At 33.8% G+C, this 45,409-nt stretch carries 37 protein-coding genes and 10 tRNA genes; 8 read left to right on the top strand and 39 right to left on the bottom strand.

Features of this window, described 5'->3' with window-relative positions; translation table 11 throughout:
* Positions 1–563 precede the first annotated feature (563 nt).
* The 9 genes from RVY88_RS08455 to RVY88_RS08495 all read right to left on the bottom strand — a co-directional run bounded on the left by RVY88_RS08455 (position 564) and on the right by RVY88_RS08495 (position 7,985).
* Positions 564–650, bottom strand: a tRNA-Leu gene (locus tag RVY88_RS08455).
* A gap of 108 nt (positions 651–758) precedes the next feature.
* Positions 759–1,496, bottom strand: coding sequence for a YaaA family protein (locus tag RVY88_RS08460; RefSeq protein ID WP_011731891.1), 738 nt, complete (start codon positions 1,494–1,496; stop codon positions 759–761).
* Positions 1,493–1,999, bottom strand: a complete 507-nt coding sequence (locus RVY88_RS08465; protein ID WP_011731890.1) for an HIT family protein — start codon at positions 1,997–1,999, stop codon at positions 1,493–1,495. The genes RVY88_RS08460 and RVY88_RS08465 overlap by 4 nt, the downstream gene beginning before the upstream one ends.
* Positions 1,999–2,775, bottom strand: coding sequence for an indole-3-glycerol phosphate synthase TrpC (gene trpC, locus RVY88_RS08470; protein ID WP_038453123.1), 777 nt, complete (start codon positions 2,773–2,775; stop codon positions 1,999–2,001). The genes RVY88_RS08465 and trpC overlap by 1 nt, the downstream gene beginning before the upstream one ends.
* Positions 2,772–4,067 (bottom strand): tetratricopeptide repeat protein, encoded by a 1,296-nt coding sequence (locus tag RVY88_RS08475; RefSeq protein WP_162167488.1) that lies wholly within the window; start codon positions 4,065–4,067, stop codon positions 2,772–2,774. Before RVY88_RS08475 ends, trpC begins: the two co-directional genes overlap by 4 nt.
* A complete protein-coding gene (locus RVY88_RS08480; protein WP_002849046.1) occupies positions 4,043–4,414 on the bottom strand; it encodes a YkgJ family cysteine cluster protein in 372 nt (123 codons plus the stop codon). Before RVY88_RS08480 ends, RVY88_RS08475 begins: the two co-directional genes overlap by 25 nt.
* Positions 4,408–5,103 carry a tRNA1(Val) (adenine(37)-N6)-methyltransferase gene (locus RVY88_RS08485; RefSeq protein ID WP_162167487.1) on the bottom strand — a complete coding sequence of 232 codons (696 nt, stop codon included), beginning with the start codon at positions 5,101–5,103 and terminating at the stop codon, positions 4,408–4,410. The genes RVY88_RS08480 and RVY88_RS08485 overlap by 7 nt, the downstream gene beginning before the upstream one ends.
* Positions 5,100–7,022 (bottom strand): hypothetical protein, encoded by a 1,923-nt coding sequence (locus tag RVY88_RS08490; RefSeq protein ID WP_162167486.1) that lies wholly within the window; start codon positions 7,020–7,022, stop codon positions 5,100–5,102. The genes RVY88_RS08485 and RVY88_RS08490 overlap by 4 nt, the downstream gene beginning before the upstream one ends.
* Before the next feature lie 9 nt (positions 7,023–7,031).
* On the bottom strand, positions 7,032–7,985 hold the full coding sequence (locus tag RVY88_RS08495; protein WP_002849044.1) for an NAD(P)-binding domain-containing protein: 954 nt from the start codon (positions 7,983–7,985) through the stop codon (positions 7,032–7,034).
* A gap of 78 nt (positions 7,986–8,063) precedes the next feature.
* On the opposite strand from RVY88_RS08495, the gene RVY88_RS08500 reads away from it, so the two are divergent.
* Positions 8,064–9,287, top strand: coding sequence for a glutamate-5-semialdehyde dehydrogenase (locus RVY88_RS08500; RefSeq protein ID WP_042960230.1), 1,224 nt, complete (start codon positions 8,064–8,066; stop codon positions 9,285–9,287).
* Between the two features lie 161 nt (positions 9,288–9,448).
* Here the strand turns inward: RVY88_RS08500 and RVY88_RS08505 are convergent, their stop codons facing one another.
* The 10 genes from RVY88_RS08505 to RVY88_RS08550 form a co-directional block, all read right to left on the bottom strand.
* On the bottom strand, positions 9,449–10,792 hold the full coding sequence (locus RVY88_RS08505; RefSeq protein ID WP_111738173.1) for a class II 3-deoxy-7-phosphoheptulonate synthase: 1,344 nt from the start codon (positions 10,790–10,792) through the stop codon (positions 9,449–9,451).
* A 257-nt stretch (positions 10,793–11,049) separates the two neighbouring features.
* A complete protein-coding gene (recG, locus tag RVY88_RS08510; protein WP_162167485.1) occupies positions 11,050–12,858 on the bottom strand; it encodes an ATP-dependent DNA helicase RecG in 1,809 nt (602 codons plus the stop codon).
* Complete coding sequence (locus RVY88_RS08515) at positions 12,848–14,071, bottom strand: M16 family metallopeptidase (RefSeq protein ID WP_162167484.1); 1,224 nt, start codon at positions 14,069–14,071, stop codon at positions 12,848–12,850. The genes recG and RVY88_RS08515 overlap by 11 nt, the downstream gene beginning before the upstream one ends.
* A 15-nt stretch (positions 14,072–14,086) precedes the next feature.
* On the bottom strand, positions 14,087–15,532 hold the full coding sequence (pyk, locus tag RVY88_RS08520) for a pyruvate kinase (RefSeq protein WP_202930999.1): 1,446 nt from the start codon (positions 15,530–15,532) through the stop codon (positions 14,087–14,089).
* Positions 15,533–15,593: 61 nt separating this feature from the next.
* Positions 15,594–16,337, bottom strand: a complete 744-nt coding sequence (locus RVY88_RS08525) for a class I SAM-dependent DNA methyltransferase (RefSeq protein WP_041738332.1) — start codon at positions 16,335–16,337, stop codon at positions 15,594–15,596.
* Positions 16,297–17,649 carry an FAD-dependent oxidoreductase gene (locus RVY88_RS08530; protein ID WP_002849033.1) on the bottom strand — a complete coding sequence of 451 codons (1,353 nt, stop codon included), beginning with the start codon at positions 17,647–17,649 and terminating at the stop codon, positions 16,297–16,299. Before RVY88_RS08530 ends, RVY88_RS08525 begins: the two co-directional genes overlap by 41 nt.
* Positions 17,650–17,730: 81 nt before the next feature.
* On the bottom strand, positions 17,731–18,828 hold the full coding sequence (gene dapE, locus RVY88_RS08535; protein WP_002849032.1) for a succinyl-diaminopimelate desuccinylase: 1,098 nt from the start codon (positions 18,826–18,828) through the stop codon (positions 17,731–17,733).
* A gap of 2 nt (positions 18,829–18,830) precedes the next feature.
* The gene (locus RVY88_RS08540) at positions 18,831–19,430 is read right to left on the bottom strand and encodes a LysE family translocator (protein ID WP_223261875.1); all 600 of its coding nucleotides are present in this window, start codon (positions 19,428–19,430) and stop codon (positions 18,831–18,833) included.
* A 12-nt stretch (positions 19,431–19,442) separates the two neighbouring features.
* Positions 19,443–21,263, bottom strand: coding sequence for an EAL domain-containing protein (locus RVY88_RS08545; protein ID WP_202930998.1), 1,821 nt, complete (start codon positions 21,261–21,263; stop codon positions 19,443–19,445).
* Between the two features lie 156 nt (positions 21,264–21,419).
* On the bottom strand, positions 21,420–23,621 hold the full coding sequence (locus tag RVY88_RS08550) for an endonuclease MutS2 (protein ID WP_162167481.1): 2,202 nt from the start codon (positions 23,619–23,621) through the stop codon (positions 21,420–21,422).
* 201 nt (positions 23,622–23,822) lie between these two features.
* On the opposite strand from RVY88_RS08550, the gene RVY88_RS08555 reads away from it, so the two are divergent.
* The 5 genes from RVY88_RS08555 to RVY88_RS08575 are packed head-to-tail and all read left to right on the top strand — an operon-like array spanning position 23,823 to position 27,815.
* Positions 23,823–24,353 carry an OsmC family protein gene (locus RVY88_RS08555; RefSeq protein ID WP_038453102.1) on the top strand — a complete coding sequence of 177 codons (531 nt, stop codon included), beginning with the start codon at positions 23,823–23,825 and terminating at the stop codon, positions 24,351–24,353.
* A 17-nt stretch (positions 24,354–24,370) separates the two neighbouring features.
* On the top strand, positions 24,371–25,435 hold the full coding sequence (locus RVY88_RS08560; protein WP_162167480.1) for an acyl-CoA dehydrogenase family protein: 1,065 nt from the start codon (positions 24,371–24,373) through the stop codon (positions 25,433–25,435).
* Positions 25,432–26,349, top strand: a complete 918-nt coding sequence (locus tag RVY88_RS08565) for an ABC transporter substrate-binding protein (RefSeq protein WP_002849026.1) — start codon at positions 25,432–25,434, stop codon at positions 26,347–26,349. The genes RVY88_RS08560 and RVY88_RS08565 overlap by 4 nt, the downstream gene beginning before the upstream one ends.
* A 1-nt stretch (position 26,350) precedes the next feature.
* Positions 26,351–27,088, top strand: a complete 738-nt coding sequence (locus tag RVY88_RS08570; RefSeq protein WP_002849024.1) for an ABC transporter permease — start codon at positions 26,351–26,353, stop codon at positions 27,086–27,088.
* Entirely contained in the window at positions 27,072–27,815 is a 744-nt protein-coding gene (locus RVY88_RS08575) for an ABC transporter ATP-binding protein (RefSeq protein WP_162167479.1), read from the top strand. The genes RVY88_RS08570 and RVY88_RS08575 overlap by 17 nt, the downstream gene beginning before the upstream one ends.
* On the opposite strand, the gene RVY88_RS08580 is transcribed toward RVY88_RS08575, so the two are convergent.
* The 9 genes from RVY88_RS08580 to ileS form a co-directional block, all read right to left on the bottom strand.
* Positions 27,812–28,828 carry a tRNA-dihydrouridine synthase gene (locus RVY88_RS08580; protein WP_002849020.1) on the bottom strand — a complete coding sequence of 339 codons (1,017 nt, stop codon included), beginning with the start codon at positions 28,826–28,828 and terminating at the stop codon, positions 27,812–27,814. The two genes, RVY88_RS08575 and RVY88_RS08580, sit on opposite strands and share 4 nt — an antisense overlap.
* A gap of 3 nt (positions 28,829–28,831) precedes the next feature.
* Positions 28,832–29,173 carry a hypothetical protein gene (locus RVY88_RS08585; protein WP_010403977.1) on the bottom strand — a complete coding sequence of 114 codons (342 nt, stop codon included), beginning with the start codon at positions 29,171–29,173 and terminating at the stop codon, positions 28,832–28,834.
* On the bottom strand, positions 29,170–30,468 hold the full coding sequence (murC, locus tag RVY88_RS08590; RefSeq protein WP_162167478.1) for a UDP-N-acetylmuramate--L-alanine ligase: 1,299 nt from the start codon (positions 30,466–30,468) through the stop codon (positions 29,170–29,172). Before murC ends, RVY88_RS08585 begins: the two co-directional genes overlap by 4 nt.
* A 1-nt stretch (position 30,469) precedes the next feature.
* A complete protein-coding gene (locus tag RVY88_RS08595; RefSeq protein WP_002849016.1) occupies positions 30,470–31,276 on the bottom strand; it encodes a carbon-nitrogen hydrolase family protein in 807 nt (268 codons plus the stop codon).
* Positions 31,269–31,466, bottom strand: coding sequence for an exodeoxyribonuclease VII small subunit (xseB, locus tag RVY88_RS08600; RefSeq protein ID WP_002849015.1), 198 nt, complete (start codon positions 31,464–31,466; stop codon positions 31,269–31,271). Before xseB ends, RVY88_RS08595 begins: the two co-directional genes overlap by 8 nt.
* A complete protein-coding gene (locus RVY88_RS08605) occupies positions 31,457–32,563 on the bottom strand; it encodes a homoserine O-acetyltransferase MetX (RefSeq protein WP_002849013.1) in 1,107 nt (368 codons plus the stop codon). The genes xseB and RVY88_RS08605 overlap by 10 nt, the downstream gene beginning before the upstream one ends.
* Positions 32,563–34,014, bottom strand: coding sequence for an IMP dehydrogenase (guaB, locus tag RVY88_RS08610; protein WP_002849011.1), 1,452 nt, complete (start codon positions 34,012–34,014; stop codon positions 32,563–32,565). Before guaB ends, RVY88_RS08605 begins: the two co-directional genes overlap by 1 nt.
* Positions 34,015–34,018: 4 nt before the next feature.
* Positions 34,019–35,380: an Asp-tRNA(Asn)/Glu-tRNA(Gln) amidotransferase subunit GatA gene (gene gatA, locus RVY88_RS08615; protein WP_162167477.1), complete on the bottom strand. Its 1,362-nt coding sequence runs from the start codon at positions 35,378–35,380 to the stop codon at positions 34,019–34,021.
* Between the two features lie 99 nt (positions 35,381–35,479).
* Positions 35,480–38,230 (bottom strand): isoleucine--tRNA ligase, encoded by a 2,751-nt coding sequence (gene ileS / locus RVY88_RS08620; RefSeq protein WP_162167476.1) that lies wholly within the window; start codon positions 38,228–38,230, stop codon positions 35,480–35,482.
* Positions 38,231–38,348: 118 nt separating this feature from the next.
* Between ileS and RVY88_RS08625 the strand changes: the two genes are divergently transcribed.
* Both RVY88_RS08625 and RVY88_RS08630 read left to right on the top strand, forming a co-directional pair.
* Entirely contained in the window at positions 38,349–38,963 is a 615-nt protein-coding gene (locus RVY88_RS08625) for a hypothetical protein (RefSeq protein ID WP_187759190.1), read from the top strand.
* Positions 38,964–38,979: 16 nt separating this feature from the next.
* Positions 38,980–40,071: a CinA family protein gene (locus tag RVY88_RS08630; protein ID WP_162167475.1), complete on the top strand. Its 1,092-nt coding sequence runs from the start codon at positions 38,980–38,982 to the stop codon at positions 40,069–40,071.
* A 28-nt stretch (positions 40,072–40,099) separates the two neighbouring features.
* Here RVY88_RS08630 and RVY88_RS08635 read toward each other — a convergent pair whose 3' ends face one another.
* The 11 genes from RVY88_RS08635 to RVY88_RS08685 form a co-directional block, all read right to left on the bottom strand.
* Complete coding sequence (locus RVY88_RS08635; RefSeq protein WP_162167474.1) at positions 40,100–42,985, bottom strand: hypothetical protein; 2,886 nt, start codon at positions 42,983–42,985, stop codon at positions 40,100–40,102.
* Positions 42,986–43,021: 36 nt separating this feature from the next.
* Positions 43,022–44,179 (bottom strand): GGDEF domain-containing protein, encoded by a 1,158-nt coding sequence (locus RVY88_RS08640; RefSeq protein ID WP_162167473.1) that lies wholly within the window; start codon positions 44,177–44,179, stop codon positions 43,022–43,024.
* 120 nt (positions 44,180–44,299) lie between these two features.
* Positions 44,300–44,374 (bottom strand) — tRNA-Glu (locus RVY88_RS08645).
* A gap of 21 nt (positions 44,375–44,395) precedes the next feature.
* Positions 44,396–44,471 (bottom strand) — tRNA-Lys (locus RVY88_RS08650).
* Positions 44,472–44,508: 37 nt separating this feature from the next.
* Positions 44,509–44,585: transfer RNA gene (locus tag RVY88_RS08655), tRNA-Asp, on the bottom strand.
* A gap of 11 nt (positions 44,586–44,596) precedes the next feature.
* Positions 44,597–44,672 (bottom strand) — tRNA-Val (locus RVY88_RS08660).
* Between the two features lie 12 nt (positions 44,673–44,684).
* Positions 44,685–44,761 (bottom strand) — tRNA-Glu (locus tag RVY88_RS08665).
* A gap of 19 nt (positions 44,762–44,780) precedes the next feature.
* Positions 44,781–44,856 (bottom strand) — tRNA-Lys (locus RVY88_RS08670).
* 11 nt (positions 44,857–44,867) lie between these two features.
* A tRNA-Asp gene (locus RVY88_RS08675) sits at positions 44,868–44,944 on the bottom strand.
* 11 nt (positions 44,945–44,955) lie between these two features.
* A tRNA-Val gene (locus RVY88_RS08680) sits at positions 44,956–45,031 on the bottom strand.
* Positions 45,032–45,045: 14 nt separating this feature from the next.
* Positions 45,046–45,121 (bottom strand) — tRNA-Lys (locus RVY88_RS08685).
* Positions 45,122–45,409: the final 288 nt, after the last annotated feature.

Here is a 45,409-nt window from a genome sequence, read left to right on the forward strand (position 1 = left end):
TTTTGAGCCTGACTTATAATGTGGTCGCTCACTCCTTCAAAATAGCTAGTATTTGCACTTAGCACGCCTTTAAACTTCTCTTTTAAGGTCTCTGCCATGTTTGCTCTTGTTTCAACACAAACATTGTCATTAGCAAACGATAAACGCCGGTAAAGCCGATACGAGCGATATGAGGTTTCAACACAAACATTGTCATTAGCAAACTATAATAAACTCATCATCTAAGTAAATTTAAAAAAGCAATTAAGATAAAAAATAAATTAAAAGATATTATCTAAAACTATTAAAAATAGATTATTTGTTATATATATAATATAGCTATAAATAATGAGAATAAATTTATTTTCCAATCTAAATTAAAAAAATAACAATAATAAGTTAAATATCATAGGAACATTAAATTTAAACTATTTATCTATGTTTTTAAAAGTTTAACTAAAATTAGGTTGGAAAAAGCTTAATGCAGTATAAAATATAAATTTGTAGTTAGTGGTATATAAATATTATTATTGCTATAAATTAAAACTAACATTAAAATTGAGTTGGGTTATATACAAAACCCCTGGTGCCCAAAGTCGGACTCGAACCGACACACGGTTTCCCGTACCAGATTTTGAGTCTAGCGTGTCTACCAATTTCACCATTTAGGCTTAGAGTAATAAATAACTATAAAATAGAAGTTGGATTATACAAAAAATTATATTAAATTTAGTTTAAGTATAAAACATATCTGTTTTAAATTTAAAAATAGCTGAAACTTAGCCGATTATATCAACGACGATCTCTGTTTTTAATCTATTTTTAATAATTTTATTTATCTTTAGGTTAGGAATTTGCATATTATAAAATTCATCTAAACTAGATATCTGATTTAATGCGATACAGCGAAGCACGATCCCTCGATAAGCTTTTGCAAAATGACTTACGACCTTACCATTTTTTAAAAATTTAATAGTAGTATATGGCTTGGTTAGACTATAAAATTTTTCATAAAATCCAGCCCTAAGATCTAAAATATCAGAATCTAAAAAATCATCTAAAACACCACTAAAATACTTCTTATAAAAGACTTCGGTACGAAAACCACCTATGCTTTCACCTTGTTTTAACTTATAATCAAAAATCATATCTTTTGCTAAAATCACACCATATAAATTTGAAAAAATAATCGTATTTTCATCAATCATTTTTCTTGATCTTTCATCCAAATTTCTATAATTTAGATGCTCATAAGCAACGCCATTATAACGTAAAATAGCCTTCATAAGTGGACGAGAAAACAGATCGCTAGAGTAATATTCAAGCTCATTATCTTTTTTCAAACCAAACAGAGCTTGCAGCTCATTTTTATTAGCTTTTTTTAAAAAACTGTTATACATCTCTAAAATTTCCAGACGTTTATCATTTAAATTTGGAAAAACCCATGAAAAATTTACCGATGCATCTCTAGATCCGCCAGACATCTTACTTTCACTTGGAGAAAATAGAATTTTCACTTAAAAACCTTTTGAAAAGCTTTCTTTAATGTGTGATATTGATCTAAAAACGGAACTCCATGCACTCTTGTATATGCTATGGTCGTGATAAAATTCGTATCTCTACTCCAGCGAGGAACTAAATGATAATGTATATGCTCAGCGATCCCAGCACCTGCTGCAGAGCCTAAATTCATACCTATATTTACACCATTTGCATTAAGACTTTCTTTTAAAACTCCGACTCCTAACTGAACAAGATCGCTCATTTCAGACCATATATTTTTGTCTAAATTCTCAATATTGTCGGTATGAATATAAGGTATTATCATAAATTCGCCCAAAGTATATGGATATCTGTTCATTACGGCGAAACAATTTTTAGCCCTAAAAAGCACAAAGTTTTCTTCGTCGTTTTGGATATTTTCAGCAATATCGCAAAAAACACAACTATGATCCGTTACTCCATCATCTTTTCTAGTCTTAAAATACTCAGCCCTCCAAGGAGAAAACTCATGTTCCATTACTCACCTTTCATATCTTTTACCGCATTATAAATACTTTCTTGACGCATAAAATGTTCACCTATTAAAAACGCATCAGCACCTTGTTTTTTTAAATTTATTAGTTCTGAATTGTTATATAATCCACTCTCCGCAACTATAATTTTGCCACTAGGGATAAGAGGTATAAGCTTTATGCAAAGCTCCATATCCATATCAAAAGTTTGTAGATTTCTGTGATTAATGCCTATTATATCGGCATCTACAAATAACGCTTTTTCAAGATCGGTCTCATCGTGAATTTCCATCAAAACTTCTAAATTTAAACTTTTTGCATATTCAAAAAGAGTTTTTAAGTAAAACTTATCAAGCGCTTTTGCTATAAGAAGTATAAAATCCGCCCCATACAACCTAGCTTCGGCTATTTGATAAATATCAACTATAAAATCTTTTCTTAAAATAGGAGTATTAGTATATCTTCTAACTAGTGCCATATACTCCAAACTTCCTTGAAAATAAAAAGGCTCGGTCAATATAGAAAATGCGCTAACACCTGCTTTTTCATACTCAAAAGCTATTTTTAATGGATCAAAATCTTCTTTTATCACGCCTTTGCTCGGGCTTGCCTTTTTTATTTCAGCTATTATATTTATGCTATTTTTTTGCTTTAAAACCTGTTTTACATCTCTTGGTATATATGAGTTTGTAAGTGCATTTTCTAGCCTGCATAAGGGTAGATTCTCTTTTATGTTTTCTAAGTTTATCTTTGTTTTTGATATTATCTCATCAAGTATCACTTTGTTCCTTTATTAAAACATTTATCAATAGCAGTTTTATGGGCTTTTGCTTCGTCTTCTTTCATAAATTTAGTATCGCTTTGTATCTTGTCCATCCACATTTTAGCCTCCTTGCACTCGCCAAGCTTAAAATATCCCCATGCAATTGAATCTATAATATAAGGAGAATTCGGATCTAAAATATAAGCTTTTTTCGCAATATCAAGCCCTTTTTTCAAATCTATCTCATAATCAATCAATAAATAACCGTAATAATTAAAGTAAATAGGGCTATTTAAAACATAAACAGAACCTTCAAATAACTTAACCACCATATCTAATTCAAATTTACTGATATTTTTAGAACTCTGTTCGTATTTATATATAGCCATTCTAGCCATATATTCTGGATTTTGCGATCTATTATATAGATCTTGAGCAACATTATAAGCTTTTTGAAACTCTTTTAACTCGGCATATATCTCCATCAAAATAGGCTCGTTAAAACTATACTTTTCTAAAAGTTCTTTAGCAGAGATAACATCTTTTTTATAAAGCAAAATTTCCAAAGCTCTGTTTAAAAAATCGCTCTCTTCGTAAGCTTCATATAGTTTTATATACACTTCAATCATCAAATCAAGCTCACCTTTAGCAGAGTAAATATTTAGCAGAGTAAAGCAGACCGGCTTAGAACAGCCGTTTTCCCCTATCCAATTATTAAGATATCTTATAGCCTCATTTGTTCTATCTAGCTTATTATCAAGCATATCTACAAGTTTTAATAAATTTTCTTCACTGCCCTCAATCTCATAAGCTTTTTTAAACTCTTTTAAAGCTCTTATAGGTTCATCATTAAAAAGATAAATAGTTGCTAAAATAGAGTGATTAATGCTATTATTGCTCTCTTTTTGTATTAAATTTAAAGCAAGATCTTTAGCATCTTTAATCTGTGATTTTAAAATATAATACCCTATTTCGATTCTTATAACATCATAATCAGCGTTTAAAATCTCTCTAGCATCTGTTATAAGCTCATCTAATCTATCATCTTTTATCACGAAAGCTATCTTAAGAGCCTCTTTTAAAAAAATAGGCTTTTTAGTCGTCTTGTAAAGCATATAAAATACTTCTAATGCATCTTTCGATTTTGCATCTCCAAGCAGATAAAACCCTTTCATAGCTTCTAAATCTATAGTTGTATTTATATCAGAATACTTAAAAAAAGTTTCATTTTTCTTCGCGCCAACACTCTGTTTATCTGCACAACCGGCTAAAAATAAAGTGAAAATCAGAGCCGCTCTACACCAATACATTCTTTCTCCAATTCATTAAAATGCTTTTTAAAATAATCCCAAAACGGAAACGTCCTACACTGTTTTGGTCTAAATTCATAAACACTACAATTTTTATTATTTTCATCGAAAAATAAGCAAGCATACGCGCCATTATACTCTTTTTCCTTTAAACTAAATCTAACTCCTACGCGGTACGTAAAAAGTTTTTTGAACTCCGGTAAGCTAAGCTTTAAATGTGAGCTAAGAGACTCCATCTCGGCTTCGCTTATCCATATATATCCGCTATCTCCGGTGCAGCATTTAGCACCGCATACTTCACACTTTGAGCTATCAAAGCAGTAGTCAAAACCAAATTCTTTTAACACTCGTAAATCTCACTTTTTGTATCCGATTTTTTAAATATCTCTTTAACTTCACCGCTAAACTCATTTTCATCAAAAATTATAAGAGGAGGATAAATTTCGCACATAGATTTTGAACTTTTCTTTGCTTCAAACAGAGCTAATTTTGAACTTTCACCTATCCTTGAATGCACAAATCTAAGCTTTGTTAGCTTGAGTTTTAAACTGCTTAAAATAGGCAAAATTTCTCCTACTCTTCTAGCATCGTAGCAAAAATACAGGACTCCTTGAGGTTTTAAATTTGCATTTACGGACTTAAAAAAACTTAACGGATCAAGGCTAGAACTATATCTGCTAATACTTATATGTTCATTTTCGCTTTTTGTGATTTGACTATTATAAAACGGCGGATTTGAAACTATAAAATCAAATTTAATCTCGCTTTTAAATTTAGAAAAATCGTCACAAATAACAGCTGCAACAAGATTATTAACATCCGCGTTTAGCTGCGTTATGGTGGAATTTATCTCTTGGATATCTATGGAACTAAGATTTAAATTTATAAAATCCCTTTTTAAAAGCAATCCTAAAATTCCGCAGCCGCAGCCCACATCGAGCACATTACCAAAAATCTGATTTTTAGATATGAAGTCATATAAAAACAGAGTATCGCTGTTATAACGATACCCTTCTTTTAGTTGAAATAGTTTCATTCATAAACTTTAATGACAAATCCATATCCGCTTTGCTCTAGTAAAACATCTTTAGAGTATGCTAACATCGGATCTTTAATCTTAGAATTTATGGCTTTTGAAGCTGCGTTTAACATATCTTTTGTCGATTTTAAATTTAAAAGATTTACGTTTTTTAGCTCACCGACTTTATCGTCTCCTAAAAATTTAAAATCGCTTATAACGGCTTTTATCTCATAAATACGGCTTTTGCCATACTTTTTTATCATATCGTTTAATTTATTTTCGCAATCTTTATCAAGCTTTGCACTTTTATCTAAACTCAAACAGCTAATTTCTGATAAAAATCTCTTTGAATCTACATTTATATCACTTAAAACCGGCTGATTATCTTGATTTTTTATATTTTTTATCAGTTCTTCATAATAGTTTTTTAGCTTATCGTTTTGTTCTTTTGCCTTATTTTCAGCTTCTAAAACCATTTTTTTAGCTTCATCTAAAGCCTTTTTAGCATAATTTTTGAGCTCTTCATTTTGCGCATTTAGCTTAGTTATCATGTTATTTAAAATTTCATAATTTTGAATTTTTTTGATATCGTTTTTCTCATTTTCCAGCTCTTTTATTTTAGAATCCAACTCTGATATTTGTATGTTTTTTAGCGTGATTTGCGATTTTAAAGATGTTATATTTTTATCAAATTCCGCTCTTAACCTATCTTCATCATTCTTTAAAAAAAGCGCTTTTTGTTTTAAATTCTCAAGCGTATTTACATAGTTTGCGTCCTTAGCTTCTAAATCTTTTTTAAATTTAAGCTCCAAATTTATCATTTTTCCTTCAAATGCGGCTATCGTTCTGTTTTGTTCAAAAATTATCCTCTCGTAATCACTTTTTATGGCATTTAATCTTTGAGTTTCTATCTTTTTATAATTTGTTAAAACCCTATTTTCAGCATTTTTTAACTCTTCGTCTTTTTTTAGCTTATACTCTTTAAAATCGTTATTCAACTTTTCAAGCTCGCTATTTTTTAAATTCAACTCTCCAAAATAGTCGTTTTTTTGTCTATCTAACTCATTTTTTATATCATATAAAGCTTTTGAATGCTTGTTTTGAAGCTCAATTATCTCATTTGTATGAGACGCTAAGAGATCGTTTATCTTATTATCTTTGGTCAAAATAGTCTGATTTAAAGTATCAATCTGAGTTTTTTTATCGGCTAATTTACTATCTAACTCTTTAGATAAAGTATCTACTTGTTTTTTAAGTACCTGAGTCTGCTCTAAAAGATAGCTATTTTTTTGTGAAAGCTCTTTGTTTTTTTCTAACTGATCTTTTGTAGCACTTGAAACTTTTTCGTTGAAATTTATATCTTTTTTGCTAAGCTCTTTTTCTAACTCATCGATCTTATTTTCAAGACCGATTATCTTTTGTTCATATGATTTTATGCTTTGGATATTTTCTTTTTGAACTTCGTTTATCTTTTTAGTAAGATCATTGATATTTTTATAGTGTTGCTTTTCGACCTCATTCATAGAATCAAGATATTTTGCTGAAATTAGTTTATTTTCAGACTCCCTAAGAGAATTTTGCTCTCTTAACTTTGTGATAATTTCTAAATTTTTCTTAGCTAATTCTTCATTATCTGCAAAAAGAAGTCTATTTTTTTGAATAAGTTCAGCAATTTTATCTCTTAACTCATCGACGCTTCCTGAGGGGATCTCATCACTATTTATATCAATATTTCTGTTATTTAAAAGAGTTAGATAACTACCTAATTTATCTAACTCGTCTTTACTGATATATCTGTCTTGCTCCGCCATAGAAAGGTCGCTAAATTTAAGTTTATCTTGATTTAGAGCTTTTTCATCTTTGGTCTCACAACCTAAAATGAAAAAAATAGTACCGACTAAAAATAAAATTTGAGCAAATTTTCTAAATTTCAACACGAAACCTTATTTTGATTTTATAATATAATCAATCACGGTATGAGCATCATTTAAAGCTACTACGATACTTCCGCCATTTTTACTAGCTATATCTCCTCCTACAAACAGCCTTGGAGTATTTGTTTGAAGATGCTCATCTACGATCGGCTCTCCATCTTTATTTAACTCTATACCGCATTTTTGTAAAAAATCAACCGGAGTAGAGCCGCCTATAGCATATATAATTCTATCGTAAATTTCACTAGAGTTATTACTAAAATTAACTTTTACCTTACCGTTTTCATTATCTAGACCAATAACGTCTATTCCAAGCTTTAAGTTTAGTTTTTTATCGTTAAAATATTCAAAAACTTGTGCTTCGTTTATCTCGTTTAATCTAGTAAATTTCTCTTTTCTATAGCAAAGCGTTACGGTGTTACATTTGCTAAGCTCTATAGCGTACTCTGCTGCGGAATTTCCGCCGCCTATGACTAGTATATTTTCACCGCAATTACAGCTATTTAGATTAAAATTTACTATTTGAGTTAGTGATGGCGGAATTTTATACTCAGGTTTGTTAGGTTTGCCCATTCTTCCTATTCCTATCATCACATTTTTAGATTTATAGGTGTTTTTTGATGTTACTATATTGAATATATCGCCGTCTTTTTTTACGCTTTCAACTTCAATATTAAACACCGCGTCTATTTTGCCATTGTCAAGAAGATTATCAAAGTAATTTAAAGTACTCTCTTTTGTACCGTCAAAAAACTCGACATTTCCATGAGTCTGGCTATCTAGACCTTTATAAACTTTATCGACTCTCTTTCCGTCTTTGTAAAACTTTCGTATGGTTTGAGAGTGATTATCACCTTTTTCAAGCAGAAGAACATTCTTAAAGCCGTTGTATTTGGCTTCAACAACAGTGGCTATACCAAAAGGTCCGCCGCCTATAACGACCACATCGTATATATTTTCCATTTTTTCTCCGTATATTATTTGTTTTAAAGCTTATAAATCGTAAAATTTACCAAAATTCTCCTTAAAGAACAGGTAAAAATGGAAAAATTACTAAATAATTTAAAAAACTCATCAAAGTCACTGTCTATTCTAACTCAAACTCAAAGAGAAAATTTGATTATTAACATTGCAAACGAAATTATGAGTGCCAAAGATGAAATTTTATCTGCTAATAAGATTGATTTAGATCTTGCTCAAGATCTCAGCAGCGCATTAAAAGATAGATTAAAATTAACTAGTAAAAGCATAGAAAATCTATGCAACTCCATAAAAAATATAGCAAATTTAAAAGATGTTATAGGCGTAATAAAAGATGGTTGGCAGACAAAATCCGGACTAAAAATAGAAAAAATCACCATTCCGCTTGGTAATATAGCTACGATTTATGAGTCTCGCCCAAATGTCACGGCCGAAGTAGCCGCACTTTGTATAAAAAGTGCAAACGGATGCGCTCTAAAAGGCGGCAAAGAAGCTAAAAATACGAACTTGGCCATAATAAAAGCCATCCACAAAGCTTTACAAAAATGCGGTTTAGACAAAAACTGCGTTGTTTATCTAGATATCGATAGAAGCGAAGTCAAGAAGCTTATAAATATGGATAAATATCTAGATCTTATAGTTCCTAGAGGTGGTGAAAACTTAGTTAAATTCGTAAGCCAAAATGCAACAATCCCGGTTTTAAAACACGATAAAGGACTATGTCATATCTATGTTGATGAGTTTGCGGATCTTGATAAAGCATTAAGTATTTGTGTAAATGCGAAATGCTCACGACCAGGAGTGTGCAACGCTGCTGAAACTATTTTGGTTCACGAAGAAGTGGCCAATGAGTTTATACCGAATTTAAAAAAGTCGCTAGATGAGTTTAATGTTATAATTTTTGGCTGCAAAAAAACAGCAAAAATCATAGATTGTGAGTTGGCAAACGAACAAAACTACTCTACTGAATACCTTGATTTTAAACTAAATTTAAAAATAGTAAAAAATTTGGAAGAATCTCTAGAACATATAAGCGAATTTAGCTCAGGACACTCTGAAGCAGTAATTAGTGAAAGCTACAGTATTTGTGAGAGATTTTTAAGCTTAGTAGATAGCGCTTGTGTTTATGCAAACGCATCTACTCGTTTTAGCGACGGCGGCGAGTTTGGATTTGGTGCAGAGATCGGTATAAGCACAAATAAACTTCACGCAAGAGGTCCGGTTGGATTAAATGAGCTCACTACTTATAAATACATAATCCGCGCAAATGGGCAGATAAGATAATATACTTTTATAATATTTTTTTATTAATTTAAGTCAGACAAGTAAAATATAAAAAATATAAATTTCAAAATTTAGTTGGATTATAAAATTTCATAATCCAACTAAATTTATTCTTTAAATTTATTAATTTAAATTTAAAAATGTATTAAAAACGGTTAAATTTAGCGCTTTTTAACTAAATCGGCTATCAAAAATGCAAGCTCTAAGGCTTGATCCGCATTCAACCTTGGATCGCATTGAGTTTCATACCTATTTCCTAATGAATCTTCAGTAACGTTAAACGCACCTCCAACACACTCTGTTACATCTTGACCGGTCATCTCAAGATGTACTCCGCCAGCTATTGTACCGCACGCTCTATGAATTTCAAAGAAACTCTTGACCTCTCTCATAACATTATTAAACTCACGTGTTTTAAATCCACTGCTAGCTTTTATAGTATTTCCATGCATAGGATCTATGCTCCAAAGGATATTAAGTCCTTCTTTTTTTACATCGTTCAATATAGCAGGAAGCCTGTCTTCTATCTTATCTGCTCCCATTCTAATAATGATATTTAGGCGTCCTGGTTCATTATCTGGATTTAGTTTCCCTGCTAAAGATATGATATCGCCCGGTTTGCCATCAGGTCCTATTTTGCACCCTATCGGATTTTTTATACCGCTTAAAAAATGCACGTGCGCATCATTGATTCCGCGTGTTCTTTCACCTATCCAAAGCATATGAGCCGAACAATCATACCATTCATTCGTAAGGCTATCTACTCTAGTTAAAGCCTCTTCATAAGGCAAAAGCAATGCCTCGTGAGACGTATATAGTTTTGTTTCGCTAAGCGTCGGAGTATTTTGAGTCGTCACACCGCACGCTTCCATAAATTTAAGCGCCCCGGTAAGTTCATCTGCTAATTTTTCAAACTTATTATCAAGTTCTGCTTTTTTTATAAATCCAAGATTCCATCTATGAACTTCATTTAAATTTGCAAGCCCTCCGCGCGAAAATGCTCTTAATAAATTTAGCGTAGAAGCACTTTGATAATAAGCATCTATCATTCTTTTTGGATCTGGTATTCTAGCCTCTTCCGTAAAATCAAAACCATTTATAATATCGCCTCTATAGCTTGGAAGTTTCACTCCGTCGATATCTTCAAAATCGCTACTTCTAGGCTTAGCAAATTGACCTGCGACGCGACCTACTTTGACTACAGGACAGCCTCCGGCAAATGTCAATACTATTGCCATTTGAAGCATTATTTTAAACATATCTCTTATACCGTTTGCACTAAAATTAGAGAAACTTTCAGCACAATCTCCGCCTTGCAACAAAAAGCTTTTTCCTAGCGTAACGTTTTTTAATTCATCTTTTAAATTTCTGACCTCTCCGGCAAAAACGAGCGGCGGTAGACTTTTTAGCTTATCTTCAGCATTTTTTAGTTCATTTTTATCCGGATAATGCGGTTGTTGCAAAATATTATAATCTCTCCAGCTGTCTCTATTCCACTTACTCATATTATACCTTTAATTTTATATAAAATAATGCTTAATTATATCTAAATTGTTCTTAATTTTTCTTTTACAATCAATAAATTTTATTTGTAACAATCAAAAATAGATCTTGGATATATCATATTCATACATAAAAGGATATTAAGCAACCTAAAAAACTGAACTCTCACTAAGCAAGATAGAAGCTATAAATAGCGCAAACTATCTTATAAGCGAGATCCAAAGAAAACCACTTCTGTCAAATAATATTTAAAGCCTTTTTATGGGGCTTTAAATTTGCAAAGCCTATGGGTTGCTTCTTGAGTAATGTCTTCTTCCATATCATAATAATTGAATGTAGCTCCATGCTGTAAAGTTCCGTCTAAAACGTCTCCTGCTTGACGATTTTTGAGATCTAATTTTGCCACTAAAAATCCGTCCAAAGTCCTAGAAAACTCTAAAAGTCTATTTGGCGGATCTTTTAGTTTAGTGTATATATAGCACCAACCCTCGCCGCCGTTCCTACCGACTCTCCCTCTGAGCTGATGAAGAGTAGCAAGACCTAAACGCTCAGCACCTACTATAACTATTGTAGAGAGTTTTGGTAACGATATACCTACTTCTACGACAGTCGTCGTAAGTAAAATATTTCCATCGTCGGCAAATTTTTTTAAAGTATCTTCTTTATCTCTATCTTTTCCGTGAGTTAAATACACTTTTTCGAATCTAGATTCCCAAAAACCGCTAGCTTCACTTAAACTTTGATAACTGCTCATTTCGCTTTCTTCTACAAGTGGATATACTATTATAGCTTGTCTGTTTTTTTGAATTTCGTTTTTTAAATGCTCTAAAAGTCCACTGAATCCAGAGTTTTGCAGTATGATGGTATGAATATTTTTCTTATAGGGAATCTCTTTTAAAAAACTAAAACTAACAATCTGAGACTCTATAAGACTAAGCGTTCTTGGGATAGGAGTAGCGCTAAATTGCAAAAAATGAGCTCTTTTATCAAAATCCCTTGTAAGCTCATCTATTTTTTTGCGCTGATTTGAGCCAAATCTATGTTGTTCATCAACCATAACAAGTGGACTTTGCGGCAAGGATTGATACAATAAAACATGAGTTCCGATGATCAAATTTGCGTCACTAAAATCTACATTTTTAGCACCTTTTTTAACTAATACGGTATTATAAAAGCTAGGTAAAAGTCGCTTTGCTTCACTATATAACTGATCGGCCAATATACTAGTTGGCGCCATCAAAACCGCCGGTTTAGGATATATCATAAGAGCAGCTGCAAGCATAACAAGAGTCTTACCGCTGCCGACATCTCCCATTATAACTCTTTTTGCGGCTATATTTTGACTTATATCGTTTTTTATATCTTTTATTGCGGCTAATTGATCATTTGTCGGTTTAAATGGTAAACTTTCAAGCCAACTGTCGATATTAAAAGGCTTTATTCGTACTCCAGGAAATTGGGATTTTTTGCTGCTTAATTTTTTTATATAATTATAAATTTCTACAAATTTAAGAACTCTCAAAGTACTCGGATCGTTTTGCAAATTTGCAATTATTTTTGTGCTATTTTTACTATTTTCATGTATGCTAAGCAAGGTTTTAGCTTCTTTTAAATCAAGCCCTTCATCTGTAAGATTTTTTAAATTTAAATATTTTTTTATAAGTTTTTCTAGTTTTGCATCTGTAATATCTGTTTTATAATGCGGTATTATAGAGCCTACTTTTGTGACTACTTTGGGATTTATAAATTGCCATGATCCATAACTAAAGCTTGATTTTGCATGAATAAACATCGTCTTTCTGCTCTTAAAAGCCATATAGTGCCACGGTTTTGCATTAAATATAACTAATCTTATATCGCATTGCCATGTAATACAACATGCCGTAACAGTGAGCATAGAGCCTATTCTTTTACTAAATTTAGTCTCTATCTCAACGCTATTTTCACCTTCATTTGGGGTGTGTGAAATACTTAAATCATCATAGGATTTAGGCAACATCAAAGCTAAATCAAGAAGTGAGTTTATACCGATGCTTTTTAGATCTTTGGCGTCGCTGTCAAATTTCATTATAAATTACTGCAAAAGACTGTTTTAGTATCTCATCGTGAGATTTTATAAACTCATTTAATCTATCAAGCTTTAAGGCCTTTATCTTATTTAAATTTCTATCAAATTCACCAAGCTCATATCCAAAATAATACTCATTTTGCGCTATAGAAAGACGCTTAAATAGAGTTTCTTTAGACAAAGGCTCACTACCAAGCAAGAAATTTTTAGCCTGATCAAGCTCTTTTTGACTAACTCCGTCTCCTATAAATTTTTCAAACTCAGACTGAACTACGCTTATGGCCTCATCCTTGCTTTCATTTTTTGTCTGCAAATATCCACTAATCGCTTTATACGATAAATTTAGATCATTTCTAGCATATACAGAGTATGCAAGACCTTTTTTTACTCTAATTTCTTCCATAAGTCTGCTTCCAAAACCGCTGCTTCCAAGTATAAAAGTAGCCACACTAGCTAGATATTTTTCATCATCTTTTACACTAAATGGAGAGCCAAAATATATATATGCTTGTTCGCTTTGTTTTACAATAAACTCTTTTTTACATTCGTCGCTTGTATGAATTTCCTCAATCTCTCGTTGTTTTCCCTTTTTTAAAACATTTTTCAAAGCTTGAAAATCAACATTGCAAACCTCTATATCTCCGCCCAAAACTAAAAATAAATTTGATATATCAAGATTATGTATCAAAAAATTTCTAATATCCTCTATCTCTATGCTCTCTATACTAGATTTTGTACCGATAGAAGGCATACTTAAATTTGTTCCGTTAAATAAAATTTCATTTAACTTCACTTTTGCTTGATAGTCAAAATCGCTAGCGTTCGCCGCTATAGTTCCTAAAGCATTGATCTTTAACTTATTTAACGTATCTTCACTATAGTTTGGATCACTCAAAAGTTTAATCAACATATCAAAAGCAAATTTAAAATGCTCTTTTAAACAGTTTATCTCTATAGAAAAACTTTCAAATCCCGCGCTTGCATTTATATCTATAGCAAGCATTTCAAGGCGTTTGCTAAACTCATTTACTCCAAGTTGCTTTGTACCTTCATTAAGCAAAGCGGAACTTATCTTTGCAAGACCTGGTTTTATAGCATAAATGCTTCCTGCTACCTTAAACACAAGTTTTAAATTTACAATAGGCAAAGACGAACTATACTCGTAAATAAGCGAAGTTTTAATACCTTTTATATCTATGTCTAACTTTTCCAAATTTCCCCCATCACGCTACAAAGCAGCGTCTAAATAATAGTCTATCTGATCTTTTTTTAGTATTCTTATAAAATTTGTACTTCCAATGGCGCCAGTAGGATAACCGGCGGTCATTATATAAGTACATTCATCGCTTATAAGTCCTGCTCTATGCAGTCCTTGAATAGCGTTTGCAAGTAAGATATTTAACCTGCTTTTTTTTATAACAAGAGACGGTTTTACTCCCCAAACTATAGTCAAACTTCTGGCCGTTTCCTCGTCGTGAGCCACTGCTATGATATCCATATTTGGACGATTTCTAGCCATTTTCACCGCACTTTGACCAGAACTTGTTATAGAGATAATAGAACAAACCCCTATCCTAGTAGCTAGTCTTGAAGTTGAGCTTGCTACCATATCGGTTTCATCTACAAAAGAAAACTCATCGAATTTACCGTAAGGATAGATCTTTTCACTCTCTGCTATGGTTGCGCTCATCGCCCTTACAACCGCAACAGGATTTATACCCACAGCACTTTCTTCACTTAACATAACCGCGTCAGTTCCATCTAAAACGGCGTTTGCCACGTCGCTGATCTCGGCTCTTGTTGCACTTTCGTTTTTTGCCATTGAAAGCATCATCTGAGTTGCGGTGATGACTGGTCTGTTTGCTTCATTTGCTTTTCTTATGATACTTTTTTGAATGGATGGCACTTTGTAATATGGAACTTCTATGCCAAGATCTCCACGAGCTACCATTATACCGTCACTCACGCGTACTATCTCATCTATATTTTCAACGGCGTCAAATTTTTCTATCTTTGCAAAAACTTTAGCGTGTCCGCCGAATTCTTTTATGAGATCTTTTGCTTTTTGCACGTCTTTCGCATTTTGTACAAAACTAACCGCAACAAAATCCACGCCGTTTTTCGCGCCCCATTCTAGATCTTTTTTATCTTTTTCTGTGATGACTTCGATATTTAGCTTAGTATTTGGAAAATTTACACCTTTATTTGAGTTTAAAACTCCATCATTTTCGATAATAGTTTCTATCCGATCTGCAACTTTTATGACTTTAGCTCTAATCATTCCATCATATAAATATATATATTCGCCCTCTTTTATAAGATTTGAAATTTCAGGATGATTTATACTAAGTTTATACTCATTTGGAGTAATTTGAAAGCCGATTATATCGTCTTTGACGACTATGAGTTTATCTCCTGCTTTTAGCTCAAACGGATTTTGTAGCTTTCCTACCCTTATCTTTGGTCCGCAAATATCTTGCAAAACACCCAATCTAAATCCTAATCTCTTTTCAATCTCCCTAACTTTATCTAATGTTGATTTATGATATTCATGCGTTCCGTGAGAAAAATTTAGTCTAAATACGTTCACGCCCTCTTTTGCTAAGGCTTCTATCGTCTCTATGCTATCACTAGCCGGTCCTACTGTGGCTACGATTTTTGTTCTTTTATCTATCATAGACTTACTCCTTATTTTTTATCTTAATTATAGCAAAAATTAAACTACAATTTGGCTACTAAGTCTGTTTTTGAAATATATAAATTTCTTTATCGGCTAAAGAGTCGCTAAAAAGCTCTATTTTCATAGTTTTTACAAGCTCTAATGGGCAATTATCTTTTATAAATTTATAAGAGTGATAGTACTGAGTAATTTCAAATTTAGATTTTTTATACAAATTATCTTGCTCTTCAAAATATATAAATTCAGTATTAAGACTTTTGTTTTCATAGTTTGAGTCTATTATTAAATCATTATTTTTATCTTTGATATATAAGCTTCCGCTAGCCACGCTATCAAAACCGAATTGCGTATTTAGATCAAAAATAAGATATCCGCCGGGTTTCAACTTATTGCTAGCAGAACTAAAAAACTTAAACAACTCATTTTGAGTCATATAGTTTAGCACGTCGCTAACTGCTGTTATAAGATCAAATTCCATATCAAGTTTGTCTATAGGACAAACAAGAGTTTTTATGCCTTTCAAGCTACAAATTTCGGCCATTTTAGGGCTAATATCTAGCCCTAAAACTTTAAATTTAGATGACAATAATAAACTAAATTTCCCATTTCCGCAGCCAAAATCAAGAGCCAAATCACCATTTTCAAATTTAAGCGATTCAATTAAATTTAGATATTTTTTATAGAGCTCATCGTAAGCTTCGTAAAATCCTAAAAGAGGTTCTATTTTTGCATAAAAATCCAGACTATCTATATTATCTTTACTCTTTATCGACAAGCTCTTCATTAAATTTATCTTCATAAAATGTACTGCCTAAAAACGCGCAAATCTCTTTAACGTCTCTCAAAGCATTTCCAAGGCAACTAGTTGCTCCAGGACTTGGGGTCATATTAAAAATAATTCCTTTTTTAGTATTTATACTAGCTTCGCCGAGCATTAATTTTTTCTCAGTTTTATTTAGAACTTGAGGTCTTACTCCGCCAAAACCTTTTGCATAATATATGTCGCCGGTTTGTAAGCTAGGAACTATTTTTCTAGCATCTTTTACGAATAATTGTTTATTTAAAAGCGGAACTTCAAATAAAAAGTTTCTAAGTATATAATTTCTTATCTCAGAGTCTTTAAATAAATCGTAAAATATCTTAACTATATCACCGTCTAAATTTAAAGTTTTACAAAAATCCATAAAACTTCTATATGTTCCATGATATCTCTCAAGCTTTGGAAGAGCAAGTGCAGTTGGACCAAATCTCGTACAGCCATTAGCTAAAATATCAGGATCGCCGTGCAAAGCCGCAAAAGGAAGTTTTGGATTTTGCACCATATAAACTTTACCGTTTAAAAGTTTTTGTTTAGTAAGATAGAAACTTCCCGCTACTGGTAAACAACCAAAATCCAACCCATAGCCCATTTTATGGGCCAAAAATAGCGAATGCGCTCCGGCATTTACAACAACGAAATTTGCGCTAATAGACAGACCGTTTTTGGTTTCTATGAAGAATTTATCGCCGGCTTGAGTTATGTTTTGCACCTCGCTATTTAGGTATAAATCACACTCTTTTCCTTCATTTCTAGCATTATCAACAAAAGTAGTTGTAAAAGCTCCGTAATCCACAGTAGTATATTCACCGCTTTTAACGCCCATTCCGACTACGTTTTCATTTCTTGCAAAACCATTTGCATCATATATAATTTTCGGCTCTATTTTTGACAATTCGTCTTTATCGTAAAATTCTATATAAGGATAAAGAACTTTAAACTCTTCATAACGTTTTTTTATAAATTCAACTTCACTATCGCCTACGCCTATAGCCATCTTTTGACCATCAAACATATATTTGTTTTGGTAGCCGTGTTGAAGACCGTATTTTACGACCATTCTGGCTGTTTTTCTTACTTTGCTGGCTTTTTCAAATGTATAGTTTGTTTCTATATCACCGCAATGTACTGTTTGAGAATTTGCCGTACCTTTTGAGTTTAAAGTTGCTAGCCCGCCATATTTTTCTATTAAAACCATACTATTTATATCCGTATATCTTGCCAGTTCATATAGAAGCGCTCCACCGCTTATACCTCCACCGACAATGGCAACTTGATAATGCTTTTCTTTCATAGTCCAACTCCTAGATTTATTGTTCGATTAGTATATATCATTTTAATTTAAAAAAATTTAAAAAAATATCATTAAAAAAATTTACTCAAAATTCTCAATTAAATCTTTAAATACAAGATATAAAGACTCCACCTCGCTTTGTAAAACTCTCTCGTTTATGGCGTGAATTCTATCATTCACTACTCCAAACTCTACAACAGGAACTCCAAAAGCCGCAAAATATCTAGCATCGCTAGTACCGCCGCTAGTACTAAGATCAGGTGAAATTTTGCAGATATTTTCAATGCTTTTTTGAGCCTGAATGACTATCTTTGAACTTTCATCTGTTAAAAACGGTTTTGAACTCTCTTTTAAACTTAAAGTAAAATCAAATCCATTAAAAATATGCTCAGTATATCTTTTTATATCTTCACAACTAGTTAATTCAGAGTTTCTTACATTAAACATAATTTTTACGCTTTTTGGCGTAACATTTACAACCTCCATACCTCCTCTAATATCAGTAATAACAATCTTGCTAGCACCAAAATACTTACTGCCGCTATCAAGTTCATATCCTGCAAAATCAGAAAAAACGCTAGCTAATTGATGTACAGGATTTACGCATTTTTCAGGATAAGCCGCGTGACCTTGAACTCCGTTTATTGTTACGACCCCGTTTACCGAGCCTCTTCGACCGATTTTTATAGTATCGCCAAATGTACTTGAAGATGTCGGCTCGGCAACTAAAGCAAAGTCCGGTAAATTTCCTCTGCTTTTTAAAAATTTAAGGGCTTCTAGAGTGCCATAAATACCGTCTCCCTCTTCATCACTAGTAAGGATTATACTAAGAGTTCCGTTAAATTTAGTAGCGTCTTTACATGCGCATAAAAAAGCCGCTACTCCGCTTTTCATATCTTGGGCGCCTCTTGCATAAACAAAACCATCTTTTAATTCAGGTTCAAAAGGATCACTATCCCAGCCGTCTCCGGCAGGCACTACGTCTATATGACCTGCGAAACATAGATGAACGCCATCTCCGAATTTCTTTGTCAAAATAAGATTTTTTATGCCATTTACATCAACGAAATCAGCATCAAATCCATCCATAAACATATTTATAAAATTCATAGCACCATCATCATCTGGAGTAATGCTTTTAAATTTCAAAAGCTCTTTTAAAATTTCTACAACTTCCATATTTAGCCTTTAAAAAATGTGTTAAAAAGTAACATAATAGCAAAAACCGCCATTAAACAGGCAGAAAAATATGCAAATATTTTTGCTACGCCTTGAGAAATAAAACGTTTTGAACGACTTACCGCAAAAGGAAGCCCCAAAATCCAAATTCCTATAGCCGCTATAAGACCCGCTAAACTTAAAGTCGTGCTAGAGCTTTTAGCAGCAAAACTAGATACCGATAGCCAAAAGCCTATTATATAAGGATTTATTAAATTTAAAAAAGCGCCTTTTACAAAGCAGCGGGTAAAAGAGTTCTCTTTTAAATTTAAATCCTGATTAATCAGTTTATCGGCACTTTTATAAGTTAAATACGCTATATAAATCAAAAATAAAGAGCCGAAAATCGCTAATATATTAAATAAAACGGGCTGGTTTAAAATTTGCAACACACCAAAGCTAAGTAGCACGAGATACAAAACATCGACACTCATAGCCCCAAGTCCGGTAGCTACTCCTAACTTGTATGATTTTAGAGCATAAGACATTATAAGTATATTTATAGGACCTACTGGCACGGCTGCGCCCCATCCAAAAAACAGTCCTTGAATAAAACTCTCCATCATTTTTCTCCGCTAATCTATAAATTTATCGTTTGGTTCTCCAAGATAAAATCCTTGAAACTCATCGACTCCTATTTCTATACATCTTTTAAATATACTTTCATTATATACAAATTCGGCTATAGTTTTGATACCTAATTTTTTAGCAAAAGCAACTATAGCAGAAACTACAATATATGAATCTTCTTGTGTGCTTACGCGCTTTATGATAGAGCCGTCTATCTTCAAGTAGTCCGGTTTGATTTTTAGTATATAAGAAAAATTACTATAACCGCTTCCAAAGTCGTCTATAGCTATCTTTGAGCCCATTCTTCTAACTTTATCTATAAAGCTTTTTACTCTATCTGGATCTTCCATATTTTCATCTTCTAAAACCTCAAAAACTATCTGTTTAGCAACTTGCATTTCGCTTAATTTTTCTATTATAAAAGCACTAACGTCCCCATCTATCATATCTCCGATGCTTATATTTACGGATATAACAACATTAGGATTAAGCTTGGCTTGTAAAAAGCATTTTTCAATGATAGTTTTTGTAATGCAAGCATATCTTTTTATCAGTTTTGAATCTTTTATAAATATACCAGGCAACAAAACTCCATCTTCGTTATTTACTATTCTAACTAGAGCTTCATATTTTATGACGTTTTTATCTTTATCGAAAATAGGTTGAAAATACGGAACTACTTGGTTATTCATAATCGCCTTGCTAATTATATGAGAATGTCTTTTGCGCCTTATATACTCTTTGGTAGTATCCATATAAGTAAAATAACAAAGATAATCTTTATGCTCTTGTTTAGCTCTTTTCAAAGCCATCAAAGCCTTTTTAATAGGATCTTTATAATCAAGACAAAAACCTATACTGCAGCAAATTTCTATAAGTATATTTTCACCATATTCATCATTTATACGTATAATATAGCCTTTAAATTTATCTATCAAGTCGTTTGCTATAGCCTCATATCTATCTATATCAAATTCGCTATCTTCTAAAAGCACAAACTTATCAAGTCTAAAATTATAAGCGCTAAGTCCGTTTATCTTTGCAAATTCTTTTATAGCGGACGATACTTCTATCAAAACTCTATTTGCAATCATATCTCCGTAATAGTCGCTTATATTGCTAAAATCATCTATGTCTATGACGATTATTCTTGGATGCTTTAAGTCCGCTATATCTCTTTCAAGCTTATATCTGCTTGGCATATTTGTAAGATTATCTATGTAAAGCTCTTTTTTTAAGGCTCTATTTTTAATCTCTAAAAGTCTATTTATACGCTTCATTTCTATGTTATCTAGTCTCATCGTCTTTTTCAGCATAAAATAGAACTTAAGCATTATACAAACCGCAGTTATCATAAATATAACTCCTGCGATAAGGCTAAAAAGCATATTTGTATAAAACCATTCTAAAAACTCTTTTGAATATATAGTATTTATTTTAAAAGGCATGATCTTTTCATACCCGATAGCTCTATTTTCATCTATTTTTTCAATATATGAAATTTCTACTTTATTATTTAAGAGTATTTTTTTAGCAAAAAACGGATTATTCGTGTTTTTTAACTTATCTTTTGCATCCGGGTACTCGCTTAAAACATCAAATTCGCTCAAATCATTTCCGAATTTATACTTAGTCTCAAATTTAGAACCGTTTATATCTAAAACCACACCTTTTAAATACAAAAAATCAAGACTTTTAAGTCTTTTATTTATACTATCTTCATCATTTGCGCCATCTATATAATTTTTTACGAACTCAATTGTACTTTTGCTATATTTATAGTAGTTAGACGTACCGTTCGTATCATAAATTTCTACGAATTTCATATAAAAAAGGGCGAAATTCGCTATTAAAAAAAGAAAAATAATAAGAATTAAAGGCGCTATTAAAACCTTATTTGACATTTTATCCAACATTTTATTTATTAAATTCCTGCATTATATCTAAAAAAATAGGTTTTATTTGTGAAAATATACAAAACATTATAATTTCACGACCTTCGAGCCAAAACCGCCCTCACTTGGCGTACCGTCTTTATAGGCTTTTACGCTAGGATGGGCTTTTAAGAACTCTTTTACTGCGTAAGCAAGTTTTCCAGTACCGATGCCATGCTTTATCAAAACCTCGTCAAATCCCATTACAAGACTATCGGAGATAAACTTATCAAGCCTAGCTATCGCCTCTTCGCTTCTTAGTCCGTGCAGATCTATAACAACACTAGCATTTGTAGGTTTTTGTACTTTTACATTTATATTTTTTTGCGGAATATTAGGCTGATTTCCGCTTCTTTTTAACAAATTTATAGGAACTCGGAGCTTCAATCCATCACTTAATATAGTCGCCTCATTTTTATTTAAACTAAGTATTTCGCCTTTGATTTTTTCATATTTTACTCTATCTCCGATTTTTAAATTTAAAGGTTCAAGCGAGATTTGAGGTTTTTGTATATTGGAAACTAGCTCGTTTGCTTTATTTACGCTTCTTTGCTTATCTTTTATATCTTTTAAATTTATTCCTCTTTTTGCTTCGTTTATCGCTTTGTAATACTCTATTTCAAGATGATTTAAACTGCTTCTTAAAATTTCATCTGCTTTCTCTTTTTGATCTTTTAAACTTTGTAAAAGCGAGTTCAATCTCTCCTCTTTTAAATTTGCATCATGCAATTTGATTTTTAATTCCATTTCTAAATTTATGGTCTTAGAAATAACTTCATTTAAATTTTCTTTATCTTCCCCATAAGACTTTTTAGCTAATGCTACTAAATTTGAAGATATTCCATAGCGAACCGCTGTTTCAAAAGCATAGGATTTGCCTATAGTTCCAGCTAAAAACTCATACTTCGGACGAGAGTTTACTTCATCATAAAGTGCAGCTAGAAGCTCTACATCGCTATGTTTTGCAAGCAGCATCGCAAGACGCTTATGGTGAGTTGTTATGACCATTTTGATATCATTTTCGAGCAGTTTATCTATCATAACGCTATAAAGACTAGCAGCCTCTTCAAAATCAGTTCCCAGCTCTATCTCATCGATGCCTATAAGAAGAGATTTTTTACCAAAAAGTCCGCTAAAATGCAACATTCTTCCTGCAAACGTAGATATATCGTTTTTAGCGCTTTGCGGATCTTCTATAATTGTATCAAACCCTTTAAAAGAACCGATTTTGCTGTGCTGCGAATTTATACTCATAGGAAGTAGATATTTTGCTAAAATAGCTGCACTAAGTATACTTTTTAATAGCATACTTTTTCCACCGGCGTTCACTCCTGTTATGAGCAAAATTTTGCCTTTAAAACTCACGCTAACTCGTTTAGGATTTTTAAGTGCGGGATGAGCGAATTCATTTAAAATGATATCACTACTTCCGTCGCTTAAAACAAAATTTAAATCGCCTAGTTTTGCCATCATAACTCTAGCTATAAGAGCATCAACATGGTCAAAAGCAGAGTTTATAAATTTTAAAAACATAAGATTTTTGCTAAAAATAGAGCTTATTGTTTTCGAATGTTCAAATATAATCTCATCTTTTTTATCAAGCAAATCACGCTGCTCGATTTTTAGTTTTGATATATTTGCCGGAAGCACGTAAAAATATCCACCGCTACTTCTAGCTATAACGCTGCCTTTTAAAACATGGTTAAATCCGCCGCGAACCAAAAGAGCTTCATTATCGTTTATAAAGTGAATTTGAGTATCGACGAGATATGGAACAATACTTTTTGTATAAATAAGCCTTTTTAATTCGCTATTTATCTCGTCTTTTTTGTTTTTAAAAGCCGCATTTATACCGACTAAACGCTCATCAATGCTCTCTTTAAACTCGCCTTCGTTATCAAAATACGAACAAATTTTAGATATTTGATTAGGAATTTCTATCTTATCTAGATAAGCTTGCATCTTATTTTCAAATTTAAGCTTCTTTAAGTATTCAAAATAGTCTATTATCTTAACAAATTCATAAATCTCACTGATATGCAAGATACCTTGCTTTGCGAGCCTAGCAAGCGCATCATCAAGATTTGCCACTCTATTTGGCGACTTTAAATTTAAAATAGATATTTCAGTTAATTTTTCGTAATTCAACTTGCTGTCTCCGCTCATAAAAAGCGGTTTTTCTCTAGCTAAAAGCGAGTTAAATTTCTCTAAATAATCATTTAAATCTAACTTTCTAAATAGTTCTTTCATTAAAATTTCCAAATTATTAATCATTTTTTTACTGATTATTTTATCATAAAAATACTTATGAAGCTTTGTGTAGCATATACTTTATATTTATATTATAAAATATAGTATTTAACTTTATATTGACAAGATATGATTTTACTGTTATAATTTCAGTATAAAAAAGATAGTATATCTTTTAAATATATTAATAAAGGACACAAAATGGCAAATTGCGCTATCAATTCTTGTACAAGACTAGACCCTATAGATAAGGCCGGTCTTGAAGCTCTTATCAAAGCCGGAAAAGAAAATCCGGATGTTATAAAAACGCTTAAATGTCGCACGGTTGCAGAAGGTAAGTTTCGCCACGCAAACTACATAAGAAATCTACCAGCATACATAGTAGACGAGCCGCCTACTTTACTTGGAGAAGACACTGCGCCAAATCCTAGCGAAGCTGTTTTAGCTGCTCTTGGAAGTTGTATAGCCGTAGGAATTCACGCAAACGCGATAGCGCAAAACATAGTTATAACAAAACTTGAAGTAGAGCTTGAAGGCGATCTAAATATAACTGCAGTTTGGGGAACGGGAGATTTAAGCGAAAAACCTCTTGGATTTACCGATGTTAGAGTAAAAGTTGATCTACAAAGTAATGCAGACAAAGCCGCAAACGAAGCTCTTATCGCTCACGCGCTTAAGTATTCGCCTGTTGCAAATACTCTGCTTAGAAACGTAAATTTAGAAGTTAAATAAATTTAAAAGGATTAAAAATGGCACTACAAAAATTAGCAAACCTTGCACCTCGCATCGACGCGGAGGGAATTTATGCGAAAGATATCATAAATGAACTCGGAACTAACGGATATTTTAGCGTTTTAGATCAAAGAAATGATCTATTTAAAGCTATACTAAACATATCTAAAGTAGCTGAAATTTGCGGGACGACCGGATTTTGCATGTGGTGCCAATTTGCGCTTATCTGGTATCTGCTAAATAGCGACAACGAAAACCTTAAAAACGAACTTTTACCAAAATTAAAAAAAGCTGAAATTTTAGGCGGAACCGCACTATCAAATTCTATGAAAGCATTTGCCGGTATAGAAAAAAACCGGCTAAAAGCGGTAAGAACTAACGGCGGATATATCGTGAGCGGAACTCTTGCTTGGGTGTCAAATATCGAGCAAGGAAGCGTATTTGGAGCTATAGCTTTAGATGAAAACAAGCCTATAATGGGAGTTATAAGGTGTGATAAGAGAGTAAAACTCGGCGAACATATAAAATACAGCACGCTTGAGGGCTCAGCAACAAAATCAGTAACCCTAAAAGAGTACTTTTTGCCTGATAGCGATATCTTAACAAACGATATCTATAGCTATTTGATCAAGATCACTCCTGGATTTATCTTGCTTCAAGCAGGAATTGCAGCTGGTATCATAAATGCGAGTTTAGAAGTAATAGAGCGCTCAAACAAGACTCACTCTCATATAAACGCGTATTTACCTTTTAGCTATGAGAGTTTAAAACTTGAGCTTGACGAACTACTAAAAAAAGTTGAAAATGCGGCTTTTAATATAAATTTAGTAAGCTCGCTTGAAATTTTACAACTAAGACTTGACGCGTCGCTTTTAACACAAAAAGCGACAAACGCAGCGGTTTTATTTAGCGGAACCAAAGGATATTTTAAAAACGCAAAAGCCGCCAGAGTGCAACGAGAGGGAAATTTCGTGCTTATAGTAACTCCTAGCATAAAACATCTTTTAAAAGAGATAGACGACATAAAAAACGGTAGCGGCTGCATAAAAAAATGGAAGCAGTTTTGTAAGGTCGCATCATGACAAGGAGATACGCACTTGGATTTTTGGCGAGTTTTTTGGCATTTCACACATCAAAAACTCTAGCGAGTAAACTTAAAATTCCTATAAAAGTAGGATTTTTGCCTATAACAGATCATCTTATTATCATAGCAAAAGAGCTTTACAAAAACGAAAAATATGAGATTATTCCGATTAAATTTTCAAACTGGGCTGATCTTAGCGAAGCGTTAAGGAGCAAAGCGATAGACGCAGCGTTTTTGTTAGCTCCGCTAGGACTTATGCTAAGAGCAAGCGGAGTGAAGATAAAAGCCGTCCTTGCAGCTCATAAAAACGGTTCGGCGCTAGTAGCAAGAAAAGATATATCAAATTTGGAAGACTTAAAAGGTAAGAATATAGGAATTCCCTCTCGTTTTAGTACGCATTATTATTTACTAGATAAACTTTTGGAAAGTTCAAATTTAAAAAACAAGGTAAATATCATAGATATGGCGCCTACCGAGATGCCTTTTGCTCTGCTTAGCGGAAGGCTTGACGCGTACATAGTCGCCGAGCCTTTTGGTCAGCTAGCCGTATCTAAAAAAAGAGCTAAAAATTTGATTTTCAGTAAAGATATAGAAAAATCTCATATATGCTGTATTCTAAACTTTCACGAAGAGATACTAAATTTAAACGGCTTTGATGAAGTATTAGAAAGCTTTAAAAAAGCTGCTCATTTTATATCTAAAAACCATGATGAAGCAGCCGTTTTAGGCGGATCTCTACTAGGACAAAACCAAAAAATTATAAAAAATGTGCTAGATCAGGATATAGCTTCTTATGATGATTTGAGTATTAAAAAAGAGGATTTAGAGCGTCTTAAAGAGTTTTTAATAAAAAATGATCTAGCAAACGAAGCTCTTTTAAGCTTAAACATCGATAGCTATCTGGCGGTATAAAATGAAATATTTTTATCAAATTTTAACCGTTTTTGCCCTGCTTGTATTATGGCAGCTTGGAAGCGACGAGCTTATACCATCACCAAAACAGAGCTTTATGGCTCTATGCGAGATAGTGCAAAAAGGCGTACTTCAAATAGGCATTATAGACTCACTTTACCGCTATTTTTGGGGACTAGTCGCTGGACTTAGCGGCGGAATTTTCGTAGGATTTATTTTTGGATTATTTCCAAAAATAAGCATGGCTTTTGATCCTATCATAAACTTACTGCGCCCAGTATCGCCCATAGCTTGGGTACCGCTGGTTCTCATCATTTTTGGTATAGGAGATAAACCTACTATATTTATCATATCTTACGCAGTGTTTTTTCCGGTACTTTTACTAGCTTCAAAAGCAGTGCAAGACGTCCCAAAAGAGCTAATAATCGTATCAAAAAACTTTGGCGCTTCAAAGTGGCAAGTGCTTAGCGGAGTGATATTTCCCTCTAGTTTTCTTATGCTTATATCCGGGCTTAAATTAGCCGCTTCAATGGCTTGGATAAACTTAGTCGTAGGCGAAATGCTAGGAGCACAAACAGGACTTGGATATCTCATCATAGATGCTAGAAATCAGCTTCGAATAGACATAGTTTTAGCCGTGATCTGCGTCATAGGCGTAGTGGGCTGGGTGATAAATCAGCTGTTTTGTTTGATAGAAAAACAAATTTCAAGAAAGTTTGGATATGATAAAAATCTCTAATCTAAAAAAATCGTTCGGAACTACGCATATTTTGGATGATATAAATTTAAATATAGAAAAAAACGAATTTTGCGTGTTGCTTGGAGCTAGCGGTTCTGGAAAGACTACTTTGCTTAAGATTTTAAGCGGTCATAGCTCTTTTGATAGCGGTGAAGTAGAAATGAGCAGCGTCAAATTTAAAAAACAGATCGCCGCTCATAAATCCCGTCAGATCATAACCCAAAACTACTCTTTAATGCCGTGGATGAAGGCAATTGACAATATCGAATTTGCTCTAAAATGTTCAGGCGTAAAAGACAAAAACGAGCTTAAAAAGACAGCTAAAAAGTTCTTAAATTTAGTGCATTTGGGTAGCAAAGAGAGCCTTTACCCGCACTCATTAAGCGGCGGTCAGCAACAACGAGTCGCCATAGCAAGAGCTCTTAGCCTAAATCCCAAAGTGCTATTTTTAGACGAACCGTTTTCTGCTCTTGATCCTATAACCAGAGCAAATTTACAAACCGAACTTAAAAATATAGTCGTGCACTCCACTGTGATATTTGTAACTCACGATATAGATGAAGCGCTGTTTTTAGGAGATAAAATAGTAGTTTTACATAGTGGAAAGATTATAAAACAGCTTAAAAATCCAAAATTTCAGCCAAACTCCGCGAAGTATTTTGAGATCAAAGCTGAAATTTTTAGACTTATAAATGGTGAAAACCAAGAAATAGAATATATTATCTAAAACGCTTTTTTATAAGAGAAATCTATAAGATCATTTAGCCCTGTGCTTGCAGCTGCATATAGGGCAAAATTCGGATTTCTTAAAAGCTCTCTGCCATAAGCTACTAAATCACAAAATCCATTATCCAAAAGATATTCTCCTTGCTCTTTTGTAGTTATAAGCCCGGCTGCGATGACTGGTATATTTATAACTTCTTTGATATCTTTAGCGTATTGCGCTTGATAAAGCGGTTTTATTTTTGGCATATGAGTAGGATTTTCTACTACTCCGCCGGCTGAAACGCTGATATAACTAGCTCCTAACTCTTCGCATTTTTTTGCTACTATTTTTATATCCTCAGTAGTATTGCCGCCATCTTCCCACTCGTCGGCGCTAAGTCTTACGCCAAACGGAATGATATCTTTTAACTCTTCTATAATTAAATTTAAAAATCTCATTCTATTTTCTAAATTTCCGCCAAACTCATCTTCTCTTTTATTTGTAAGCGGACTTAAAAACTGATTTATTAGATAACCGTGAGCCCCGTGAATCTCGATTAAATCATAATCTGAATCTTTAGCTCTAATAGCTGCTTCTTTAAATTTAGTCACTATAGAGTAAATTTCTTGAGTATTCAAAATATCAGGAGTGCCGTACTCACCGCTAAATCTAACGCCGCTAGGGCTTATTATACCATCGCAAGTTCCTTTAGCACCTGCGTGAGCCAACTGCACGCTAGTTACTTTACAACTGTATTTTTTAATCTCATAGTTTAATTTTTTATGAGCTTCCACTTGTATATCGCTCCAAAGTCCTATATCGTTTTTGCTTATACAGCCCTCAGGAGAAACCGCAGTGGCTTCAACTATGATAAATCCAACACCGCCAAGGGATCTTGCTGGATAATGAAGCCTATGAAAGCATCTCGGAAGTCCTTGAAGGTCTCTACTTTTATATACACACATCGGAGGCATTGTGATACGATTTGGAATCGTAAAATTAGCTAACTTTAATGATTTAAACAGACTTGACATAACTTACTCCTTTATGCATTTTTGAACAGGAATTATAACTCCGTTCAAATTTGAAAATCCTCTTTTTGCTACAAAACTCTGAGTGCCGTACTCATAATTAAAATGTTTACTATCGACTTCGTATTCACCGCATTTTATGCTTTTTTCTTGCATAAAATCCTCAAGTAAACGCTGAACTCGATCTTGTCTTTCTTGCATTTTTTCATTATATATAAATGCAGCTAAAAACAGCGCTGCGCCGCAAAATAGTATAATAAGTTTCGATTTTAAGCTTAATTTATCTTTTGGAGATGCAAAAACTAATACAATAAATAAAATAAGTACTAAAAAAAGAATTATTTTCATGATTCACCCCTTAACTGATACGTTATATCTCCAGCGCCAAACCCTATTACTAATCCGCTGTCTAACCTATGCTTTACTCCAAAACTATCAAAAAACTCTATAGAATTATCTTTTCGTTCAACTTTTTCGGCAAAAATCGCCTTTTTAAATTCATCTTTCAAAACTATATTATTTGAAGCCTCGCCCGCACTAAAAACAGGTAAAATCACAAGCTCATCTACATCTTCAAAACATTTTTTAAATCCTTCTAAATTTGCTTTTAGTCTAGTATAACGATGAGGCTGAAATATAGCGGTGATTTTTTCTAATCCGAGTAATTTTGCATACTCTTTTGCGCTTTTTAGAGTTGCACAGATCTCTGTTGGATGGTGACCGTAATCATCTATAAGAGCAAAATTTTCATTTGCAACCAATATATCAAAACGCTTTTTAATCCCTTTAAAATTCTTCAAATTTCCCCTAATACTCTCAAGTCCTATCTCGCAATTTGCCCCAAGTATAGCAAGGCTAGCGTCTATAGCTATATGTTCGCCCATTCCCCATGCTTCAAATTTGCCAAGGCCTTTTAAATTAAAACTAGTATATGGCTCATAGTTTCTTAAAACCATTTTAAGATCAGTTATATCTTCTGGATAAAGTTTTATACAATCCATTTTTAAAGATGCCAAAAACTCATCACCCGCATTTATAACTCGAATTTTAGCACGCTCTAAAAATCCTTTGTATGCAGCGTGAAATTTATCCAAATCAAAATCGTAATGTTCCATATGTTCCGGTTCGGCGTTCGTAACTACTGCTAAATACGGATTTGAGTTTAAAAAACTACTATCGCTCTCATCGGCTTCAAATATAACATTTTGACTTGACTCGTATTTCATATTTGAGCCAAACTGTTTGCTTATAGCTCCTATGATAACGCTACCTTCTAAAAGAGCCGCAAGCATAGCCGAAGTCGTACTTTTACCGTGAGCTCCAGCTACTGCAAACACTCTTTTTCCTTCTAATATAAAAGGAAGTGCTTCTTTTCTAGATAAGCATTCTATACCTTTTTTTCTGGCCTCGACAAGCTCAACGTTATCACTTTTTATAGCAGCCGAATATACTACAAAATCAGGATCTTCTATCGCACTTTCACAATGAGGAACAGTGATTTTCATACCGCTATTTCTTAAATTTTTAGTTGTTTTACTCTCTTTTATATCAGAACCGCTTATAATAAAATCTTTCTCTTTCAAAAATCTAGCGATAGCAGAAATTCCTATACCGCCGATACCTATAAAGTGAACTTTTTGCATTTTATCCCTTAAATTCTTGTAAATAGCTGGATTTTTGACTAAATTTCCAAATACTCCTAGCTTCATTTAAGAGTTTTTTATCTAATTCGCAAACCAACATTCCTTCATTCGTATCAAGACTATCCATGATCTCTCCGTGCGGACTAATTAACATAGAGTTTCCATAAAACTCTGAACTAACCTCATCAAATTTAGCCTTACCAAGTCTATTTGCCCTTAAAATATATACGTTATTCGTAAAAGCTCTCATTTTTAACAGCTCGTTCCATCTGTCTTTTGAGTTTAAAGTGCAAGCAGTAGGCACAAGCACGCAATCGATCTTCTTAGACATCATCTCTTGCCAAAGCCTATCAAAGTGTGTTTCATAACCAAACATAACTCCAAATTTGAACTTATCGTAAGCAAAACTCATAATACCCAAACTATCTTTTTTACTGCTTTTAAAAAATTTACTTTCATTCCAATGAGAATAATCTATAAAAATATTTTGCTCTTCGTACTTCACGCTTTGAGGGCTAAATTTAGCTACAACTTTATATATATCTTTACCTTTTAAAAGAATAATCGGAGCAACTATGATGAGATCGTATTTTTTTGCTAAATTTAAAAGAGAAGCTCTTTTGTGTTCGCTCTGCTCTTTTATCATGGATTTAGGCATTTTGATTATTTCGGTAAAAAATGAGTTCAAAACATACTCACCGATCAGCACTAGTCCTGCACCGCGCTCTTTAGCCAACTTTAAATAGTAATCTATCCTAGAGTCGCTCATGGCAAGAGTATTTAGCTGAAGCACGCATATTTTAGCCATTATTTCCACCTATTTCTTGTATACTAAGCTTAGCATTTTCCAACATTTCTCTAGCTTCTTTTACTAATTTTGTACCGCTTTTGTATAATTCAACACTATCTAAAAGAGTCAAATTCTCATCATTTAGCTTGTTTAAAAGCTCATTTAACTTATCTATCTTACTCTCAAAACTCTCATTTTCTATCTGCATTCAAGCGCCTTTTTTATGTACATATCTATTTTATCCACCTCGACTAAAAATGCATCGTGCCCGTAACTGCTATTTATACATATATATTTAACTTGATTTTTTCTACCTATATCGCAATACGCATCATACATTTCTTTCATAAGATATGGCGGAAACAAAATATCTCCATCAAAAGATATTAACAAAACGTTAGCTTTTGTAAGACTCAAGGCCTCTTTTAAGCTATTATAATGACGAGTACAATCGAAATTATTCATCATTTTAGTTATATAAAGATAGCTCAAAGGATCAAATCTTTTTGGAAAATTATGTCCGTTATACTCCATATACCTATCTACTTCAAATCTACCTAAAAGTTCATAAAGACCGTCTGTTTGTACGTAATTTCGCCCAAATTTATCATCCATAGAACTAGGACTTAAAAAACTTATATGACCTGCCATTCTACCGAGCGCCATTCCGGTAAGTCCGTTTTTTAACACTTCATCTTTATCATAGTATCCGTTTTTAAAATCCGGATCTCTTACTATGCCTTCGATGGCTATCTTATTAAAAGCAATAGCCCACGCTTTTGTAGCATAAGTAGTAGCCAACATTATAACGTTTTTAGCGAAATTTGGAAACTCTATAGCAAAACAAAGTGCTTGCATACCGCCAAGGCTTCCGCCTATGACTGCGTGAGCTTGCTTTATACCAAGCCTATCAAATAGCCTCATCTGTGCTTTTACTACATCACTTATCACTAAAACAGGAAACCTTAAACGATACTCCTCTCCTGTGCTAGGCTCTATACTAAGCGGATTTGTAGAACCGAATGAGCTTCCTAAAATATTTACGCATATAACAAAAAATTTAGTAGTATCTATACCTTTATTATCGCCTATAAGAGCGTCCCACCAGCCGGCCTTACTATCGCCCTCATATCTTCCGGCTGCGTGATGACTTCCGGTTAAAGCGTGACATACTACTATCACGTTTGATTTGTCGGCGTTTAGCTCACCGTAAGTTTCATAAACTAAATCAAACTCGCTTAATATACGACCGCTTTCTAAATACAGCGGTTCGTCAAAATGAGCTTTACGAGTACTAATTTCCACTAATTAACTCTATAATTTGGTGCTTCTTGAGTTATTATAACATCGTGCGCGTGACTCTCTTTGAGTCCGGCGCTTGTTATCTCTACAAACTCGGCTCTTTCTTGGAAAATTTCGATACTGTCGCTTCCGCAATATCCCATAGAGCTTCTAAGTCCTCCAACTAACTGATGAACTACTTGTTTTATGCTTCCGGCGTATGGAACCCTACCCTCTATACCTTCTGGTACCAGTTTATCTTGAGCAGTTCCTTCTTGAAAATACCTATCGCTACTACCTCTTGTCATAGCTCCTATGCTACCCATACCACGGTAGCTTTTATACTGTCTGCCTTGAAAAGTAACTAGCTCTCCTGGGCTTTCATCGCAACCTGCAAGTAAGCTTCCTACCATTATACAACTGGCTCCGGCCGCTAATGCTTTTGCGAAATCTCCGCTATATTTGATACCGCCATCAGCTATTACTGGTATTTCAAATTTTTTAGCTTCATCAGCGCAGTCCGCTATAGCAGTAATTTGAGGAACGCCTACACCAGATACTATACGAGTTGTACATATAGATCCAGGACCTATACCTACTTTTATTCCATCGGCTCCGGCGTTTATAAGATCGATAACGGCTTTTGGATTTGCTACGTTTCCTACTATCACATCAACATCTTTAACATTTTCTTTAATGAGCTTTAAAGTATCTATTATACCTTTTGAATGACCGTGAGCTGAGTCCATAACCAAAGCATCAACACCTGCCTTGGCTAAAGCCACGGCTCTATCAAGCTGACCTACGCCCATAGCGGCCGCTACTCTTAGACGACCGAATTTATCTTTATTTGCATTTGGATATTCTTTTCTCTTTTTAAGATCTTTTATGGTGATCAGTCCTTCGAGTCTGCCACTTTCATCTACTATAGGAAGCTTCTCAACTTTATTTGTAGAAAATATCTTTTCCGCATCATCCAAAGTACAACCTTTTGGCGCAGTGATAAGAGGCGGCTTTGTCATTGCATCGCTTACTTGTTTAGTAAAATCATTTTCAAATCTCAAATCTCGATTTGTAAGAATTCCTATCAAAACATTATCATCATCAACTACAGGAACTCCTGATATCCTATATTCACTCATAAGTTCAAGAGCCTCTCTTATAGTAGCGTTTGGTTTTATAAATATAGGATCAATTATAACTCCGCTTTCGCTTTTTTTAACCCTTTTTACCTCTTTTACTTGGCTTTCTATATCCATATTTTTATGTATAACGCCGATGCCTCCTAGCCTTGCCATCATAATAGCGGTTCTATGCTCAGTTACCGTATCCATAGCAGCAGATACAAGAGGTATATTTAAATTTATATTTTTACTAAATTTAGAGGTTATATCAACTTGTTTTGGTAAAATTTCTGAATACTGCGGTACAAGTAAAACATCTTCAAAAGTCAAAGCTCTTTTAATTATCTTCATCTCTTTAGTTTCCTTTAACTAATTTTTCCAAACCAAATGCAGCGTCTAAGACATCTTGTTCTTTCCACGCACCGCCGATGAGCTGAGCTGAGATATTTAGCCCATTTTTATCACTTTGCACCGGTACTGTTATAGCAGGAAGTCCGGCCAAATTTACACCTATAGTATATATATCGCTAAGATACGCACTAAGCGGATCGCTTAACTCTCCAAATTTATAAGCTACACTAGGAGCTACTGGCATTAGCATTATATCGGCTTCATTTAATATCTCCTCATATTCTAGTTTTATAAATGCTCTTGCTTTTTGTGCTTTTATATAATAAGCATCATAGTATCCGCTACTTAAAACAAATGTTCCAAGAAGCATTCTTCTTTGCACTTCTACACCAAATCCCTCGCCTCTTGTTTTTGAATACATCTGCCCAAGAGAGTTTGAGTCCGCTCTCCTACCATATCTAACACCGTCATAACGACTAAGATTCGCACTAGCTTCTGCTGTAGCTATAATATAATAAGCAGCTATATCGTATTTTGAGTTAGAAAGATCTTTATAAATTATGTTATGACCGGCTTCTTTTAGCTTATCAACTACCTTATAAAGCGAGTCCTTAACATCTTGGCTAGCCCCATCAACATAGTTTTTTATAACTGCTATCGTAAGTTTTCTATCGCTGTTTAATTTATCCGAGGTGCTTATATTTTCTAAATTTGAGCTTGTGCTATCTTTTAGATCATGTCCGGCTATAATATCATAAAGAAGTGCGGCATCTTCAACGCTTCTTGTTATCGGTCCTATCTGGTCTAAGCTACTAGAATAAGCTCCAAGTCCATATCTGCTAACTCTTCCGTAAGTAGGCTTAAAGCCGACGCATCCGCAAAACGCAGCAGGTTGGCGTATGCTTCCTCCAGTATCGCTTCCCAAAGCAGCTATCGCTAGTCCAGCCGAAACTGCTGCAGCGCTACCGCCACTACTGCCTCCTGGAACTCTAGTATGATCAAGCGGATTTAAAGTTTTGCCGTAAAACGAACTTTCAGTTGTGCTTCCCATGGCAAACTCATCCATATTCGTACGACCAAACGGTGCAAGTCCGGCTTTCAAAAGCTTTTCTACGACCGTAGCGTGATATGGAGCTACGTAACCTTGCAAGATCTTAGAACAACTTGTTATGCTCCAATTTTTGACTTGAATATTGTCTTTTATAGCGATTGGAACACCTGCATACTCATCACTTATATCGCTATTAGTTAGCTGTTCTATATAAGCGCCTAATTGTCTATTATCTTTTATTTTATCTTTTAAATTTTTACGAAGCTCTACTATATCGATACTACTTAGCTTTATCGCATCTTTTAAGCTTATCACCTGTTCTCCTTAAATCTATTAACTAAAAATATGCCGACACTTACCATACCGACTAATATAGCGACGGTAAGTACTATTAGCTCCATACTTACTGGTTCACTAAACACGTTTTAACACCTTAGCGCATCTTGGGCATAAATCATTGTCTATTTTAGCAGCATATTTCCAGCATCTCGGGCATTTATATCTATCTGCTTTTACTATTTTAAATTTATCATTACCCACTGCAAACTCAGCCAAACACTCATCACTTTCGATATTTCTTACAAAGCTAACCATATACCAGTCGATTATCTCATCAAGATCATTTGCTAAAATCTCATTTGAGCTAGTTTCTAGTATAACTTCTAACGTGGATTTGATTATTTTATCTTTTTTTAGAACGTCTATTATTTCGTTAAATTTCTCACGGCTGGAAGTAAGAAGCTCATCATCTATTTTAAATTCAAACACAAGCGGCTCATAAACTAGATCAAACGCGTCTTTTGCTCCATTTTTAATGATATCTGGAGCAAACTCTATAGCCTCATCTACCGTATATGTAAGAGTAGGAGCTATAAGGCTTAGCAGAGATTTTGCTATTATAGCCATAGCCGATTGAGATGAGCAGCGTCTTAAACCGTCTTTTTCGTCACAGTAAAGTCTATCTTTACAGATATCAAGATAAATTCCACTAAGATCCGTACTTAAGAAATTTAATAATATATTAAAACCTTTTGAATACTCATAGTTTTTAAAGCACTCAGATACTTCTTTAAAACTCTTAGTAGCACGAGCAAGTATCCACTTATCAAGAGTTCCGAAATGGCTGCTTATATCATCCAAATCATTTATATTCGCTAGTAAAAATCTTATCGTATTTCTTATTTTTCTATACTGCTCGGCAACTTGTTTTAGTATATCATCGCTGATTTTAAGATCGCTTGAATAATCGCTTAATCCTACCCAAAGACGCAAAATTTCAACTCCGTATCTCTTAGCAACATCTGAAGGAGCTATAACGTTTCCTTTGCTTTTGCTCATTTTATTGCCGTTTCCATCAACAGTAAACCCATGTGTCAAAACACTTTTATAAGGGGCTTTTTGATTTATAGCGCAACTTAAAAGAAGAGAGCTTTGAAACCAGCCTCTATGCTGGTCGCTTCCCTCGAGATACATATCGGCTTGATACCCTCCGGCGTCGTAATCTCCGCTATTTAAAACCGCGTTCCAAGTAGATCCGCTATCAAACCAAACGTCCAAAATATCCGTTACTTTTTCTAGCTTCGAGGGATCTAAATTCGTCCCTTTAGGCAATAACTCCGAAATTTCTAAATTCCACCACGCATCGCTGCCTTTTTCGTCAAATACCTTAGCCACGTGCTCTAAAACGCGGCTATCAAAAATAGGCTCTTTCGTAGCGGAATCTCTAAAAAAAGCTATCGGAACGCCCCAGTCTCTTTGGCGAGAAATACACCAGTCGGGGCGATTTTCTATCATCGAGCTTATACGCTTAACTCCGACCTCCGGATAAAACTTTACGCTCTTTAACGCCTCAAGCGCCGTCTGCCTTAGAGTTTTGCCGCTTAGCTTAGGCTCGTCCATAGCTATAAACCACTGTTTCGTAGCGCGGTAGATCACCGGTTTATGCGTTCTCCAGCAAAACGGATAGCTATGCACGAATTTGCTAACCTTTACGGCCGCGTCGCCCAAAAGCTCTATTAATTTTTCATTTGCTTTAAATATATGAAGCCCTATAAACTCATTTAAAAGATGCTCGGGAAGTAGCTTTTTAACCCTTAAAGTCTCATCATAAAGCCCTGCTTCATCAACAGGCATTATAACCTCTATACCGTATTTCAAACTTGCAAAATAATCATCTTCGCCGTGCCCAGGAGCAGTATGCACTAGTCCAGTTCCGCCATCCATCAAAACATGTTCCCCAAGTATAAACCGAGAATCTCTGCCGTTTAAAGGATTAATAGCGCTTAAACCCTCAAGCTCACTTGAAGCAAACTCTTTTAAAATTTTTCCATTTATGATACCTTGATTTATAAGAGTTTCTTTTAAAGGAAGAGCTATTATATAACCTTCGCTTGTTAGGGCGTATTTTTCATTCGGATTTAAACTAATGGCTTGATTTGCTACTAAAGTCCACGGAGTAGTAGTCCAAATAACAGCTTTTGCGTCACTAACTCCTAGCTTTTTACAAGCAGCGTCGCTTAAGCAAAAAGCAACATACAAGCTATAATCCTCTTTATCTTCGTACTCTACTTCGGCTTCGGCTAGAGCGCTTCTAGCAGCCCAACTCCAAAAAACAGGTTTGCTTCGCTCAACAAGAAGCCCTTTTTTAGCTACTTCGCAAAGAGTTCTGTAAATATTTGCTTCAAATTTAAATTTCATAGTAAGATACGGATCATTCCAGTCGCCTATCACGCCAAGAGACTTAAACTCATCTTTTTGAACAGTTATAAACTCCTTAGCCCAGTTTCTGCACTCTTGTCTGATATCTGACTTACTCATACTCTTTTTTTTATCGCCGAGCTTTACTTCTACTTGCTGTTCGATAGGAAGACCATGACAATCCCAACCCGGAGTATATCTTATACCTTGACCAAAAAAGTAGTGTGTTTTTAGAATTATATCTTTTAAAATTTTATTTAGCGCATGCCCTATATGAAGGTGTCCGTTTGCATATGGCGGACCATCGTGGATATTAAAACTAATAGCGGATTTCTCCCTTTTAGTTTTCATTTTTTCATAGACTTTTTGCTCATCCCATTTTGCGTACCGTGCCGGCTCACACTCAGGAAGATTGCCTCTCATAGCAAAATCCGTCGTCGGCAGCAACAGTGTATCTTTATAGTCCATCTAACAACCTTAAATTTTTAAATTTATGGATTTTATCAAAAATTTCATAAAACTAAGATTTATCTTGGTAGAATATGATAAAATAATAAAACCATTTAGCAAAGGAGAAAAAGTCAAAATGATAAAAAAAATCGCCATAATTTTAAGCGCATCTCTTGTATATGCAAGCGAATTTCAAAGTGACTTTTTAAAGCAAAATGGAGATAGCTTAATCCTAAAACCTTTTGAAATCAAAAATCAAATCAGCAGTGAAGTATTAGAAGCAAAACAGAGTAAAATAATATCGCCGAATTTTGAACTAAATAACGATAATTTCGATCTTAAAAGCATAGATTTGCTTAGTATCGACTCTTTAAATTTTAATAATCCGTATCTGGATAAATTTAAACTCAACATAGACAACAAGATAGATAAAAAAGATAAAAATTACTTTTCAAATCACTCCATGGGCATAGAATACGCAACTTCTTTTGCAAACTTTGATATAAAAACCAAACTCAACGCAACATATGAAAAAGATATCAAAAATAGCACAATAACGCCAAATATAGAAATCAGCAAAGAAATTTTTGACAAAACAAAAGTTGGAGCCGTCATAAATCAAAAAAATGGAGAGTATAGCAATGTTCCATATATCGATCTATCGTTAAACAAAAATATGAGTTTCAACGTTTCGTATGATGATTTTGAAAATTCACAAAATATCTATACTAAATTTAAAATTATATACTAAACATTAGGAGGTTTAAATGAGACATATCATCATAATAGTAGGCGAAGAATTACAGATAAACAAGCCTTTTTTAGACTATGTTTTTAGTAGCTACGAATCACATTTTGGTGAGCTTGGAATGGTATATTACATACAAAATAGCGATAAAGAACTGCCGTTTTATATAGAAAATCACTCTAAAAACTTCGATTTTATAACCATAATAGCAAACGATAGCAACTTTTATACTTTAAGCAAAATTCTAGCCACTCTTACTACCGACACTATAGAATTAAAAGATGAAACTCTGATTCCATCAAGAGCACAAATTTATACAAAAGATAGCTTTTTGCTGGATTTAAACTCGGCTTCTATAAATCTCATAAAAGCAGAACCGACAAAAAAACTTCCTCAAATTCTTATAAATATAGACTTAGAATCTCAATTTTTCAATATTTTAGATATAGACAAAGAGAGCGCTAGGATACTTTTAGAACCGCTTGCGACAACTTATAATGTAAATATCAGTCTTACTGAGTTACTATCTGGTCTTACTTACGTGAGAGCTGGAGCAAATAAATACGGTCAGATAAAAGGTTTTATCGATAGCGCTTCAAATTTATTTGCAAATAAAATCATAAACGACAAAAGCATAGTATCTTTTATAGCAAAAAAACTAATACAAAAAAATCAAAAAATTACCTTTGCAGAATCCTGCACGGCTGGGCTTTGTGCCTCAAAGATAGGCTCAGTACCAGGAGTAAGCAGAGCATTTGACGGTTCGGTGATAACTTATGCAAATCACATAAAACATAATTGGATAGATGTAGAAAATAGCATATTAGAAACATTTGGAGCAGTAAGCAAAGAGTGTGTGGAACAGATGTGTTTTGGAGCATTAAAACTTTGCGAATGCGATTATGCTATAGCTATAAGCGGTATCGCAGGTCCTGATGGAGGAAGCAAAGAAAAACCAGTAGGCACTGTATTTGTCGCAGTAGCAAATAAAAACGGCGACGTACAAACCTCAAGACTGCTTTTAGAAGGCGATAGAGACTATATAAGAGAGCAAAGCGCTTTGCACGCTTACGCTTTACTGCTTAGAGCAAATCCGTCTTTATTTATTTAAATTTAAAGCAACCGAGCAGAATACACTTTTACCAATCTATTCTGCTTTTTGATTTTATTAGTTCATTCTGCTTTTCTATACCCATAACATCGCCTTCATCGCCAAAACCTACCCATTTAGTTTTAGAATTTCTTATAAATTTTACTTTAAAACTACTATATTTAGGCTCTCCTCCTATGTAGTCTTTATCAAATATCATATAGTATGGTGTTTTCATAGATATAATCAATATATTTTCCGGATCAGTTTCACTATATTTCAGTTTCATCTTCCATTGGCTTGCGTTTATGGTGCCACGCTCATCTAAGACGCCAAGATCATTATATATTTCTAAGTTAGGACCCGTGTTTTGAGGTGTCGATTCTAATTTAGCAAACAGATCGATATCTGAGTTTAGTTTGTTAAAATACTTTACTCTATAGTAATTGTCCAAACCGCTTATTCCCGCGTAATTCGTATTTGTCGTATCGTCTGTGGTATTTATCGTATCTTTTACGAACTCGTATTCCTCGTCTACGCCTTGCTTGGCTTTACACTCATCACTGCAATATACTCCGTAGTACATATCATTCAAATCATAAATAACATTTTCGGTTTCTTTGATATCCGTGTCATCTGCATAAACTCTTCCGTAGAAATAATCCACAACTCTATTTTTATCATCGGCTAAAACAGTGATATCATTAATTGCACTATTTTTGTAAATACTATCTTTACCGCTGATTTTAAAATCGTTTGATTTGATTCGCAAAGGATTTTTAGTCGAATTATACTCTCTATCAAAATTTATCTTTAAGCTAACATTTGATTCTCCGGCGTAAAAAGAGTTTTTAGCAAGTTTAAATTTGCCGTCGTTTTTCTGCGCCCCGCTAGCATCTGAGTTTAAAATTTTTATTAGATATGTTTCATTTTGATCCGGTCCCAAAGTCCTATCTGCTATACCGTAAAAACTCACATTGTTTTTAGCATTTTCAAGAGCTTTCTTTTCATCTTCGGTTTTATCAAGTTCAAAATTTATATCTATATCGTTTGCATAGCAGTTTTTACTATACAAGTTAGGCACGTTATCATCAGCTAGTCTAGCTTGTATATCAAGCTCGAACTTGCCTCCCATAAAATCAGTATAGTCAGTCTCACTCATACTATAATCCTTGCCAAATGCAAAAAACGTTATATTTCCATCATCGCTTATATAGCCATTTTTAAGCTCTTTTTTAGTTATTTGAAATTTTGTCGGTTTAAATTTAAAATAATCCGCTTCTAAAGCAACGTTGCAGCCTATTTTTCCATTTACTTTGTCATTTGAAGCGCTGCCCTTTATGCAGTCGCCTTCCATCTGATCTATCTGAGTCGTAGTGTCGTCTAAAATATATATCTTAGTATGTCCGATATCAGGATACTTGATATAATACTTATTATTCGCAGCTTCATAGTCCGTATATACTTTTCCTACTCCTTCATCAAATTTAGCAGTAGTTACCATAGGTACGTTTGAAAGTTTTTTGTCGTCATCCTCACTTCCGTCATACGAACACCATGTTTTATCATTTTTCGTACCTCCGGCGCTCCTATCTAGGAAAATCATACCTTTTGATATAAATTTAGTGTTATAAGACTTAGCTGCATTATTTGATCCATCTACTGCAGTAACCTTAGTATACATATCATTTCCATCTACGGACGCTTCATACTTTTCACCGCCGAATAATTCATTTGATAAATTTGCAGTTTGTAAAACTAACGCAGCAGGTCTAACACTGAAATAGTTTGATCTTATTTTGATATTTGAGTTTGTAATATTATAATAACCTTGAATTTCAAAAAATAGCTTATTGTAGTTTATATCGGTTCTATTCGCAGAAATAGTAAAATTATTTAAATTATAACTTATAGGATTTGTCGGACTAGCTCCTAGCATACCAGTTAAAGCATTAGCAAATTTAAAATATAAAGTTAGATCATCCATTTCCTTTTTACACCCATCATAAGGCGATGTTGGCATTAATAAAGACAAATATGTACAATCTATAGGAACGATTTTCATATTATCCAGCTCAGAAAATAAACCTGCATAATGAAATTGTCCTATATCTGCTTGATCAATAGTACTTATAACTTGCACATTAAAAGATCTACCCACTAACTGAGTATATAAATTTGTATCTCCGGTAAAATCTCCGGCTGTATTAACGACTCCGGACGCTTTTACGTTGTATTGATCATTAACTACCATTAGTTTATTACTACTATAATCTGGTGGGGGTACTATCGGGGTTATGGTTATGGTTGCTTTGAATTTATATTTATTAAGAGAAGGTGTGAGCAATTTACTTTTTGCAAGCGCTTGATCTATCTCAAAAAGTATATTTACCGTATCATTGGATTTTACAAAAGTGTAAAACTCATCTTTTTCTTTTGTTCCGCTATATAAATTTCCTGCAGACTTATCAAACTGTTCTAATCTCTTTTTATAGCATACTCCACCATAGTTTTTATCGGTATCTACGGCTATTTCATCGGCGTAATCAGGCTTTAAAAATCTAAAATGAACATAGCTATTATCAATAGTAACGGAGCTTGCTGTTTTTACCTCGGTGATCTTTACTGAAACTTTACTGTTAGAATTTGGTTTTATCCTAAGTGAAGCTTGATCCCAGATATTAAGAAGATAATTAGCCGATATATCATCTACAAAAAGTTCATAAGTGTGAGTATTTCCGTCCGTAATCTCTAAAATCTCTTGTTTGTTAGTTCCGTCGGCATTTGTATTACTTTTAAAATTTTCTAATAAAACAGTAGAACCCTCTTTTAGATATGCGTCTTTTGAGGTTTCATTACAATATACACTGTTAATACCAAACAGCTCCGAATTCCCAAAAAGTATAAAAATAAACACTAAAAATATATTTTTCACAAAACCGCCTTTCTGCATAAATCCACTAATGCCGTGTTAATACATAAAACAGTTTTTACCCGACTGTTTTGCTTCATATACTTTATCATCGGCAAGTTTTATAAGTTTGCTATAATTTTTTATATCAGGAGACATACAGGCCAATCCGATACTAGCGCTTCCGTTCCACTCACAGTTTTTAGTTTTGACTTTTAAACTGTGTATATCTTTTAGCAGATTATTTGCAACTTGAATAGAGCCTTCTAGCATAGTATTTGGACAAATCACTAAAAACTCATCTCCGCCGAGTCTGCAAACTATATCATCAGTACGAACCGACTCTTTAAGAGTTCTAGCTACTAATCTTAATATATAATCCACCGCATCATGACCGTAATTATCATTTACTTCTTTAAAATAATCCAAATCTATCATCAAAACAGACAAACCTCTATCGCTATCTAAATTCTCTTTCCATAACAAATCAAGGGTTTTCATAGCGTGGCGTCTATTTGGCATCTCTGTAAGCTGATCTGTCATAGAAAGCTTTTCTAAATTTTCATTTGCTTCGATAAGCTCTTTTGTTCTATCTTGTACTTTATTTTCAAGATCTTTTTTTAACTCAAGTAGTTCATTATTTACTATTACTAAGTCTTTGTTTCGTTTAGACATCATTTCTAAAAGTTTATTTAAAGTTCTTACAAGAGGCTGGATTTCTTCTGCTGAAGCTTTATTTCGTACCATATTATAAGCTTTTTTAGAAGCAATACCGCTTTTCACCATTTCAATCTGTCTAGCCATTTTTTTATCTTGTCCAAGAATGTGAAAAGCAAGCCAATTAATTAAAAAATTTAAAATATATTTAGCCGTTTTATCTAAATTTTCTTGATCATCTTCATCATCGCTTTGCAATCCTGCAAATAAAATTCCAACTTCTTCTATAAACAATTTATGATTAAATACATGATCTTTTACAAACTCGGAATTAAGCTTATTTTCCGCCATAAGCTGCTCTTCATCGTGAAAATGGTATTTAGCATAGCCAAAAAGCTCAGTAAATAGCCCTATTAATTCATTTTTGCTAAGATTGCTATTTGAAAGTTTTTTACTTAAATTATTTATAAGATTGACTAAATGATGATGTTGATCGTATATTTTATCTAAGTTTGTTTCGAATTTTTTACTCCAGGCAAATATAGACTTATTATAATCCATTATCAACACTCCTAAATATAGCATAACCAACCATTTTTATATTGTATATAAAATAAATATAAAAATACCTTAAAAAGCATATAAATGAAATATAAAGTATGCAAGGAGTATATAGAAATATGGTGACCCCTACGAGACTCGAACTCGTGTTCCCAACGTGAGAGGCTGGTGTCCTAACCGCTAGACGAAGGGGCCGAATAATAAAAAATAACACAGTGGTGCCCCGTGTAGGGCTCGAACCTACGACCCCATCATTAAGAGTGACATGCTCTACCAACTGAGCTAACGAGGCAACATCATAATGGCGCGTATGCGTCGAAATATAAAAATGGCGCGGCGGACGGGACTCGAACCCGCGACCTCCGGCGTGACAGGCCGATATTCTAACCAGCTGAACTACCGCCGCAACCTAAATAATGGTGGTCGCTATAAGACTCGAACTTATGACATCCACCTTGTAAGGGTGGCGCTCTACCAACTGAGCTAAGCGACCAAAAAAAATAAATGGCGACCCTTGTAAGATTTGAACTCACGTTTTTGCACAGAGAGTGCAACGTCCTGGGCCAACTAGACGAAAGGGTCTAAACCCTACTTAAAAAAGTGGTGTCCCGCGTTGGATTCGAACCAACGGCCACCTCCTTAAAAGGGAGATGCTCTACCTACTGAGCTAGCGAGACAAACAGTAAAATGGCGCGGCGGACGGGACTCGAACCCGCGACCTCCGGCGTGACAGGCCGATATTCTAACCAGCTGAACTACCGCCGCAACCTAAATAATGGTGGTCGCTATAAGACTCGAACTTATGACATCCACCTTGTAAGGGTGGCGCTCTACCAACTGAGCTAAGCGACCAAAAAAATAATAAATGGTGTCCCGCGTTGGATTCGAACCAACGGCCACCTCCTTAAAAGGGAGATGCTCTACCTACTGAGCTAGCGAGACAATATAAATATTTTTGATGTGAAATCTTTAATCAAAGAAAATAACAACACTTCAAAAAGGAAGTGAAATTATACAAAAATTAACTTTGTTTGTCAAGTAAAAATCATATATTTTAGTGATTTATAGCATATAAAATTGTAAAATAGCTATATTTTGAAACATTATCATCCCTTTTTTAAACTCTACTCAACTCTGCATTTAAAAAATAAAGCAGTAAATTTAATAGTTAATATAGCTGTAATTATTAGTTACTTATTACAGTTCTTCACTATTTTTTTCGGATTTAGT

Origin of the sequence: Campylobacter sp. TJR-1, assembly GCF_032840035.1 — a bacterium.
GTDB classification, from domain to species: domain Bacteria; phylum Campylobacterota; class Campylobacteria; order Campylobacterales; family Campylobacteraceae; genus Campylobacter; species Campylobacter fetus.

Excerpts from the sequence above, each read along its gene's own strand:
- RVY88_RS08580 (WP_002849020.1), bottom strand. The coding sequence starts at position 28,828 with ATGTCAAGTCTGTTTAAATCATTAAAGTTAGCTAATTTTACGATTCCA.
- ileS (WP_162167476.1), bottom strand. The coding sequence starts at position 38,230 with ATGGACTATAAAGATACACTGTTGCTGCCGACGACGGATTTTGCTATG.
- RVY88_RS08545 (WP_202930998.1), bottom strand. The coding sequence starts at position 21,263 with ATGAAATTCGTAGAAATTTATGATACGAACGGTACGTCTAACTACTAT.
- RVY88_RS08540 (WP_223261875.1), bottom strand. The coding sequence starts at position 19,430 with ATGGAGAGTTTTATTCAAGGACTGTTTTTTGGATGGGGCGCAGCCGTG.
- RVY88_RS08550 (WP_162167481.1), bottom strand. The coding sequence starts at position 23,621 with ATGAAAGAACTATTTAGAAAGTTAGATTTAAATGATTATTTAGAGAAA.
- RVY88_RS08555 (WP_038453102.1), top strand. The coding sequence starts at position 23,823 with ATGGCAAATTGCGCTATCAATTCTTGTACAAGACTAGACCCTATAGAT.
- RVY88_RS08565 (WP_002849026.1), top strand. The coding sequence starts at position 25,432 with ATGACAAGGAGATACGCACTTGGATTTTTGGCGAGTTTTTTGGCATTT.
- RVY88_RS08595 (WP_002849016.1), bottom strand. The coding sequence starts at position 31,276 with ATGGCTAAAATATGCGTGCTTCAGCTAAATACTCTTGCCATGAGCGAC.
- recG (WP_162167485.1), bottom strand. The coding sequence starts at position 12,858 with ATGAAATTTGACAGCGACGCCAAAGATCTAAAAAGCATCGGTATAAAC.
- RVY88_RS08505 (WP_111738173.1), bottom strand. The coding sequence starts at position 10,792 with ATGAGTAAGTGGAATAGAGACAGCTGGAGAGATTATAATATTTTGCAA.
- RVY88_RS08640 (WP_162167473.1), bottom strand. The coding sequence starts at position 44,179 with ATGGATTATAATAAGTCTATATTTGCCTGGAGTAAAAAATTCGAAACA.
- RVY88_RS08500 (WP_042960230.1), top strand. The coding sequence starts at position 8,064 with ATGGAAAAATTACTAAATAATTTAAAAAACTCATCAAAGTCACTGTCT.
- xseB (WP_002849015.1), bottom strand. The coding sequence starts at position 31,466 with ATGCAGATAGAAAATGAGAGTTTTGAGAGTAAGATAGATAAGTTAAAT.
- murC (WP_162167478.1), bottom strand. The coding sequence starts at position 30,468 with ATGCAAAAAGTTCACTTTATAGGTATCGGCGGTATAGGAATTTCTGCT.
- RVY88_RS08530 (WP_002849033.1), bottom strand. The coding sequence starts at position 17,649 with ATGAAAGAAAAGCATTATCAAGTTGCCATTGTCGGTGGAGGTATAAGC.
- RVY88_RS08570 (WP_002849024.1), top strand. The coding sequence starts at position 26,351 with ATGAAATATTTTTATCAAATTTTAACCGTTTTTGCCCTGCTTGTATTA.
- RVY88_RS08525 (WP_041738332.1), bottom strand. The coding sequence starts at position 16,337 with ATGAAGATAAATTTAATGAAGAGCTTGTCGATAAAGAGTAAAGATAAT.
- dapE (WP_002849032.1), bottom strand. The coding sequence starts at position 18,828 with ATGGAAGTTGTAGAAATTTTAAAAGAGCTTTTGAAATTTAAAAGCATT.
- RVY88_RS08630 (WP_162167475.1), top strand. The coding sequence starts at position 38,980 with ATGAGACATATCATCATAATAGTAGGCGAAGAATTACAGATAAACAAG.
- RVY88_RS08560 (WP_162167480.1), top strand. The coding sequence starts at position 24,371 with ATGGCACTACAAAAATTAGCAAACCTTGCACCTCGCATCGACGCGGAG.
- RVY88_RS08485 (WP_162167487.1), bottom strand. The coding sequence starts at position 5,103 with ATGAAACTATTTCAACTAAAAGAAGGGTATCGTTATAACAGCGATACT.
- RVY88_RS08585 (WP_010403977.1), bottom strand. The coding sequence starts at position 29,173 with ATGAAAATAATTCTTTTTTTAGTACTTATTTTATTTATTGTATTAGTT.
- guaB (WP_002849011.1), bottom strand. The coding sequence starts at position 34,014 with ATGAAGATAATTAAAAGAGCTTTGACTTTTGAAGATGTTTTACTTGTA.
- RVY88_RS08575 (WP_162167479.1), top strand. The coding sequence starts at position 27,072 with ATGATAAAAATCTCTAATCTAAAAAAATCGTTCGGAACTACGCATATT.
- RVY88_RS08475 (WP_162167488.1), bottom strand. The coding sequence starts at position 4,067 with ATGTATTGGTGTAGAGCGGCTCTGATTTTCACTTTATTTTTAGCCGGT.
- RVY88_RS08465 (WP_011731890.1), bottom strand. The coding sequence starts at position 1,999 with ATGGAACATGAGTTTTCTCCTTGGAGGGCTGAGTATTTTAAGACTAGA.
- RVY88_RS08625 (WP_187759190.1), top strand. The coding sequence starts at position 38,349 with ATGATAAAAAAAATCGCCATAATTTTAAGCGCATCTCTTGTATATGCA.
- RVY88_RS08495 (WP_002849044.1), bottom strand. The coding sequence starts at position 7,985 with ATGGAAAATATATACGATGTGGTCGTTATAGGCGGCGGACCTTTTGGT.